Genomic DNA, 57,671 nt, shown 5'->3' with positions numbered 1-57,671 from the left:
TGTCGAGGTTGTCGGGTCCGGGTGGGAGACTTCTCCGCGTGCATGCGTTCATCGACGAATCCAAACGGGGCGAGTACGCCCTGTGTGCTGTGACGGTCGCGTCCGGCGACCTCACCGCGCTGCGGAAGCAGATGAACGCCCTCCGCCCGCCCGGGCACACCCGCATCCACATGACCAGCGTCGGGAAGAAGCTGGCGCCGAAGATCGTCTCCGACGTCGCCCGACTGGAGGCGAACAGCCGCCTCTACCTGATGAGCTCGAAGAAGGTCAACGAACGCCAGGCCCGGGATGCGACCCTCGCGGCCGCCGTGCGGGATCTCGCGCAGATGGCGGTGACAAACCTGACCATCGAGACATGCGATCAGGACCGCGAGGACAACCGGATCATCCGCGACGAACTCGGCGGCCAGGCCCCGTTCCGGTACACCCACGACCGGCCCACCAATTCCCTCTTATGGTTGCCTGACGTGCATGCTTGGGCCTGGGGTCGCGGCGGCAGCATGCGCGCGAAGATCGCGCACCGCATCACCGTCGTACGGATCTGAGGACACGAGAACGCCCCTCACAGAGTGAGGGGCGTTCGTCGTATATGGGTGGGCGCGCAAGGCTGGAAACCTCTGGGTGGGGCTGCCTACAGGGGTACTTACGCCCCGGAGACCTCCTACACGAACCACTTCCCTCGGCTACTGCCTCGGGCACCCACATTATGTCGGCCGGCGTTGCGTCGACGCAACCGCCGCACCGATATCCGCACGTCAACGCGATCAGGTAGGGCTGTCGGCGGTACCGGTCGAGATGTCGCAGACGTCGGCCGTACCGGCCAGGGGGTCGCAGTCTCCTTTCACACCTACCGCAGTCTGAGCGTGACCTGCCCGGACATCCGCAGCCGCGATCCGGTCGCCACCCGGTGCGCAGGACCCTATTGGTGCATCGAACAACGTGGAATGGTCCGTCGCCCCCGCGTCGGAAGGTCCCGAATCCCATGTCGTTGGCAGCTGCTCGTGAACAGTCCGCACTGAGAATTACTTTCGGATCCGGCGCACCCCGAACCGACGACGCGAGAGCCGTTACCGGCGACTGGCGCGCAGGCCGACCTCGAACCACGGCCCCGCCTGCCGCCACGGGCCGAGGCGGCACCAGTCGTCGAGGACCCGTGGCCACTCGTCCGCCGGCAGGCGGCTCAGCACCGGATAAGCCGGGGTGCCCTGTCGCAGCATCACCTCAGAGAAACCCTGACCGAGCAGCCGCCGCATCACCGCCAGCCGGTCCGCATCCGCGGCTGTCCATTTCAACCCGGCGTCGTCGACCGTGACCCGACCCCAGCAGGCGTCGGGCAGGAGGTGTTTGCGGCCCGGCCGCAGCGGCACGATCACCGCCGTGTCCGCGCCGACCGGGGCGGAGAGCACCCGGTGGAGCAGCGCCGGGTCCGCCGGCGTCAGGGTCGCCGGGTCCCGGGTGATGATGTGCGCGTCCGCGCGGAGCGCCCGGTTCCGGTACACCCACACGCACACCCGACACAGATGCCGGCCGGCGAGGTTCGTCCACGACTCGAACCCAGTGAAGCGGCGTGAGATCACCTGCCCGACCGGCGTCATCTCCGTCGTGGCGCGGCCGCACCGCGCGCACCCGGACGCCCGATCCGCAGGCTCGATGGCGTCGACGGCGCCCTCGGCGGCGGTGTAGGCCGCCCACACCACATCCCGCTCCGCCGCGGCCAGCTCCGGCGTCGTCACGATCTCGCTGCGCCGGTGTCGTGGGGGTACTGCTCGGCGGCGATCTCACCGACCTCACGGGCCAACCAGACCAGCTCCCCCGACACGTTCTCCCCGACCGTCACCAGATCCGCCCACTCGCACTGCGGGCCTCGGACACAGACCAATGCCAACTCGTTCTCGGACAATGTCTGCCACAGTTGCTCCACCGCGGACGACCCCATACCGCCCATTCAACCGCAGAACATCGATCCCGGGCGTGGCCACGCCCGGACCACGGGCACGGTATCCGCCAGGGTCGCAGCTCCGCTGCCGGCTATCGAGCACCCATATGGGTCATAGCCCCCCATATGGGACGAATGCCCTGCCAACAGGCGAAGCGTGGTGGGCGCCGTAGCGTGACCGCTGTGGTGATGACACCGGACCCCGGACTGGACCTCGCGTCGCTGCGCGGGCTTCGAACGCCGTCAGCGAAGGCCGGCGCGGCAGCGGTCGCGCACACCATGACTCGGATCGAGGCGCATCTCGCAGCCCATGACGGGTACGTGGCGTTCTCCGGCGGCAAGGACTCCCTCACCGTCCTCGACCTCGCCCGCCGCGTAGACCCGGATGTGCCGGTGGTGTTCTTCGACTCCGGCCTCGACTACCCCGAAACCTACGACTACCTCACCGGCCTCGCCGAGGCGTGGAAGTTGGATCTGCACCGCATCCCCGCCGACCCACCACTACTGGACGTGCTCGTCGCCTCCGGGCTCTGGGACCACACCGCACCCGTCGACGCCGCGGCCGCGCGGGTGGACCTGCACCGGGTGCTGATCACCGAACCCGCCCGCCGTGCCCACCGACTGCTCGGCCCGGGTGAGTTGTGGGGTGTGCGCGCCGACGAATCCCCCGCCCGCCGGCACCTCTACACCCGCGGTGGCCGCCGCGACGGGACTATCACCCGCACGGACGGCACGAGCGCGTACGGGCCGATCTGGAACTGGACCACCAGTGACGTCTGGGCACACATCGCCCGACATCGGCTGCCCGCCAACCCCGTCTACGCCAAACTCCTCGAGCTGGGAGTTCCCACGCAGCAGCACCGCATCTCCCACCTCATTGATGGTGACCACCTCGACCGAGGCCGCCTCACCTGGTTACGCCGCGGCTGGCCCACCCTCTTCGAGGAGCTCGCTCACGTCCTGCCTCGCCTTAGGCAACTGGCCTGATACCTCGACCCCGAGGCGTGCCCCACGATCGGGGTCTGCGACACCGACAGTTGCCCGCGGTCCTGCGGAGACGACACGTCCCCGGGCGGTCGAGATTGACGGCTCCGGCGAACCCGAGATCACATAAACGCCCTGCTGAGAACGTCGGTGACTGCTTCCGAGTCCACGAATCCCTCCCGCACCAGCCGGATAGCCGGGGCGACGACCGTGTCCTCGACATGGTCGACGTGAGCGCGCGCCCAGCCGATGACCCCGCCGGGCCCGGTGGTTTCCGGACCGAAGAGCTGGTCGATGCCCGCATCGGTGTAGCCCCAGTCGCGCAGTTCCGCACGGGTACACCACTCCTCACGGTCCTCAAATTCCTGGGGACGGAGTTCTTCATTCGTTGCTGGTCGTTGATCCACGGGATCACCCCTGCTTTCTAGTGTTTTCGCGATGGGAGGTTAGAATCAGCTACTGCGGATGCACAGGATGAGCCGGAGGCGTTCAACTCTTCTCGGGGTCGGTGTCTCCGGTTTTCTGTTTCGCCAGCCGCTCCTCGGTCATCCGCTTCTTCAACTCCCGTCGGGCACGCTGCTTCGGTGTCTCCTCCGGCTCGGGTTCGTCGTCGACCGGCCGGAAAGTCGCACGCCCGAGCAGGATGTCCGGGTGCACGACCAACTCGGGCCGACCCTTGTCGTCGGTGAACAGTCCCATCTCCAACCTCCTAGTCCTCGGTGATGTCCCTCAGCTGCACGATCATCCGCCGGCCGATGCTGCCGTCCGGGCGACGGTAGCGCCCCTCCCCGGCGGAGACCACCTCGAACCGCATCCCCCGCGGCAACAGGTGCGCGGTGTCGTCGACCGAATCCGACCGGCCCAGATACATGCCCCGGCCGGTCTCGATCTCGAACACCACATCCCGCTTCCCGAGCGTCTGATCGAGTTGATGAATCGCGTGGGTGGCCATCGTGTGCCGGTCGAAGTCCAGGCACGAGCCCGGCTGCAGCGTCGAGGGCAGGTTGACCGCCTCCTGCGGCACCGCATGCGGGAGCGTGACCGCGCAGTACACGATGTGACCGCGGTCGTTGAACCGTTCCGCGGTTTGAATCGCCCGGTCCACCCGCTGCACCTGCGAGCGCATCTTCTCCTCCAGCTGCTGCGCGTCACCGCGCGCCGTCGACAACGCCTCCCCCACGGTGCTCCAGCGCTCCAGGTCGCTGACCAGAGTCTGCACGGCGGTGTAGCCGACCTTCGGCAACGCCGACTGCGCCCTATGTTTGTTGACCGACCGGACCTTGCGCTGGCGTGAACTCGGCGGCAGGCGAATCGAATCCGGGATCGGCAACTCCCGGCGTTTGCGTTCGGATACCTCCGGGACCGTGGCACGGGGGAAGGCGCGCTCGAGGTCCTTGCGGGCGCGGGTGAACTCGGCGTCCTCGACCATCCGGTCCAGATCCCGCGCCGAGTCACGCTCCTGGGCACGGTCGTTGTACGTGGCGGTCGGGCGGTAGCCAGCGGGCTTGGCCACCGGGGTGGTGCTGGTGCCGGCCTCCGGATCCAGCCGAGTCGGGGGCGCGTCCGGGCTCACGTTGTACGCCACCAGATCTCCCCCCTGAGCCGAACAACCCTGATACGGCGAAGCGTGGCAGGCGTGAGTGTCCCAATTGACGGCCTGCCACGCTCGGACCCAACCCCGAAGGGCGGGTCAACCGCAGGAGCAGAATGTACCGGTGACCAAACCAGGACGTGCTCCCACGCGTGCTGCTGGCCTTACGGCCGAGCGCCCCTCAGACTACCGAAACGTGCTGGTCCAGTTCGATCCACACCCACCCGGCATCACGTCAGATCGCAGGATGGCCGTTCAAGACTGTTCAGCTCATCGAGCCCGGACGGTCGTCGGTCGAGCGAATCGCCATCGCCAGTCGGCCGGCATCGGCTGCCCCTACGCTGGCCGCATATCCGGACGCGCCGGAAACCTCAGCGCAGGCGAGTCGCTGCCGTCCTTGGTGACCGGACCCAGTCGTGAACCGACACATGCTTCGGCCGCGTAGTCGTCAACCACAACACTGCGCAAAACTCACGGCACACCATGGTCGCCCGGCGTGCGGAGTTCCTGCGCAGCCGTGCGGGTCCGCCGGGCGGATTTTCAATGGGCGGACTGCGGTTGGAGTACACCGAGCCGTTCGAGTTCGTTGAGAATTTCGCCCATGGCCAGTGAGCTGTGCTCGTACATAGCCCGGTAGGCCCCCTCGGCGTCACCCTCGTGCATGGCAGCGAGGATCTGGCGGTGCTGTTCGGCTTGCATCGCGGCAAGTCCGTCGATATCGGCGTAGTCCCGCTTGGGGATGTACTTGAGTAGTGTCACCAACGTCCAGCCCAGCTTCGGCGAGTCGGCGATGCGGTTGATATGGCGATGCAACTCATCATTGAGCCGTTCCAGTTCGCCGTACTCACGGGCCGCCAGGGCCTCCTCGAATCGTGCCTGGATCTCCGACAGCTCCTCGAATTTTCGGGGGGTGATCGCTCTGGTCGCACGTTGGGCGAGAGTGGCTGATATCTGCGCATGCAGTTCGTATAGGTCCTCCATGTCCCGGCGACGCAGCGGCAACACGACGAAACCACGACGGGAGGCGTGTTGGACGAAGCCGTCCTTGCTCAACCCCAGCAGCGCCTCTCGAACGGGCGTGTTGCTCACACCGGCCTGAGCGGCCAGCTCTTCGTGTCGCAGGAACTGGCCGGGTTTGTATACCCCGGACAGGATCCTCGACCGGATGCGCTCAGCGATGGCGTTACTGAGCTGACCTCTGCCCTGTTTGGGCAACGTGGGTTCCACCGCCGACGTGGCGGGTTGGTCAACAGGTGGCGTGACTGACGTAGACACGGAGGTACTCACACCTAGAACTTTATAAGGAACGCGACCCAATTTTTTGAATCCGCTCACCCCCGAGTCAAATTTTATTAAATCTGACGGACTTCGACGCCCCCGGAAGAGCCACGTTTCGGCGGAAGCGTCTCCGCGGCGTCGAGTCCAAAATAGCTATTTAGCTGCGCATATAGCAGTCGCTGCGAAGGTTATCCAGCCCTGCGGTGGAGCGGAGGACCCTCAGGTGCCGCTGCGGCTCCGCGGAGCTCGCGACGGGGCTAGGGTTGACCTGGACGAAGAATTTTATTAAATTTTTGACATGAACGTCGCTCACGTCACATCGCAGCGTCCGCTCTGCGACCTCTACTTTTCGCCTCGCCGGGTCGTGGTTGTCGGCGCCTCGAATGATCCCCGCAAGCTGTCCGGTCGGGTGATCGACTTCCTGAACCGCAGCGCCTTCACCGGCGAGGTCATCCCGATCAACCCGAACCGCGGCACGGTCCAAGCCCTGCGCGCCTATCCGAGCGTTGGCGCATACCCGCATGGGAACATCGACCTAGCGGTGCTCGCCGTCCCCGCCGCCGACGTGCCGGGTGCCCTCCAGGAGTGCGCCGCCGCCGACATTCCGGCCGCGATCGTGTTCGCGTCCGGATTCGCCGAAACCGAGCGCGGCACGCAGCTGCAGGAAAAGGTCGCCGCCCTCTGCCACCGGACCGGCATCCGGGTCCTCGGCCCCAACTGCCTCGGCGTCATCGGCGCCAAAACTGGTGCGGCGCTGACGTTCAGTTCCGTCTTGGACACCGGGCTGGAGCTTCACGACGGGCCTATCGCTGTTGTCGCCCAGAGCGGAGCGATGGCAACCTATCTCTATAGTCTTTTGCTCGATCACGGTCTGGGGGTTGGATACCTGGCCAACACCGGCAACGAGGTCGACGTGACCGCCGCCGAGCTCCTGAGCTCCCTACTCGAGCGTTCCGACGTCAGCAGCGGTGTCATGTACCTCGAAGCCCTCAATGCGCCGCGGGCACTGCAGCAGCTGAGCCAGACCTCGCAGCGCACCACCAAGCCGGTTATCGTACTCAAGTCTGGGCGTACCGAAGCGGGGGCGGCGGCGGCGAAGGTGCACACCGGCTCCGCCGGCGTATCGGGCACAGAGACGGCGGGTCGTCTGCATGACCTGGGGTTCGTGCAGGTCAGCACCCTCAGCGAGGCCGTCGACGCCACCCAGGTGTTCGCCGCGGGCCGCACGCCTGACGGCAACCGGCTGACCGCTGTGTCGATGTCGGGCGGCGCGGGCGTCCTGATGACCGATGATGCGCACGATGCAGGCCTTCGCGTGGACGAGCTGCCCAGCGAGTGGCGGGCACCGATCACCGCCGAGATCCCGTCGTATGGGTCGTCGCGGAATCCGATCGACATGACCGCCGAGTTCATCAAGGATCCGACGATCCTGTCTCGGGTTCTGCACGTTGTCACCGACCACCCCGACACGGACATGATTGCTGTGCTGCTGGGTAACGCCGAACGTGACAGCACCGCGATCGTCGACACCATCGTCACGTCCTACGCGGCGACGTCCAAGCCGATGGTCGTCGTGTGGACCGGCGGCAGTGGCGCACCTCGCAAGGCGTTGCGTCGAGCCGGGGTGCCGACTTTCAGCGACGGTGCCCACGCCGCCCGCGCGCTCGGGCACCTGTTCGCCTTCTCCCGCACGCGTGAACGTGTCGCGGTGGGCTGACCCATGTCGAACCACAAGAAAGGTAAACTGTTGAACCTTCTCACGGGCCGGACGACGGTCGTGACGGGCGCTGGTGGTCCACATGTCTGAATCGACCCTCAACCCGGTGCAGCGAACTGCCGAACGTTGGACGGCGATGGCAGAGGCGCGGCTTGCGACCATCCGGGCAGCGCAGCAACGAGTGTGGCCGCCGGAGATGCCGAAGGAGCTGCCGGAGCGGTTTCTCCACCGGACCTTCACCCAGTGTTTCACCGATCAGGTCCGCCGGACACCGGACCGGGTGGCCATCCGGTACTACGGCACCGACATCACCTATGCCGAACTCGACGAGTACAGCGATCGATTCGCTGGCTGGTTGCACCGCAACGGTGTCGCCGCGGGCGAACGGGTCGGGGTCTTCATGCCGAACTGCCCCCAGTTCCTGGTCCTCATGCTGGGCACGCTGAAGGCCGGGGCCGTGCACGTACCGGTCAATCCGATGTTCAAGCGCGGCGAACTCGAGTACGAGGCCGACGACGCCCAAATCAGCATCCTGGTCGCGGCCAGCCATTTGGTACCCATCGCCACCGTGGCGGCGTTCCGGACGGTGCGCGAGATCGTGCCGGTCGATGTGCAGGAACTGGTCCCGGCCGAGCCGACCCTGCCGCTGCCGGAGATTTTGCGGTCGCACACCGGCGCGCAGAAATTTCCGAGCCGGTGGCAGGAACTGGTCACCGGGCCCGCCGTCGAGAACCGGCGTGAGGATCCCGATGCGCTTGCCGCGCTGAACTACACCGGTGGGACCACCGGCTTGCCCAAGGGGTGCAGACACACCCAACGCAATATGGTCTATGCGGGCGCCAACTGTGCTGCCGCGTGGGGAATCCTGCCGGAAACGCCGTCCGACACCACACACGAGACGGTCATGTCGCACACCCCGGTGTTCTGGATCTCCGGTGAGAACACCGGCATCCTCGCCCCACTGCTGTCCGGGTCGACGATTGTGCTGCTGGCGCGCTGGGACGTGGGCGCCGCGCTGGCGGCCATCGAAAGTTATCGCGTGACCGCGATGAGTGGGGTCGTCGAGAACTATCTCGAACTGCTCGACGCCGCCAAGGCCGACGCCCGCAACCTGACGTCGTTACAGCATCTGCGGTGCATGTCGTTCTCCCAGCGTTTGTCGATCGATATCCGGCGGCGGTGGGACGAGGAAACCGCCGGTGCCGGCATCCTGCGTGAGGCCGGATACGGCATGACCGAGTCGCACACGTCCAACACCTTCACCACCGGCATGCACGACGGTGATCTCGACCTGAACAGCGAGCCGGTGTTCTGCGGGCTCCCCATGCCCGGAACCGACATCCTGATCCTGGACCGTGCCACCCACGAGCCGTTACCGATGGGCCAGACCGGAGAGATCGCCCTCCGCACACCCGCAGCCTTCGATGGCTACTGGCATGCACCACAGGCCAGCGCCGAGGTCACCCACCACGGATGGTTGCTGACCGGCGACACAGGCAAGCTGTCCGACCAGGGCTACCTGCACTACCTCGGCCGCGAAAAGGACATGATCAAGGTCAACGGGATGAGTGTGTTTCCCAGCGAGGTCGAGCACCTGCTGTCGCGTCACCCATCGATTCAGGCCGTCGCCGTGGTCGGCGCGCCCCACGAGACGAGGGGACAGGAGGTGGTTGCCTACGTCGAACTGCGGCGCGGCCACGACCTGGACAGCGGCACCCTGAGCACCTGGGCGCGGGAGCACATGGCCACCTACAAGGTGCCCACGATGCGGGTACTGCCCGCGCTGCCGATGACGGCGACCGGCAAGGTCCACAAGTCGCGTCTGACCGCGCAGCCCCGGAGGTGGGAGGAACTGGCCGTCGGTCAATCTCTCAGCGAGTTCTGGCCCGCCTTCACGACAGATCAAGCCCGACAGTACGCGGACGCGGCCGATCCGGGGCACAGGGTCTACACCGACAACACCCGGCCGCCTCTGTCCTTGAACACCCTGCACGCGGTCAAGGCGCTGGTCGATCTGCCGCTGGGCACCGTGCACGGCAAGGAGACCGTGGTGTTCCACGGGTTCGCCGCACCCGACGAGCCGGGCCGGGTGCAGATGAGGGTGGCCGACAAGCAGATCCGGCGTGGCAAACGCCATTTGGTGCTCGAGTACCAGGCGTTCAGCGGACCGGTCCATGCACTGTCGGCATTCAAGACGTTCGTTTTCCCCGGACACACCGATGAACCCGACACTGAACCTCAGGTGGTGAGCGATCTCGGGCTGTTCGCAGAACAGCCGGAGATCCACGACGAGTTCGAGGTCACCGACAGTCTTGCGTTCGCTGTCACCCAGCCACTGTTGGACGCCTTCGGCGGCGCAACCGCAACCGCCGGCCCCGTTCACACCGATCCGGTTGCAGCGCGCGAACTGTTCGGCGGAACCATCTTGCAAGGCATGTACGTGTTCGAACGGGCGGCGCAGGTGATGGCTGGGTTGTCGTCGCTGCCGGACTGGGCGCGCAGTGGCCGGCTGAGCGCCAAGTTCGTCGGCAACGCGCTGACCGGCGATGCCGTCACCCTCCACACCCGGATACACGAGGTCGGCGGCCGCGCCCGGTGCCAGTTCACCGCCCACACCGGTGACGGGACGACCATTTTCGTCGCCGTCGGCGACGGCCCACTGGACAGATCCCGGCTGCAGAACAGAAGCGACACATGACCGCGACCGTGGTGGTCGTGGCAGACCTGGACGAGCTGGCCGGGGTCACCCTCGGCCCCACCGACTTAGCTGACCATCGACCAGGAACGGTTCGACCGATTCGCCGACGCAATAGAGGACCACACCGATGCGCACCGGGCGACACAGACTCCGATCGGGGCGACGATCGCGTACGGATACCTCACGGCGTCGCTCGTCGAGGCGATGTCCCAGAGCCGTCAGAGATCATCGGTGCCCCGTCGCCTCAACTACAGGCTGGGCCGGGTGCGGTTTCCCGGCACACGCCCGGTGAAAACGCGGGTGTGCGCCGCCCTGCGCCTCGACGCGATCGAACGCACCGATACCGGGCTGGGCCCGACCTCCACCGCGACGGTCTCGAAGGCGAGGGCATAGCCACACCGGTGTGCATCGCGGAGACCCTCACGTTCATCCCCTCCGAATAAAAGGTGATTCCTGTGTCTTCCGTACGCCCCGATGATGCCGTCATCGTTTCCGCGGCCCGCTCACCGATCGGCCGCGCCGTCAAGGGTTCACTCGCCGGCATGCGACCGGACGACCTGGTCGCGCAGATGGTGCGCGCAGCCCTCGACAAGGTGCCCCAACTCGATCCCGCCGAGGTGAACGACCTGCTGCTGGGCTGCGGCCGACCCGGCGGCGAGCAGGGATTCAACATGGCCCGCGCCGTCGCCGTGCAGCTCGGCTACGACTTCATGCCGGGTACCACCCTCACGCGTTACTGCGCGTCCTCCCTGCAGACCACGCGCATGGCATTCCACGCGATCAGGGCCCGGGAAGGGGAGGTGTTCATCTCGGCCGGCGTCGAGTCGGTGTCCAGCTTCGATCGCGGTAGCTCAGATTCGTGGCCGAACACACACAACCCGCTTTTTGCCGACGCCCAGAAGCGCACCGAGCGGCGGTCCGGCACCGACCCCGAACGCTGGGTGGACCCGCGCGAGCAGACTCTGATGCCCGATGTCTACATCCCGATGGGCCAGACCGCGGAGAACGTCGCCCAGCTCACCGGGATCTCTCGCGCAGAGCAGGACCGCTGGGCGGTGCGGAGCCACAATCGCGCCGAGCACGCCATCGACAGCGGGTTTTATCACCGCGAGATCACCCCGGTGATCCGGCACGACGGCACCGTGGTCGCAACCGACGACGGACCACGACGCGGCACCAACTACGAGGCGGTGAGCCGGCTTCGGCCGGTGTTCCGCCCCGACGGAACGGTGACGGCGGGCAATGCCTGCCCGCTCAACGACGGTGCCGCCGCTCTGATAATCATGTCCGGCGCCAAGGCCACCGAACTGGGCGTGACCCCGTTGGCCCGCATCGTCTCGACTGCGGTGTCCGGGCTGTCACCAGAAATCATGGGCCTCGGCCCGGTCGAGGCATCGATCCGGGCACTCGCCATTGCCGGCATGTCCATCGCTGACATTGATCTCGTCGAGATCAACGAGGCCTTCGCTGTTCAGGTGCTCGCCTCCGCACGCGCGTTGAAGATCGACGAAGACCGGCTCAACATCTCCGGTGGCGCACTCGCGCTGGGGCATCCGTTCGGCATGACCGGAGCCCGGATCAGCACCACACTGATCAACAACCTGCAGACCAGCGACACGCAATTCGGATTGGAAACCATGTGTGTCGGTGGTGGACAGGGTATGGCCATGATCCTCGAACGACTCTGACCATCCGGGCCGCCGGCAAAGGTTCCCGCCGCCGGCCCCAGACGCCGGGTCACCTGACGTAATCTCTGTCAACCCCGCGCTTCATCAACAATTCTTCTCCACAAGGGATCGAGGGATGCCATGTCCATCTCAAAAGTTTTTCACCCACCGTCACACACCAAAACTGCTGTGCCGCAGTCTCGCCGGACAGCTTGGGGAATCACCGCAGTCCTGGTGCTGCTGTACACGATAAACTACAGCGATAAGATTCTTCTCGGACTCGTAGCGCAGCCCCTGAAAGAAGAGTTCGGGCTGACATCGGCACAGATCGGACTCGCGGGCAGCCTCTTCTTCTTCGCCTTCGCAGTATCCGGGTTCTTCGCCGGCGCGATCAACAAGTGGATGACCCTGAAATGGTCGCTCACATTCTTGGCGATTTCCTGGGCGATCTGCATGCTGCCCATGATCCTGGCAGCGAGCTTCGCGGTATTGCTGGTGAGCCGGATCCTGTTGGGATTCTTGGAAGGACCGTCGGGCGCCCTCATTCACACGGCAGCCTATTCGTGGCATCCCCTCGAGAAGCGGGCACTGCCGGGAGCCTTCATCTCATCAGCCAACTCCGTCGCCAAGATCGCGGTGGCACCTGCTCTGACCTACGTCATCATCACCTACGGCTGGCATGCCTCGTTCATCGTGATGATGATCATCGGGGTGGCCTGGTGCGCGCTGTGGCTGTCCACCTGGAAAGAGGGACCCTACGGAGAAAAGCGTAAGAAGCAGACCACACCGGATACATCCGAGCCGACCGACACGAACACTGATGCTGCGCGCGTTCCCTGGACCGCCATCTTCCGCACCCCGACGTTCCTGGCCGCGACCGCAGCAGTGATCCCCATGTACGCGTTGCTGACCGTGGTATTGACGTGGCTCCCGTCGTACTTCGAGAAGGGTCTGGGCTATTCGCGGTTGGAAGCCGGCACGATGTTCGGCTTCCCCAGCATCGCTGCCCTGGTCGCGATGTTCAGCGTGTCGTTCGTTAGCGACCGCCTGATGAGTCGTGGCGTCAGCTCGCGACTGGTGCGGGGTGTACTACCGGCGGCGGGTCTGCTGATCTGCGGACTGTCCATGGTGGTGTTGCCCTACATCGCAGCCCCAGCGATGACCGTGGTGGTGGTCTCGGTGGGCTACGGGATCGGCTGCATTGTCATCCCCGTGATGAACGCGGCCATCTCACAGATCTGCCCCAAACCCCAGTTGGCCGGAACATTGGGCACATTCCTGGCACTGATGGCCATCGGCGGCGTCGTCGCCCCCTACGCAACGGGCAGAATCGTCGATACGGCGATCTCCCCAGCTATCGGGTATTCGCAATCGTTCCAGGCATTCGGAGTACTGGCGGTGGTGGGCGCCGTCATCGCCATGCTCTTCATCAACCCCGCGCGCGATGCCGACCGTGTGATGGCCCATCAGAAGTCCTCGTGAGCAGACCTAGAACCGTAGTCAAAAGAGAGAAGAATTTTGTATGAGTGAGACAACGCAGATCGTCGATCTGTCACCGACCGTGCAGTACGAAGTGCGCGACGGCGTCGCTGTAATCCGGTTGGCAAACCCGCCGGTAAACGGTCTCGGGGACACGATCCGTACCGGTCTGTCCGCGGGTATCGCCGCATCCCGTGATGACGCGATCTGCGGGGTAGTCATCGTCGGAGACGGCAAGGGATTCTGCGGCGGCGCGGATTTACGGCAGTTCGGCACACCAGCCGCTGTGGTGAAACCGTCCGTGTCGGAGGTCTTCGCCCAGATCCAGGCGCTGCGCAAACCGGTGGTCGCCGCCATTCACGGCTTCGCTCTCGGCGGTGGCCTCGAACTGGCATTGGTGTGCAACTACCGCATCGCTCAGACTGGAGCGAGGATCGGACTTCCCGAGGTCAACGTGGGCCTGCTCCCCGGCGCCGGCGGCACCCAGCGCCTGCCGCGGCTGATCGGCACCGCCGAGGCGCTGACCCTGATCCAGAACGGTGCCACCGTGACGGCGTCCCGCGCCGCCGAACTCGGCATCGTCGACTACTGCGTGACCGGCGACCCCCTCGACGCCGCACTGACCTTCCTCAGCAACAGTGTCCCCGAAGGCTCCGCCGCACCGGTCATCGACGATCGTCCGCCCGTCAGCCGTGACGGTGTCGACTTCGACGCCGCCCGCAAGGCCGTCCGTCCGAGCACCCGCAACCGAGTCGCGCAACTCGCGGCCATCGACGCGGTCGAGGCCGCCACCACCCACCCGATCGAGGACGGACTGGCCCTCGAGCGCGCCGCCTTCGTGCGACTGGTCGACAGTCCGGAGGCGCAGGCTTTGCGGCACGTCTTCTTCGCGGAAAAGGAAGCGGTGAAGGTGGCCGACATCGACCGTGCCACCGTGCCGAGGCCGATCAACCGTGTGGCCGTGATCGGTTCCGGCACCATGGGTACGGGTATCGCGATGGCTTTCGCCAACGGCGGTGTCCCGGCCGATTTGATCGACCAGAACGTCGACGCGCTCGATCGTGGTGTGGCGACGATCCGCCGCAACTACGAGGCCTCCGCCGCAAAGGGTCGGTTGACCACGCACCAGGTGGAGCAGCGGATCGCCCTGATCGAGCCGAGCCTCGATCTCGACACCGTCTCGTCGGCCGATCTCGTTGTGGAGGCGGTCTTCGAGGACATGACGGTGAAGAAGGAGGTGTTCGCGAAACTCGATGCCCTCTGCAAACCGGGCACGGTGCTGGCGTCGAACACGTCCCGGTTGGACGTCGACGAACTCGCCCGGTCGATCTCCCGGCCACAGGACGTGATCGGTCTGCACTTCTTCAGTCCGGCGAATGTGATGAAGCTGCTCGAAGTGGTGCGTGGTGAGGTGACCGCGGACGATGTCGTCGTGACCAGCCTGGCAGTGGCGCAGAAGATCGACAAGGTTCCGGTGCTGTCGAAGGTGTGTGAGGGGTTCATCGGGAACCGGATGCTTTCGCCGTACCGCCGCGAGGCGGACTTTTTGCTCGAAGAAGGCGCGACGCCCGAACGGGTCGACCACGTCCTGCAGGACTTCGGGCTCGCGATGGGACCGTTCGCGATGTCCGACCTGGCCGGTCTCGACATCGGATGGGCAGCCCGCAAGCGCCTGGCCCCCAGCCGGCCCCAGCATCTGCGGTACTCGCGGGTTGCCGACGTCCTCTGTGAGGGTGGCCGTTTCGGGCAGAAGACCGCAGCCGGCTACTACCGGTACGAGGCCGGCAGCCGGTTACCGGTACCCGACCCTGTGGTCGAGCAGGTCATCCGCCGCTGCGCGCAAGAGGATGGGATCGAGCAGCGGGAGATCGCCGACGCCGAGATCGTCGACCGGTGCATCCTCGCGCTCGTGAACGAGGGCGCGAAGATCCTCGGCGAAGGCATCGCCCAGCGCGCGTCCGACATCGACGTCGTCTACGTCGACGGCTACGGATTCCCGGCTCACCGGGGCGGGCCGATGTACTACGCGCAGTCCCTGGGCCTCCAGGAGGTCCTCCGCAGGATCCGGCAGTTCGAGGCGGTGCATGGAGAGTACTGGTCACCGGCACCGCTCCTCGAACAAGCCGTCCGGGACGGGAAAACATCCTTCCAGTAAGCGGCTCTTCCACGAAAATTGCGGTGCGCCAGAGGATACCGGTGTCAGCATGCGACGAATCAGTCAAGCTGCCACCGGTATCCGTCGTGACAGCGGTAGCAGGATGTGCGCATAAGGCGGCGAGAGTACGCCACCGTGGTAGATCGTGGCGTACCTGTCGTACGAGTGGCAATGCCACGCCACTGCTTGAGACGCCCGAACCACGTTCGGCGGTGCTGCGTTCGCGGTAGCGGTCCTTGTCGAACGCCGGCGGTCGACCCCAGCCGATCCTCACCTTGCGATATCGGATCTGGTCGCGGCGGTCGGGGACGGTGTGCGAAATTCTGCGGAGCTCAGCGCGTCGAGAACAGGCGACCAAGGCAATTTGGTAATTGTGCTCGACCTCGATCCGTGCCGCAATAAGGCTCTGCAGGCGGGCGAATCATACGAGGGTTGGCTGCATGTCCCGACTCCGACCGCTCAGTGGCAACCGTCCGTAGCTTCGCGGATCGATCTGATCGCAGCAGTTCGAGCGGTCCTCCTTCAGGGGGCGACGCCACGGGAACTTTCGTACTCATCCGGCCGGGTGAAGGCCATTGTTTCCCGCAGTTGCTACCGCTTGAAGGAAGGAAGGTGGAAGACCGCGGATTCGTGCTACCGCATTGATCAACTGGGGGCCGGCATCTGCCAGCAATCGGACTAGCCCCAATTCTGCGCATTGCTGCGCAACCGGGGTCAGCATTTCTTCCGCCTCGGTCATCCGTCCGGCCTCGATGAGACAGGCGATCAGCAGAAGTTTCGCCTGCAAAAGAGCCCGTGGACGATCGTTCATGGCGATTCCCTGCGTCAATTGGCGGGCTCTGACGCAGGCGGCATCGACGCGGTCCGGTTTCTTGGTTCGCAGCATTTGTCGTATGGTCGACGCTTCGACGGTTTGGGCGGTGATCGCCTCAATCCCCTTGATGTGGTCCCTCTTCATATGATCATGCGGCGGTTCACCACCCTGAATGACGCGTGCGGTTCGAAGGAGTCCCTGCCGCAGTTCTTCGTCCTCGATACGTGCTGCCAGCCGCGGAAGGTCCATACTTCGAGCGATTTCCTTTCCCTCGTTCAGAAGCTCGGCGGCGGCACTGACATCGCCGGTGAGCGCCTTCACTCGAGATCCAGTGGCGTAGATGGCAATCATGAAATCCACTAACGCGATTTCCGATCCCATCGCGTGGCTCTCGTCAAGCAGCTGTTCTGCCTCCTCGAGGTGGTTCTGCTCGTAGCGCAGCTCACCGAGCAAAGCGCTGGCCATCCGAGCTGCGTGCGAGTGGAAGCCCATCGATTCTCGGGCGGTATGCAAGGCATGCAGGAAGCTCGCTTCCGCCGATGCTACATCGAGTTGCTCACGGGCTGCCAGACCTGCATAACAGTATCCGTAGACTTCGGTGAAAGTGCCTTCGGCGCGGCGATGGTAACCGGCTGCCCAATCTTGTAGGCGCCGGGCCGCGTCGAACTCGAATCGACAGATGTTTACAAATGATTTGATGTTTGCGGCCACAGAGACTGTCCAGGCGCTTTGGGAGTCTGGGTCATCCAGGCAGGGCGAAACCAGAGTTTCAACATTGTCGATACGGTCCATTGTGACGTCGAGTACGCCCCGTACCACGTTGGCTTCGACCACCAGCGTGTCATCCACCTGCTCATCGGCTGTCTGTCCGAGGGAGAAGTCTGCGAGGTCGAGGGCGGACCGTGCCGCTGCTGAGCGATGCAGCGACACATTTGCTTGCGCGATCGCGATTTGCAACCGAGGGCGATTGACGACCTCGCGTGGCGGCAGCTTGTCTATCAGTCCGAGGAGGGTCACCATTTGGCCGTGGTCGACCAAGTACATCCCGTATGTCTCCACAAGGGTGACCGCTTGTTCCACCTCACCGGCCGCCAAGGCGTGATCGACTGCTTCCCGCAGAAGGCGACGGTCGGCGAACCATCCGAATGCGATCCGATGAAGGTCGTCCTTCCGTTCAGGAAGGTCCCGTTCCAGCCGACCACGGAGGAACGCACTGAACACCCCGCTGAAGCGGTACCACTCTCCCGCGTCGTCCGCCTGGTGAAGGAACAGGTCTCGTCGCTCAACCTCCTCCAGCATCGCTCGACCGTGTCTACCCTGGGTCAATGCCGATGCGAGGTCGCCACAGATTCTTTCGGTCACGCAGATCGACAGGAGAAAGTCCAAGATGGCCGGATCGAGCGAATCCAGTACATTCTCCGCCAAATAGTCTCCGATCGCGCGATGGCGTCCCGACATGGTGCCGATGAACGCCGCGGTATCGCTCCGGCCACGCAGCGATAACGAGGCCAATTGCAAGGCTGCCGCCCATCCATCCGTCGAGCGAACTATCTGGGTGACTTCCGAGCGCGACAACGCCAGCCCGCCCAGCTCGGCGAGGAAATCCTGCGATTCGTCAATGTCGAATTTTAGTTGGCTCGAGTCTATTTCCACCAATTCGTCGTGAACTCGTGTGCGGCTGAGCGGGAGTCCAGATCTGGTCCTGCTTGTCACGATCAGCTGGAGGTGGTGACAGCTGTTGTCGATGAGGTACTCGAGAGAGGCGATCGTGGAAGCATCTGTCACTCGGTGCCAGTCGTCGATCACCAAGGCTATGCGTTCGCCGCTCTCGTGAATTTCGTCGATGAGTGAGGTGAGGACGAATCGTTCGGCGTTGTCTCCGTATTCTTCGAGGGCACGTGCCAGTTCTTCCGCGAGGGCGGGTCTCACTTGTCTGATCGCCTCGAGGACATGGGCCAGGAACCAGACCACATTGTTATCGTCGCGGTCAATCGCGAGCCATGCGACTGAAGTGCCCATTGCCTTCAGGTGACTGCTCCATTGGACTGCCAAGGTGCTCTTTCCGAAGCCGGCGGGACCGTGGATCACGATGAGCCGGCGTTCCCCACCTAAACGCAAGAGATCGATGAGCCGGCTGCGCTCGACCATCCTTCGAAGGCTTCGGGGTGGGCGGTACTTCGTCACCGGGCCGATCGGCACAGACAAGACACCAGACCGTCTCGCACCGCCTGTGTGGCTTCCCGATAACCCTTGGTTGTCGGTCGGGATGTCGTGCCGGTCTTCATCGACCTCTCCAGGCTCTCCTGGCAAAGCCATATCATCGAGTGGAAGCGAGTGGTGGCGCTGGACGAGGCGCAGTTCCTCCCCGAAAGCGGCGGCGGTCGGAGGGCGCTCTGCCGGATCTCGTGTCATGGCGTGCTCGATAGCAACACAGAGATCATCTGGAATTCTGTGGCTGCGGAGATTCGGGATCGGATCACGCAGGATTCTGAAGAACTGCGAGATTGCCTGCTCACCTGATCGGCGTTCGAAGGCCGCATGCCCGGTAATTGCGCAGAAGAGGGTGGCTCCGAGAGCGTAGATGTCGGAGGCAGGTGTCGGAGGCTGCCCTTGGAGCACTTCCGGAGGAGTGAAGGCGGGGGTGGCGGTGATGATGTTTGCGGACGTTTCGAAGCCGCCCTCTATCCGTGCGATTCCGAAGTCGGTGAGGGCGGGCTCGCCGTAGTCGGTCAACAGTATGTTCGACGGCTTAACGTCCCGGTGGAGTATGCGCAATCGGTGGGCGGTTTCCAAGGCACCAGCGATTCGGACTCCGATACTCGTCGCTGCAGGCCAGCTGAGTGGTCCGCCCCGGCGAATCCTTTCGTCCAGTGAACCGCGCCCGTGGAAGGGCATGACTAGGTAGGGGTGTCCGGTGCGTGTAACGCCTGCTTGAAGGATGGCCACTATGTTCGGATGTTCGGACAGAGCGCCCATCGCTTGTTGCTCGCGGAGAAAACGTGCGCGACTAGCGGGGTCGACATCGGATTGCAAGACCTTGATCGCGACGGTACGGCGCAGGTCCTCCTGGTCTAACCGGTAGACGATCCCGAAACCGCCGTGTCCGACCACCCGAGCATGCAGAAACCCCTCAGCCTCCAGCTCGGCGGCGATTCCCCCAGCCACATCCCGCTCGGTCCCCGCCTGATCGGATTCGTCCATGTCGACATCAGGACCCTGCTCTTCGGCCCCGTCCGGCCTCGCGCCCGCGATTGCACGCGACGACTGGAGGGACAGCGCCGAAGCCGGCAGACCAAGATCTACAACTCACGCACATGTGATCACCTCTTGACCGAGCATGAGTAGCCTAGTGCGCGGTGATTGACGTCACCACTATTTCACAGACACCACTGAGGCCGTGACCGGACACCCGCTGGTCGATGCCCATGCCGTCCGTACAGCCTTCGCACTACAGCGCGCTATGTTCGGCAGAGCGAACTCATCGGTTCGCTGTTCGGCAATGAGCTTGCTAGCAGACTGCCTCCAGATCCGGCATGCTGCCGAGAACGGGACCGGTAAGGACTACCGTGCCTGTCAGCCTCGCCGCGCAGTTACGCCACGGCTGCGTCCGCAGATACTCCCCCGAGGTCCGACCCGTGAAGACGATTGGCCTGACGCCGCACACTCATGTGTGGGCTGGAAGCGGTCATCATTGCTGACAGTGGAGACGGAGGATTGGGGAACAGCGAGCTCACCCGCACCGCTGGAAACGAAGGTGCCCAGCGACCTCTACCAGCTTCTTCTGATGCTCGATCAGTGCCGGAAGCGACGACCGCATAGCCGCCGGGGCCATCGACTTGAGGCAGTACAACCGCCAGAGAGCGGCCTCGGCAAAACAAACCGCCGCGGTAACGAACTCCTCCCATCCGAGCCTGCAGATCTGGGCTGCGTATTCGTCCGCACGGCCTGTCGAGTCGTCAGGCATCCCTCCGCGCTGCTCCCCAAGTAGATCGCGAAGACATCGACTCATGTCGGCTTCGCTGTCTCGAAGCGATTCCAGCGCTGCGCACGCGCCAGGGAACATACCCCCCTCAGCTACCCGGCTGAACACCCGTTCCCGGAACACCGCAGCACCCACGCACCCCTCCATCAGTGCGAACAGTTCCGCCGACTCAATCGCGTGCCGGCATCCCGGATGCTCGCCCGACGGAGCCGTTCGGTCTGCCCTCTGGCGTCCCGAGGTGCCGGACGCCACAGCATTGACGGTCACCGAATCAACTCCCTCGCTTCATACGCCGGTACGTGAGAGTCGTTGGCGGGGATAGACGGCCTCTAGCTCGCTCATGAGGTGCGAATCGCAGCCCAACCGGTAAATCGCATCCCAAAGTCTGGCGGCGAATTGATTGAGGGATATCCCAAAGGATTGGAACACCACATCCGACGGCGCTCCACCGTAGGGCGCCCATATCCTGGCGAGCTCGACGAGCTGACGTGTTTCGCGATCCGCGTTCTGTGAGGCGGCGTCCTGTAACCGTCTTCGCCGGGTTCGCCGCAGGCGCTCGCGTCGGTACTCATGCACTTGACGGGCGATATCCGTCACAGGGGAGATAGTGCTGCTATCTGCGGCGACGGGAGGAGATTGCGGGCGGGCGACGGTCATAACAATTCCTGGGGCGGTGTTAGGAAGTGGGCTGCGGTAATGGGTGCAGTGGAGCGGACGGAGGAGCTGTCTCCGCCCAGTACTCGACGTACGCGCGGGCGTACGATGCCGCCATCCTGTGAAGCAGCGTGAGCGTGCTCTGCGAGAGCGGCACGGTCGTGTTCTCCTCTCCTTAGGTTCACTCATGCCGGGTCGTCGGGCGATGGGTACCACCAGCGGGCGGTAGCCGGTGGTACCCATACGTCAGACCATCGCGGAATCGGATTTCATGCCGATGGATGCACGCCAGGTGTCGAGTAGCCCCCGTGAGTCGACCACGAGGCCGAGGAACAGGGAGATAATCGACAGACCAGCTTCTTCGAGGTCGGGTTCGGTTCCGGCGACGACGTCGCGAGGGACGAGCACCCGGTAGTTCATGTTCGAAGCCTCGAACGCACTGTTGAGAACACAGCAGTCGGCATTGATGCCTGTGAACACGATCGTCTTCACCCCCATCTGGCGTAGGAGAAAGTCCAGATCGGTGGGGTAGAACGCCGAAAGTCGGCGCTTGGTTCGGACAAATTCGTCGCGCGGGTCGACTTCTGTTCGCAGGTTGGTCCATTCGGTGCCTTCGAGACCGTGCTCGTTGGCGCCGGGGATGGGCCCGAAATACTCGGGCATCGTGATACGCCATGCCGCTGGTGTGCCTCGGACGTCGTCGATACCCGACGGACGAAGCGCGGAAACGACATGGATGACGGGAATTCCGAGTCCGCGTGCCTCTCGGTGAAAGTCATTGATTGCGTCGATGACTTGGCGTCCTCGAGGCGCCGGGCACGGACAGTCGGGGCTTTCACTGAGGTGCCCTTCATGCATATCGATCGATACGATAGCGGTTTCTGACGGATCGAAATACATCTGAAACGAGGGGGTTCGGGGCACATCTCGTTGTTCGTTTCGAACATAGTATTTCATGTTCACCCTTCCGAGGAGTGCGCCACTTTCAGTCCGACTGCCAGTGTCGGCTTGCCACCCGATTGAGGTCCTGCTGATCTTCGACGCCGTCGAAGGGCGCTACGGCTTCTGTCGTCGGTGACTTCTTCCGCAATTGAGTTGTCAGTCCCACACCACCGAGGATGAGAACAGCGCCACCGATCTGAGCCCATGACAACGGTTGTCCGGCAAGGACTGTGAAAATCGCGGTGAAGACTACGGTCAGGTTCAAGAACATGCCTGCCTGACCTGGCTCTATCTCCTTTGATCCGTAGTTGTAGAGGATGTAGGCACCCACGGAGGGGAAGATCGCGATGTACGCCAGCGACCATGCGCCTGCGGAGGTGGAGGGCAGGGATGGTCCCTCGATAATCATCAGCGGCGCCATGATGATCACAGCGATGGTCACCTGCAGGCTGGTGGAGGTCAAGGGTGGGATCTGGGGTCCGGTGCGGATGATGAGGGTGTATGCAGTCCACACGCTGATCACCCCGAACATCCAGAGATCGCCGACGCCGAATCCATGGCTGAAGAGCAAACCGATCTGGCCGTCGGAGAGAGCCCAGAGAGCACCGACCAGTGCAATGAGGATGCCGATCACTCCCCTTGCTGTGAGACGATCTCGCAAGAAGAAGGTAGCAGCGACGACGATCATTGCAGGGTTCAACGCCGTGATGAGAGATGCGTTGAAGCCACTGGTCGTGCGCAGACCTTCGTAGAACATGAATCCGTATCCGACGATGCCGAGAAGGCTCAGCACAAGCAGGATCTTCCAGTGTCGGAGTACTTCTCGCCAGTTCGGGCGTTCGATGAAATGCGTCAGCACTAGTAGGGGAATGAGCGCGGCCGCCCATTTGATGAACATGAGGCTGGTCACCGACATCGATGCGACGGCGGCGCCACCGAGCATGAAGTTGCCGGACCAGAACAACACTGCAAAGGTCAAAGCCGTCACTGCAAGTACACGATTGCGGGTCACGGGGGGCTCCTGGCGGGGGGAGGATGGAGAAGGGGTGGTTACTGCTCGAAGAGGGGGGAGAAGATTTCGGGGCGGTTGTAGTGGCCGGCGAAGTCGAGAACCAATTTGGGGACGACGACGTCTTCGAGGTCGATGTCGGCGAAGAGCAGTTCGTCGTCGGATCCGGAGCCGTCGGCGATCACGTTTCCGCAGGGGTCGAAGACCAGGGCGCCCTTCTTCAGTGCCCGCTGCTCGGTGAGGAACTGACGCTGCTCGTCGGTCTCGGCGACGGCCTCGATGTAGCCCTCGGGGATTCGTGAGACCGCGGCCACCACGAACGACTTGAGGGTGTAGGCGCAGCCCGCGCCGGCGGTGGTGATCGCGTGGTGCATCGGGAAGTAGGGGTGGAAGTAGTACGGCCACGAGGCGACGTGCACGACCGGGTAGGACAGTGCGGCTGCGTACTGGCCGAGCGGGTTGGAGTTCTCCCCGCAGATCAGGCCGGAGACGCCACCGAAGTCAGTCTTGAACGCGTTGACGAACCCGGTGGTGCCGGGGCGGTGCACGAACCGTTCACCGGTGGTGGGCACGTACTTCTGGTGCTTGCCGGCGATCTTGCCGTCCCGGGTGATGTGGACCTGGGTGTTCCACATCGTTCCGGTGGTGCCGTTGTAGCGTTCGTTGATTCCGACGACGGCGTTGACGTTCGCGCGCCCGCACGCCTCGGCGATCGCGTGCATGTGCTCACCGTCGACCTCGACCGAGTGCTTGAACAGTTCCTTGTCGAACCCGCGTGCCTTCGGGCCCTCACCGATCGTCTCGTACCAGTTCGGGAAGGTCGGGATGTAGGCCTCGGGGAAGCCGATCAGATCGGCGCCGCGGGCGCCGGCCTGCTCGATCAACTCGATCGACTTCTTCGTCGTCGCGTCCAGATCGAGGAACACCGACTCGGCCTGGACACCGGCGACGCGGATCTTGCGGAACGTCTGACGCTCGGGAAACACATCTGAAGACATGATGATTACCTTTGGTGAGGGATGGAGATGGCCATGGGGTCCGGCCGTTGTGAGGGTGCAACACAGTCGACAGGGAATTTCGATCCTGTCAGGTATGAGCAATTATGTTGTTACGCAAAGCGTTTGGGGTCAAACTTGAAGTCCGTTTGACGCAGTTCATCGAGGGTGGGACGCAATTCTGTAGCGAGGAGCTTGCGACCACCTACATGGTCCTGCGGCCGGTTGACCGATTCGATGGAGTTGAGTCGACCATTGTGGAAGCGCAGGACCGAGAAGCGACCGGTAGAGGGGTCACCGTGGATGACGCGTTCGTCCTCCTCTTGGGGTAGACCGACCATCTGCACCCGCAGCTCGAACTGGGTAGTCCAGAACCATGGCACTGACCGGTACGGCTCCACCGAGCCGGTGAGAAGCCGGTGTGCGACGTGGCGGGCCTGATCGACTGCGTTCTGAACGGATTCGAGTCGGGTGCGGCGACCTGCGTGATGGCTGGGAAAGCTGGCGCAATCCCCGATGGCGCTCACCGCAGGGTCCGACGTGCGGAGTCCGTCGTCGACCACGATGCCGTCTCCGACCTCCAGGTCGGCCTGGACGGCGAGGTCGGTGTTCGGGACGGCGCCGATTCCGACGAGGACGAGGTCGGCATCGATCCGCGATCCGTCGTCGAGTTCGACCGCCTCTACGCGGCCGTTCTTACCCGGCAGTGCAACGACTCGGTTCCCCAGTAGAATCTCGGTACCGTGGCTACGGTGCATGTCGGCGACGTAGGTCGCCAGTTCCGGTGATACCGCTCGAGCCATCAACCGAGGCAGCGTCTCCACGATCGTGACCCGGTGGCCGAGCTTGGCAGCGACAGCGGCGACCTCGAGACCGATGAAGCCGCCACCGACGATGACCACGCGAAGTTCCTGGCCGGGCAAGAGTGTGCGCAAGAGTGTCGCGTCGGTCAATGTGCGCAGCACCGCGACGCCTTCCTGGTCCGCTCCCGGAACGGGCAGGGTCCGGGGCCCGGCGCCGGTGGCAAGCACGAGGTGGGCGTAGTCGAGGTACTCCCCGCCTTCGAGGGCGACCTTTCCGGCCGACCGATCGATGCCGTCGACTCTCTGTCCTGTATGCAGGCTGATCGAATTTTCGTCGAAGAACGATTCCGAACGAAGGTCAATCAGGCTGCGGCTGCCGTCACCGGTGAGAAAGGCTTTCGACAAGGGGGGTCGCTGATAGGGAAGCCCCGACTCGGTGTCGACGACAGTGACCGGACCGGTGAATCCGCCCTCGCGCAGGGAGGCGGCGACCTGCACGCCTCCCTGCCCGGCGCCGACGATGACGACCGGCGACCCTCCGGTGAGGCCCGTTGCCGTGGCGGTCACTGTCTACTCCTGCGTCTCGGGAAGCCGGACGATCAAACCGTCGATGGCCGCGGTAACCGAGATCTGGCAGCTGAGCCTGCTGTTGTCCTTGCGCGGGCTGCTGGTGACGTCGAGCATTTCTTCTTCGAAGTCCGCGATGGGGGGCAGGCCGTCGAACTGGGCTTCGTCGACATAGACATGGCAGGTCGCGCACAGTGCGTTTCCGCCGCACTCGCCGACGATGCCTCTGATGTTGTTGTTCAGCGCGGTCTGCATGACCGTGCTGCCCTCTTGGGCGTCGACGGTGTCCTCGGCCCCCTCGGGGCTGACGTAGGTGATGCGAGCCATCACGGAGCTCCTTCAAAATATCACTGGCGGCACGCCGAGCTCAGGCCGTGGCTCGGGTATAGACACCGGCCCTATAGCGGGCTGGTATGTGTGTTTGCCTGGGATTGGTTACAGGTCGGATCTACGGACGCCGGCGAGCGGTGGACGCGGCTGCAGCAGCGCGCGCGATGGCATCTGACGGGTTGTGGGGACGTCCGACAACGCCGTCTGCCCGTTCCTTCTCGAGGAGGTTCTGGATGATCTTGCGCGAACGCAAGGGTCCTCCGTCGACCTTGATGTTGAGTTCCTCGGGGTAGGACGGTTCCCATGCTGCGATGATGTGTTCGATCGCTTCGCAGGCATCGATGTCCTGGCCGATCACCGTCGATACGGAGTTTCTGATGTAGTCGGTGACCGAGGTGTCCTCCACAGCGAAGTCTCGCGAGCACGACCAGAAGTAATGGGTGCTCGTCCGAGTCTCAGGAGTGATGCCGTGCAGTGTCTTCTGGTGACATTTGCGGGAGTCGTCAGCATCCCCGTACGGCTTGAGGGTGGTGGTGGTGACGTGGAAGGCCGGGGCGAAGAAGTCGGCGTACTGCTCGCGCTCGATATCGGTGTCGATTCCGGTGACCTTGGCGTAGTAGGGGGGAATGATGGTGCGGGGCATGGTGCGGCTCACCCGGACCCACCGCTCATCCGACTCCACCTTGACCGGGGTTTCCGCGATCTCCGGCGACCCGATCGATGTCAGATGCAGGAACGACAGGTGCGACAGGTCCAGCAGGTTTTCGTTGAGCAGTTGCGCTCGGGCATTCATGTGTTCGGTGCCGGCGGCGGTAGCCCATCCGTCCGCGGTGTACCAGTGGTGATCAGGGATCTCCGACGTATCAGCTTTCTCCGGATCACCCATCCAGATCCAGATGAAACCGTTGCCTTCATGTAGGGGGAAGCCCTGGACCCGGACACTGTCCGGGATGGTCGTCCGCCCCGGGATACGGGTGCAATGCCCGTCCGGCGCCCAGGTCAATCCGTGATAACCGCATTCGACCTGGTCACCGCGAAGATTTCCCAGAGAGAGCGGCATCTGACGGTGAATGCAGCGATCGACGAGGGCTACCGGTTCTCCGGCTTCGGTTCGGTAGAACAGGATCGGATCACCGAGGATCCAGCGCGAGAGGAACTCACGGTTGACTTCCGAGCTGTGGGCGGCGATGTACCAGCCATTGCGGGGGAAATCGTCGGGGTACACGGAAAGCTCCTTCCGATAATGCTTTCTGGCGGGCTTGGGGGCGGCCATCCGACCCCCTCTGTTGTCCTGATGAGGCGGGGTGTCGACAGCGGCTCTACCAGAGAAGTTCGAGTAGTTCGAGTACTGACAATAGGGCGCGTGCAGGTGTTCGTCAATCCTCAGTTGGGGGCCAATTGTGATCTGGGCCTCTCCTGTCAGGCCTCGCGGAACTGTCTTCACAGGGGGGGTCGATCCCCAGCGATCCGATGCGTTCACCCTGTGACATCACCGCTCCAGAATTCCTGGTTTCCGCACGTCAGCAGAAATTTCCGTCTGAGCGCAGCGTTGCGGCCGGCCCTGCACTCCCCAACCTGATCCACGCCAGTCGACTCGCGAGTGAGGCCCACGCACGCGTGAAGGATGCGCCGCACAGGCAATCGGAGGATGACCCCCACACGAAACAAACAGTTCGAGGGGAAACTAGGGGTCTGACCTGGCACTATCCCCAGATGGGGACACGGGCATGAGGCCCTGGCGAGTCGCGCTGTAAAAGGTCCGTTAACTCCGCCGCTCGCTTCCGCCCCCCCCCTGCGCCTCCCCTCCATGGGCTCGGCTCCTCTCCCCCAGCGCCGACCCTTGGAGATCCCGCACTAGTTGCACCTCCCCCTATTTAGGAGCAACGCAAAATAGATCCACGGTCGCCCCTCCCCTCGCGCACTTGGCGATATTCATCCAGTTCAGAACATTTTTCTGGATTCCCGAGGAGGCTTATAGGCAGAGCCGCCGACCAACATGCCCCAGCGCTACGTCCTCGCCGGTGTGCGGTTTCGCGACTGGGATGCTGGGAAAAACCCTCCAGCCAGGGATTTACTGATCCTCTCGCGTAACCTATGGTGGTTGGTGTACAAACTAGTTTGACGCAACGTCGACCCTCCGCAGCAACCGTGGACATGGCAGAGCCGGTCCGTGGAAGGAACCCAAACTATGTTGATCAGACGCAATGCCCACGAACTCGTTCTCATCGAACAGGTTGCACACGCCAAGATGGCTGGAGATATCGCGGCACAATGGGGCAACGACGACTTCGCGGTCCCCACTCCCCACGAAAAGGCAACGCTTGCAACCGCGATGCATGACGAGGGCTGGCGAGAGCCGGATCTTCTTCCGCTCTTCAATGAGGCCGAACATCGGCCCCTGCATTTCCTCGAACTCAGCATGGAAGACCACGTCAAGCTCTACAGTCGCGGTGTCGACGAGGTCTTTGCGGTAGACCCGTACGCCGGATTGCTGATCTCGATGCACTGGACCGGGCTCTACCGGGCACGCTGGGGGTTGCAGCCCGGTGGGATCAAGTGGGGAACCGACGGCCGCCAGGACGAGGTCGTTCTCGCCGAGGAAAACAGGTGGATCGACGTGAAGCGGTCGCTGATGGAAGGACTGATTCGCAGCGATCTCGAACAACATCTCTGGCACAACTACGACCTCTTGCAGACCTGGGACTTGTTGTCGCTGTACGCATCGGTATGCGACACCACCCCGGGCGAAGGTCCATCTGCGCATGTCTTCGACAGCCTGGCGAGCATCGATCATTCGCCCGGTCCGCGGACGATCCCGTCTGTGCCGGTCGCCGTTGGACGCGAGCGCGTCCAGTTGACCCTTACCGCGGTGCAGCCGCAATTGGTCGAGCTCGATCCCTATCCGTTCAATGTGGACCAATTGCACGTGACGGTGCCCGCACGGGTGATACCGGATCGCCAATACAGCGACGCAGACGATGTCCGCCGCGCACTCGATGACGCTCGCGCCGAAACCATCGAGTGCACATTCGTCCGCCCGGGCGGCCGTTACTGACCGGTCGGCCGGCCCCTCCGACCACGGTAGACGCGCAACCAGTTGTGGTCCCGGTGCCCTCCAAGTCCCGGCGACGATGACAATCGTCCACCTGTCGGCGGTCCCAGGACCCGCGACGAGTTCAGAACTGGATGGAGAATTCCATCTCAAGGAAGGAATCACCACATGAGCACCTCGAGCCAAATCGACGACAACCTCGCACAGATGCCGATGGCCGCCTATGTCCGGATCTACACCGGAGCCGATGGCCACTCGTACTTCGAGGACGTCAAACCCCGCGGGGAGACCCGAGGCACACCGGAATCGGACCTTCAGGCCACGTTCGGTGAATTGTTGTCCGTCGACACCGCCATCTTTCGGCACGTCGTGCGGGAAGCCGATGATCGCAAACGCCACAACGCTCCCCGCCCCCAATTCATCATCGTGTTGAAGGGCGACTGCGAAGTCGAAACCTCGCTGGGGGACACTCGCCGGTTCGGTCCCGGCGACATCTTGCTGGCCGAGGATGTCGACGGATTGGGCCATGTCACCCGGCGAATCGGGGATCAGGAGCGCCTGACAATGGTTGTCACCCTGCGTACCGCTTCCTGATCCCACGACTCCCGGGCCGAACCCGCCCTCGCGGAACAGGACCGGACGCCGTAGAGCATGGCGCGAGTACGGTCGGGGTGCGGACCCGACACGTACGTCGTGGCTGATCTGGCCCGACACATACCGGTCACCGGACGTTCCGTGTATCTATCGGTGCCGGTCGCCCCCGCGGTTACGGGCCGAAACCCACCGCGACCATGACGTATCCCGCTACGTGTGCACGCAGGACCATTCCGCCAAGTGCGCAACAGATCCCGCCGTCCGCGAGGCACAACCAGGAACAAGAGATGACGCCCTCCATGGATAAACCAGTGATATCGGCCGTTCCCGCCGACAAGGCACGATCATGGCTACTGATTCCCGGCACGAAAAGCGAAATATTCACTGCTGCCGCCGAATCCGATGCCGACACCATCATCCTCGATCTCGAGGATGCAGTCGCCCCTGCGGCTAAGTCCAGCGCCCGCGCCGCCGTGGTTGCCTGGCTGAGAGGCGGCGGATCGGCGTGGGTGCGCATTAACGACTTCACGACTCCGTTCTGGGCTGAGGACCTTGCGGCGCTCCGTGGGATTCCGGGCCTGGAGGGTGTGATGCTCGCCAAGACGGAGAGCGGCGGCCAGATCGAGGCGACAGCGAACCGCATGCATCTGGACAATCGAATCGTCGCCCTGATCGAATCCGCGGTAGGTCTGGAGGCGGCTCCCGAGATCGCGCGCACCGAAGGCACCTTCCGGCTCGCCTTCGGTAGTGGAGATTTTCGCCGAGACACCGGCATGAGCGACGACCCGTTGGCGATGGTGTACCCCCGTGCACGACTCGTCGTCTCCAGTCGCGCAGCACATCTCCCCGGGCCGATCGACGGACCGACACTCTCCGACGACGAGTCGATCTTGAGTCTGGAAAGCAAGACGACGACGGCAATAGGCATGACCGGCAAGCTGTGCATGCACGCCGGCCAGGCAGCCACGGTCAACCGTGAGCTTGCGCCGAGCCCTGCCGAGCTCGATTGGGCTCGTGACGTCATCGCACAATTCGGTGAGGACGGCAGCAATGTCCGTGACGGGAGCGATCTGCCCCGGCTGTCACGGGCCAAGAAGATCATGGCTGCGGCCGTCGTGTTCGCAATTGGCACCGAGCCCGCCAACTGTCTCTGACCACAGTCTTCGCAGGTTGCGCCTTGACCTGCGGCGGCATGGTCCTGATGATGAGTCCTCAGAAGGTTCGGGAACGGACTACCCTGAGTGGGACGGCGGCATCGTGATAGGAAACGAAATGACCAGAGAGACCTGGGCGAGGGATACTGTGAGGTGGTGGAGATGAGCGGTGCGACCGGTGCAGTCATCCAACGGGGCCGAGATAGCGCGCAACTCCCCACTCCCCCGGAGTTCCTTGCAATGCCCGGTTACGTCATTCGCCGCCTCAACCAGGCATACGCGGCGGCATGGCTGCGCTACGTGGGTCCCGACCTCACCGGCCCCCAGTTCGCCGTCATGCTCGCGATCAAGCTGCATCCCGGTGTCGAACAAGGCTCCCTTGCCAAAGCTGCGGCGCTGGATCGGTCCACGATGGTCGGTGTCGTCAAACGCCTCGAGACCCGGGAACTAATCGTCCGCGTGCAGCCCCCGGAGGATGGCCGCAAACGACTTCTGCACCTGACCGACGAGGGCGCTGAGTTGTTGGACGAAGTGAACAGCAAGGCGCGACACCTCGACACTCTGCTGTTGGACGGTATGGACCCGGTCGCACAAGCCTCGATGTGGAGGCGTCTCAACGAGCGAGCAGATCTCTGGGAGAGCCTGACCGACGAATAGTCGAGCCTTCTTGGCATGGTGGCGGTATCGATGACGCGCAGCCCGCGGCGGTCCACATTCTCACAAGGACGTCGCGGCGGTTCGACCAGGGAAAATCATCGGAGGGAGCGCTGCTGCCCAGAACGGGCATATCACTCCGCCTGCCTTGTACTGGCCGCGGCAGCACCTGCCGGTCCGGTGGGCACCGAAACGTGGCAGATCCCCGATCTCGCACTTGCGCACCAGAGTAGTCAGTGTTCAAATTAGTTAATCTCGGTTGAGCGCCCCACATGACGTCATTCGTCCGGCCCGGCACCTCGACCATCGAGAACACCCCCTCGGCCCCCGGACCGAGATCCAGACAAAGGAGAAGCATGAAGCCCGCCGCCTTCACCTATCACCGAGCGAGTTCGGTGGGGCGTGCAGTCGAGCTGCTGACCGAACTCGGCGATGACGCAAAACTGATCGCAGGCGGTCAAAGCCTCGTGGCCATGATGAGCTTCCGACTCGCGCGTCCCGAGCACTTGATCGACATCACCCATCTCGATGGTCTGACTGGCATCAAGCGGATTGGTGACGCACTGCATGTCGGAGCTTTGACCACGCACCGCGGGATCGAGGTCGCCGATCTCGGTCCCGACTTCGCGGTTCTATCGCGGACGATGAAGTGGGTGGGGCACCTACCGATCAGGACACGCGGCACCATCGGCGGCAGCTTGGCGCACGCGGATGCAACCGCGGAATGGTGCAACCTCGCCGTGCTACTCGACGCCCTACTGATCGTCGAGGGGCCGGCAGGGCGCCGGCAGATACCGGCGCAAAAGATGTTCCTCGGCCCGTTCACCACGGCTCTGAACCCCGACGAGTTGATCGTCGAGATCGTATTCCCACGACCAGCTCCTCGGGCCGCACTGACCGAATACGCAGATCGGCAGGGCGACTTTGCAATCGTCTCGGCTGCGGTCGACCTCGGTCAAAATGTCGACGATCCCGGAACCCCATTGGTGGTACTGGGCGGGATCGCACCCATACCCGTTCGAGCGACGCCAGGCCCGGATTTCACCGGCCCCGTCGAACCCCACCGATTCGGCGACTTCGCCGCAGCGGTAGCTGAACACGCGGAAATCCGCGAAGAAGCAGGAATCAGTGCGCACTACCGCCGCGGACTCGTCCGAACCCTGGTCGAGCGCGCGTGCAAGGAGGCTGCGGCAGCATGAGGAAGGTCAGCGGCATGAGAAGGAAAAACGGCGCGACAGACGACGCATCAGGCGGCAATACGAAAGCGGGCCATCTGAGCGGAAAGGGCACCTGGGTGGGGACCTCGGTGCGCCGCCGCGAGGATCCTCGGCTCTTGACCGGGCGTGGCCGCTATATCGACGACCTCACCGCACCCGGGATGCTGCATGCCCAGTTCGTGCGCAGTACCGAGGCTTATGCCCGAGTCGTGTCGGTGGATCTGTCCGAAGTTCGGGAGATTCCGGGTGTCGTTGCAGCCTTTACTGCGGCGGACTTGGATCTCGGTGACTTGATTTGTCGTATGGACCGTCCCGAGAGTGAATTTCGCACCACCGCAATGCCAGTACTGGCGCGCGACATCGTCCGATTCGTCGGTGAACCCGTCGCGATCGTGCTTGCTACCGATCCTTATGCGGTTGAGGACGGACTCGAGGCCGCTGTGGTCGAGTACGAACCGTTACCTCCGGTCGTCACCGAGGAAGCTGCGTTGGCACCCGATGCCCCGCTGCTGCATCCCGAAGCGCCCGATAACACCCTTGTCGACGTCACCATGTTCGCGACCGAGGGCATCGACGATGTCTTCGCTGCCGCGCATACCGTGATCACGGTCGATGCAAAGAGCGGCCGTCAGAACGCACTGCCGATGGAAACCCGTGGTGCGCTGGCTGAGTGGGTCGACCGTGACGAGCAACTACTGATTCGAACGTGTACTCAGATTCCCCATACCATCCGCGACGCCGTGGCCGCCTGCACTGGGCTCGACGCGCGACAGGTCAGGTGCATCGTTCCGGACATGGGCGGTGGCTTCGGGCAGAAATCGTGTGTCGGCCGCGAGGAGATCGCTGCAGCGGCCGTAGCTATGCGTCTGCGTCGACCGGTGAAGTGGATCGAGGACCGGCGAGACAATCTGACTGCATCGTTCCTCGGGCGCGAGCAGCACTATCGCTCCCGGGCGGCATTCGACGCTGAAGGCCACCTCCTGGCGCTGGATACCGACGTCATTTGCGACATGGGCGCCTATTCGGCCTACCCGAGCAGCGCCGCAATCGAGCCCATGATGGCAGCGACCGAGATGCCCGGTGTCTACAAGTTGCCGGCCTATCGAATCAGGGCGCGGGCGATTGCGACGAACAAGGCTCCGACCGCCGCCTATCGTGGGGTCAGCCGACCTCAATGCGTCATGGTCATGGAGCTGTTGATGGAGCGGGCGGCGCAAGAACTCGGTCTCGATGCCCTTGATGTGCGCCGTCGCAATCTCATTACGACCTTCCCGTACAAGAACAGCAACAACATCACCTACGATCCGGGTTCCTATCTCGAATCGCTCAACTTGTGCGAGAAGACATTGCGTGAGGAAGGCTGGTACGACCGCAAGGAGGAGGCCGCTGCGCGCGGTCGGGTCCTGGGTATCGGATATGCATGTTATTCCGAGCGCACCGGTTTGGGTTCCACGGCCTTCTCGGAGAGAAAGCCCAAAGCTCTGGTCAGCTATGACCTTTCCGACATAACGATGGATATGTCCGGTTCAGTGACGGTAACCACCGGCACGCTGTCGCACGGCCAGAGCCACGAGACGACGATGGCTCAGATCGTGGCCGACCGTCTCGGCCTTCCCATGGACAAGGTCAAGATCGTTCAGGGGGATACCGACAAGATCCCCTACGGGTTCGGCTCGTTCGCCAGCCGCTCGATCACCATCGGTGGCAGCGCGGTCGCTGGCGCCGCAGTCAAGCTAGGTGACCAGCTGCGCGCGCTGGCGGCCCATCTGATGGAAGTAGACATCGACTCGGTCGAGCTCGACGGTGACAGCGGGGTGCGGATGCGCAAGAATCCTGACCGTCGGCTCTCCTACGCCGACTTGGCTTTTGTCGCCTACCTGCAATCCCCGAAACTGCCCAAGGATATCGGCCCAGGTCTGCGGGCAAGCGCCAGCTTCGACATGCTCGCTGACGGAGTCTTCTCGAACGCCACTCACGGCGTGGTCGTCGAGCTCGATCCCGGCACCGGTGGAGTGCAAATCCTGCGCTACGTGTGCGTCGAGGATGTGGGTGTCGCGATCAACCCTCAAGTTGTCGAGGGTCAAGCCCGGGGCGGGATCGCGCAGGGAATCGCGGGTGCGTTGTTCGAGGAGGTCAACTACGACGCGAACGGGCAACCGCTGGCACCGACATTCATGGAGTACAAGGTCCCCACGGCCATGGAGATTCCCGATATTCGCATTGAGCACCTCGAGACCCCCTGTGCGCTCACCGAAAGTGGCGCCAAGGGCGCCGGGGAGGGTGGCACGATCGGCGCCCCGGCGGCCGTGCTCAACGCGGTCAACGATGGGCTGCGCCACACCGGTGTCCAGCTCGACAACACTCCGATTTCTCGTGAACTCATCTACCGCTCACTCGAGCACCCGCTGCGCACACCTTCGGAGGAGATCCAGGCTCGACGAGAATTGGAGGGAACCAATGTCTGAGGTCCAGCTGATCGAGCTGACAGTCAACGGCCAGCGCTACGATCTCGCCGTCGAGCCCCGTCGCACCCTGGTGGATGTGCTACGCCACGATCTGCGCCTGACAGGCACTCACGTTGGGTGCGAACACGGGATTTGCGGCGCCTGCACGATCTTGGTCGACGGTGCGCCGGCACGCGCGTGTCTGATGTTCGCCGCTCAGGTCGAGGGAGCCGATATCCGAACAGTCGAGTCCTTGGCGAATTCCGATGGCAGCATGGGTGACCTGCAGCAGTGCTTCTCGGAGAACCATGGCTTGCAATGTGGTTTCTGCACGCCCGGATTCCTCATGCTCGCCGAAGGATTCCTTCGCGAGGAACTCGAGCCGACCCGCGAGGAGATCCGTGAGGTGGTGGCGTCCAATATCTGCCGCTGTACCGGCTACCAGACAATCGTGGATGCCGTGGAGGATTGCGCTGGCCGCCGTCGGGCTGCGCTGCAACAGGCTCTCGACCAGCAGGCTGCCACGTAAGAAGTTCTCCCGGCGACAGCGCCGCGATGCCGTCTGGCATCGCGGCGCTGTGTCGTTATCGACCGGCTGATTCTGCACCCGAAGGAAGGACGCGAAGGTCGGCGGCCATGCCATGCCTCACAAAGAAATTCGCCCTGCCGAGTCGAGCGTCGGGCAGGGGCCAGCCGCTCTTGGGCGGTGAGCAGTGCCGTAGATACGCCGCAGGGAGTGCACCACGGTGCCGTGGTGCACTCCCTGCGTGCATGAGTTGCGTACTTGCGCTCAGGGCTGGGTGAACCCTGTGACACCCTTGAGGTAGGTGAGCGCCTCATCCAGGGTGACTACGTCGCCATACTTGGCATTGATATCGAAGAGGTTCGCCTCGTGTGGTCCCTGTGCCCTGTCGCCCACGCATTCTCGTGGTACGAGGACCGGAAACCCGGAGGAGACCGAATCGATAGCGGTGGCACGGATGCATCCGCTGGTGGTCGATCCGCACACCAGCACGGTGTCAACTCGCAGGCCGGCGAGTACACCGGCGAGGCCGGTTCCGAAGAATGCGGAAGCATTCTTCTTCAGCAGGACGTGGTCGGTGTCGGTGACGGTCAACCGTGCATCGATATCCAATGCGGAGGTACCCACCTCGAGGGCCTTGAGCCCCGGTGTCTTCTGCAACCACGTCACCGAATCGTGTTCTGCTCGGGTGTATCCGATGGTGGTGTAGATGACGGGTACACCTGCCGGACGGGCCGCCTCGATGAGGGTGCGGGTCGCTTCGACGACGTCGGTCAATTCGGAGCCGGTCGGATACGTCGCATCCGTGAATCCATTGTTGAGGTCTACGACGACGATCGCCGGGCGCTGACCCCTAGTGATCTTTGCGCCGAGGCCGGAGTCCGCGTAGATAGTGTCGGTTGCCTCGCCGTACTGACTGCTCACAAGTGCTCCTGTGTGCTCGGGCTGGAAGACGCCGTTTCGACGTCTCCAAGGATGATGGTGAAACCGGGTGCCCTACCCGCCGGCGAGGCGGCGGGTAGGGCGGTAAGTGACCTCAGTGGACGAACGGGTAATGGAAGGACTCGGAGTCGTAACTGTTGATCTGAGGTCCCCGCCAGAGCCAGTCGAACGAGATGTGGGATTCGCCGGTGAAGTCGGCCATGGTCCGATCCCGTTCGATCTGCGCCGGGCCGTCCTCGAGGTGGTAGAGGGCCTTGTTCGCCCACGATGCGTCCTGCACCATGCCGGCGCGGTTGATTCGGCGGGCGGCGTATCGCATCAACGCTGCCTCGACATCGTCGCGGCCGACCGCGCCGAGTTCTTCCGCGAGGATGGCTGCGTCCTCCATTGCCTGGGAAGCGCCCTGCCCCTGGTAAGGCAGCATCGCATGCGCGGCGTCGCCGAGCAGGGCGACGCGTCCGTCCACCCAATTCGAGTCGCGGCGCCGACGGAACAGTGCCCACTTGGTGACCGCGTCGCCGCCTTCGCCTTCGGCCTTGGTGAGGATCGATGCGATCCGGTCGTCCCACCCGGGCAGGTGCTCGATCATCTCCTCGGGTGTGGAGGGCACCGTCCACGCCAAGTCTGTGTCCATGGTGCTCGGGACGCACGAGGCGATGTTGAAGATGTCCCCGTTGCGGATGAAGAAATGCACGAGGTGGCGGTCGGGACCCCACCAAATCGTGGAGTGGAACCGGTCCAGAAGGAATCGCGTTGCCGGGTCGGCGGCAAGTTTGTCGGCCGGGATGAGAGCGCGGAAGCACATTTCGCCGGTGAACTCGAGGGTGTCCTCGAAGCCCATGGCATCGCGGACGGTTGAACGGATACCGTCGGCTGCGACGACGACGTCACCTGGATAGCGCCGGCCGTCGGCGGTGACGGCCACGGGCCGGGACGGGTCGGAGTCGTCGATCTGTGTCACCGTCGACAAGGTGTGGATTTCGGTTACCGGACCGGGCCGGTCGGGGTCCAGGCATGCCTGGAGCAGGACGTTGTGCAGGTCGGCGCGATGGAAGTGCCAGTAGGGGGCACCGTACTGCTGCTGCACTGAGGCGCCGAGCGGCTTGGCAGCGATGATACTGCCGTCCTGCCACCGTCTGCGGACATGCTCTTGTGGCTCGGTCTTGATCTTGTCGAGCTGATGACGCAGCCCCAGCCCGAGAAGGATTCGGCTGGCGTTGGGTGCAGTCTGAATACCCGCACCGATCTCGCCAAGCTGGGATGCCTGTTCGAGGACCACCGTGCGGAGGCCACGCTGTCGAAGCGCCAGCGCGGTGGTCAGCCCGCCGAGGCCGGCACCCGCGATGATCACGGTCAGCGACTTGTTGGACGGCATGGAGTTTCCCTTTCACATGGACGCCGGACGACGTCGAAGTTGTATGGACACGGGGCAGGGCGATCCGGCGGAAGTCTGATAGCAGCAGCGGGTGCGCCTGCACTGTCGAAGGTCAGTTGGAGCGGGGCGAACGCCTCAGCACGGCGAGCAGCAGCACGAGTACGGCGACCAGTCCGGCCGCAGGAACGAGAGCTTTCAGGACCGGCCCTCCGGCCGTTCCGAGCAGGTTGATCGCCTCGTCGTTCGACTGTGTAGCGGTGGACAGGTGAGTTACCGATCCATCCGACGAGGCGTCTGGCCCAGCGAGGCGGGCGGCGAGACGATCGGCGAACTGCCCGATCATCCGGTCCGCGACCTCGGAGATCATTCCCCGACCGAACTGCGCGGGACGGCCGGTGATGTTCATATCCGTGACCATCGTGACTTCGGTCTTGTCCGAACTCACCGCCTTCATCGTGCCCGTCACCTTGGCGCTGGCGGAACCGTTTCCGCGTGAGTCTCGGCCGCTGGCGTCGATGACGACTCGGTAGTTGTCATCGTCCCGCTCGATGTAGGTGCCCTTACCGTTGTAGTTCATCGAAATCGGCCCGAGTTTGACTTTGACGACGCCGGTAAAGGAGTCTCCGGTGTACTCGGTCAGGGTGGCACCGGGGAAGCACGGGGCAACCATTTCGGGATCCTTCAAGGCCGCCCACACTGCATCCAACGGCGCGGCCACGGTGAACGTATTTTCCAGCTGCATAGGTTAGTCCTGTCTTCTGCACACTGCGATGTTCACGTCCGCATGAGGCACGGAAACCAGTTTCATCGCAGCGCCTTTCGTAATCGGTGGCATGCGGCCGGAGAATGAGTAACCCGGCTTCGTCCGGCACGTGACCCACGGTCGACGAGTACGTACTGGCCGCCTACCTGCCACCCTCGACGGGTAGTTCGTATACAAATCATCCCTGTTCGAACCACTCGCGTCAACCCCATAGGCGCAAGTAATCCACCGAAACGAAGTCCAGCACAACGCCGCGCGGCCACCGCCGTGCTCACCACGACTTCGGCGGACCTGCGCGCCGGTCTACGCCTTTCGCCTCATCTGCGCGACGTCTCAACCAGGTTCTTCTCCGTTAACTAGCCGTAACAAGCTGGCAGCGCGCTTGACTCCCGCCCCAACACTCTCCACACTGAACGGTGACGCGCATCACCGAACTGCCTCCGTTCTAGTCCGTACTCAACCTAGTTGGGTCGCTTCTCCGGAGCAGCACCGTCAACGCCGGCATAGGCGGCCCACCCCGTCAGCGCCGGAACAACCCCACGCCACATCTGAGCAAAGCAGTCGAACTCCGGCTGTCCAGAACACCAGACCGCACGAACTGCCGAACGACACCCCGCCACCGAGAGAGGCATCGATGAGCACTCACATCGACCGAGAGAACGACGTCCCGAACCCACCACCGAAAGGTGGCTCCCAGATGCGGCGGGTGGTGATGTCCGGACTCATCGGTACCACCATCGAGTACTACGAATTCTTCATCTACGGACTGGCCGCGTCACTGGTTTTCGGTCATGTCTTCTTCCCCAGCGAAGACCCACTGGTCGGCACGCTGCTTTCCCTAGCCACCTTCGGCCTGGCCTACGTGGCGCGCCCGCTCGGCGGAGCCATCTTCGGTCACTTCGGCGACCGTGTCGGCCGCAAGAAGGTGCTGGTCACCAGTCTGCTGATGATGGGCGGTGCCACCACGTTGATCGGCGTGATGCCCACCTACGAGGCTGTCGGGATCTGGGCACCGATCATGCTCACCGTTTGTCGCGTCGTTCAGGGCATCTCTGTCGGTGGTGAATATGCAGGGGCGGTCCTGATGACTGTCGAACACGCCGACGAGAAGAAGCGCGGCTTCATGGGCGGCATCGTCAATACGGGCTCGTCTTGGGGCATGCTGCTGGCCAATCTGGTCTTCCTCGCTGTCGTCCAGCTGCCCGATGAAGACTTCATGTCGTGGGGATGGCGTATCCCGTTCATCGCGAGTGCGATCCTGGTTGTCGTCGGACTGTTCATCCGCCTCCAACTCGATGAATCACCCGCTTTCGCGAAGGTCACCGACGAAGGCGCCGTCGAGCGGTTCCCCATCGTGCAGCTGTTGAGGATGCACGGCGGCAAGGTGGTGCTCATGGCCCTGTGCATGCTTCCATCGGGTGTCGCGTTCTATACCGCGGGCGTTTTCTCCCTGGCCTACGGCCCGCAGACGATCGGGATCTCCCGTTCGGCGATGCTCGTCCAGGTCCTCATCATGACCATCTTGATGATCATCGGCATCCCTCTCGCCGGTCGACTGGGTGATCGGATCGAGCGGCGCAAGATTGCCGCTGTGGGCGCCGCGGGTCTCATCGTCGCACCGTTCGCGTGGTTCGCACTGGTCAACACGGGTCAGCCATTCCTGATGTTCTTGGGCTTCCTCATTCTGTGCATCCCCTACGTGGCCAATTACGGGGTTCTCGCCGCGTATTTCACGCAGGTGTTCCCTGCGAACCTGCGCTTTTCCGGTGTCGGTCTCGGCTACACGCTCGGCGGCATCGCGAGCTCGGCGGTGGCCCCATTGGTGGCGACGGCGCTGTTGCAGGCAACGGGCAGCTGGGTTCCGATCGCCATCTACATGGCCGTCAGCAGTGCCATCGGCATGCTCGCAGCACTCGCACTACGCGAAACGCCAGACGCCATCACGACTGCACCGAAGCCGTCCGCGACGGGCACACCGATACCCTCGTCCTCCGGCGCGTAATGACCAGGCTGCCGGTGGTAGTGGTTCATGCCGGCAGCCTCACGTGCTCAGGTCGGTCGCCCTGCCGTCTGCCTCCGCGGGCGACCGGCCTGAGCACATCACCGAACGTAGTCCGTGCTCACCGACCGAGACCTGTTGAGAACGAGAACCATCGGTTGCCATACTGTGATATATATTCGCAGGCTTCCGCTGCATGGGTCTTCGACCGACTACCAGCTGGCGTCGATCAGAAGGACCGCTGCGTCGAAGCGGAAGGTCCTCGCCGGTTGGCCGCTGCCGCCGTCGCTATGAACTCCGAAAATGGTGAACTGAGCATATGAATGCGCTACTCGATGACATTCACCGCGAATTGAGTGCGGGCCGTGTAGTGGCAGTCGCTACCGTGGTCGCGACACGTGGATCGTCCCCTCGCAAGCCCGGTGCGATGCTCGCTGTACACGAAGATCACTCTGTCGTTGGCAGCATCTCCGGCGGCTGCGTGGAAGGCGCTTTGTACGAGACCGCTTTGGAGGTTCTTGCCGGCGGTGCCGCTCGCATCGAGAACTACGGCCCCGAGGGCGATCTCATTGCTCCTGGACTCACGTGTGGTGGCTCGTTGTCAGTCCTGGTGGAACTCGTCGACGTCCGATCGAGGACATTTGTCGACGTGCTGCATCGGGCGATCCACGCGGAGCGCCCGATCGTGTCAGAAAGTGTCCTTTCCGAAGACGGCCAGGTGCGTCACCGGATCATCACCGATGAGGGTCAACAGACCGGTCTCACCAAAAGCGGCGCGTTCGTGCATCGATTCGATCCTCGTCCTCGGATGGTAATCATTGGTTCCACTGACTTTGCCGCCGAGACTGGGCGATTGGGGAATCGATTAGGATTCCGCGTCACCGTTTGTGACGCGCGGCCGGTGTTCACCACCCGCGCCCGCTTTCCTGATGTCGACGAAGTGATGTGCGAGTGGCCCTCGGATTGGGTCGCACGGGAGCGCGCTGGGGGCGGCTTCGATTCCAGGTCCGTCTTCATCGTGCTTACCCACGACCCCAAAATAGATGTCCCAGTGCTCGTGGAGTGCTTGGACCACGGGCGCTGGAGCGACCCGCCCGCCTACGTCGGGGCCTTGGGTTCGGCGACTGCGGACGCCAACCGACGTCGCGATTTGCGTAACGCTGGCATCACGACGTCCCAGTTGGAATCGCTCCATAGCCCGATCGGATTCGCAATTGGCAACCAAGGTCCCGCCGAGACAGCGGTCGCAATAGCGGCAGAGATCATTTCCTCTCGCAGAAATGCTTACTCCACAGCTACTTACGTCGATCAGAACAACCTCTAAAGTCTGCGCCGTGTAACTCTCCTCCGTCGTCCAGGAAGGTTCAAAATTGGGTTCGAAATGCGCGACCTAGCGAACGCAGCTCACGCCCCAACCAACCCCGTTCCAGGGAAGGCTCGAGGCGGACAACTCCGGTTAGTCCACGCGCAACGGCGAGTGATCAGAGCAAACAATCAGAATCGAGGGCACCCGTGCAGTCGGCCGAGATGAAGCAGGCAACGTCGTGATTCAACGCGGACGGGACAGTGCGCAACTACCCACTCCCGCCGAGTTCCTCGCGATGCCCGGATACGTCATTCGTCGCCTCCAACAAGCATATTCGTCAGCCTGGCTGCGGTATGTCGGGCCGGACCTCACCGGACCCCAGTTCGCTGTCATGCTCGCGATCAGACTGCACCCCGGCGTCGAACAGGGATCGTTGGCAAAAGCCGCGGCCCTAGACCGCTCGACCATGGCCGGTGTGGTCAAGAGACTCGAGACGCGAGAACTGATCCTTCGTGTCCAGCCACCGGAGGACGGCCGCAAACGACTTTTGTATCTGACCGATACCGGCATCGACCTCTTGGCGGAGGTAGACCTGAAGGCGCGACAACTCGATGACCTACTTCGCGAGAGTCTGGACCCGGTTGCGAGCCGTCAGCATCTCAACGAACGGGCCGATGTCTGGGAGAGCCTGACCGCTGAGTGACACCGTTGCTGTTGCACAGGGCGATCGCAGTTGAACTCGTTCTACCGCCCGCAGTCCCTCAGAACCGATCTATGCACCGTATGGTGTTCGGCATTGTCGAAGCCCCTGTAATCGAAACCTTCGTTTCCGGAGACCGCATGGACGAGACCCGCCACTCCTGACTGTCGTCGGGCCGGCGGCTACGCGCACCCGCCGGCCCGCCAAGTCCGCTCCCCGCAGATGGCAGATCAATGGTGAGCGAGAGGGGCGCGGGGATCCCGGTACCACGGAGTTATGCCGCCACGGAGTCCCGCCCATCCACGTGTGACTGAGACGAACACTGCCGGAGAATCGCAGAACAGTGATGTCCCACAACACCACGATCGGCGTCCCAGTGCTCGTCGAATGATTGGACCACCGGCGCTGGAGCGAACCGCCCTTGCCGAAGCAGCACGTCGTCGTACGTGCGGGCGCGGTCAGTGCCGGTAGTCCGTGTGCGCGCGTTGATATTTCCTACACCGGCACCCGACCTCCTTGACGGATGTGGGCGAGCAGACCGCCTGCCGCCAAGATGTCGCGTTCCCCAGGGGTGAAGTCGAGTTGGAGGGCAAGCGGAGCCGAACGCCCGGATACATCGACCACCACTTCGGACGCACCACCGACAAGCGCGTCGCGGAGACCTGTGACCGTCCACTCTTCCCCGACGGTGGAGGGCGGAGCACCGGCGGGGAGGATGAGTGGCGCGATGCCGACTGCGATCAGATTGCGTCGGTGGATCCGGGCATAGCTCTTCGCGGCGACCAGGCGTACTCCGAGGTGCATGGGGATGAGCGCCGCGTGCTCGCGAGAAGACCCTTGCCCGTAGTTGTCTCCACCCACGATTATCCCGCCGTGCCAGTTCTTCGCCCTGTCGTGGAAGCCGGGATCGAGACGATTGAACATGAACTGTGCGCAGAGCGCGATGTTCGACCACACCGACATTGCAATCGCTCCGTCCGGGGCCATATCCCCAGTGGATATGTCGTCACCGACGGCGATCAGGACGCGACTGTGGAAACTATCCGAGACCGGTTCAGGAAGTGCCGGAGAAACCAGATTGGTGCCTCGTTCGACAACAACGGAAGCACGCGCTTCCACCGGAAGGGGGATGGTGATGAGTGCATCGTGAATCTCGGTGTGGGGTGCCGCAGCGGGACGGCGTTCGATCGCCGGCCGAGTCGAGGGATCCGTGATTCGGCCGGTAAGGGCGCTTGCCGCGGCTGTTGACGGGCTACACAGATAGACCTGGTCTTCTGCAGTGCCGCTGCGTCCTGGGAAGTTCCGGTTGAAAGTTCGCAAGGATGCCGCACCTTGAAGCGGGGCTTGGCCGATGCCCACACACGGTCCGCAGACAGGTTCCAGCATACGGGCGCCGGCTTGCATGAGATCTTGATAGACGCCGGACTCGACGATCGTCCGGAGCACCTGGCGGGAGCCCGGAGTGACGGTCATCTGAACCCGGGGATGCACCGTCTGTGTGTGCAGCGCGGCCGCGACGGTGGCGAGGTCGTCGTAGGAGCTGTTGACCGATGACCCGACGCACACCTGGGAGATCGGTGTATCCGGGAGTTCGGCGACCGGAAGAACGTTGCCCGGTGAGTGCGGTGCGGCAACCAGCGGGACGAGATCGGATAGGTCGATTCGAATCGACTCGTCGTAGGGTGCGTTGGGGTCAGCGGTCAGCGGTCGGAAGTCATTCTCACGTTGTTGTTGAATCAGCCATTCCCGGGTCTGCGTGTCGGAGGGGAATATGGCTGTAGTCGCGCCGGTCTCGATGATCATGTTTGCAATCGTTGCCCGTCCGGACATCGTCAGGTCGACTACGGAGTCGCCATAGAACTCGAACACCGCTCCTCGGCCGCCCCGGACTCCGTAGCGTCGCAGTATCTCGAGCACGACGTCTTTCGGCTCGACGGCATGTCGAAGCTGACCGGTCAGTTCCACACCAATGACGCGTGGACATGGAAATTCGAATCCGTATCCGCCCATGGCTACGGCGACCTCGAGACCGCCCGCGCCGGTTGCGAACATTCCGGCGGCACCTGCGGTTGAGGTATGTGAGTCTGCGCCGAGCAGCAGCTCTCCCGGGCGTACGAAACGCTCCAGATGGATGTAGTGCGAGATTCCGTGTCCGGCTGGCGAGTATCGGAGGCCGTACCGTTCGCAGAAGGTGCGCAGGTATCGATGGTCTTGCATGTTCTTGTCGTCGATCTGCAAGACATTGTGGTCGACATACATCACTGCGAGCGGTACCTGGATAGAGTCGATATCGAGCTCTTCGAACTGCATACCCGCCATGGTTCCGGTCGCATCCTCGAGCAGAATTTGATCTGGGCGGACCGTGATGTCGGTGCCGGGTACCAGATCGCCTGCCACGAGATGGTCGCGGAGAATTTTGTACGTGAGGTTCTCAGGCACTTTGCGGAGTCCTTGCTTCGTACGGGGCCCGGCCTGGGACTGCACGGCCACGCGTCGAGTCCAGGGCGCGGGGTGTGCGGGAACGTCCGTTCAACGCCCGGAACGCTGGGTGAGATCTGTTCTGACGACGCGAGAGTGCTTCACAGAGCCGGAACTCGAACCGTGGCATCGTCATACCGAAGCTCACGAGGACCTCCTCAGCGGGTGGCCCTCCGAAGGGCGCCCACTGCGCAGCGAAGGTCATCAGTTCGTGTTCGTCTCTTTCCGTCATTGTTGGCTCCTAGTGGTAGTAAATGTGTCCCGCTCTGGCACAAGTCCGGCTCGTATGCCGATTACCCCGGCCTCGCCGCGGTTGGCGACATCCAGTTTCTTGAGCAGGCTTGCGACGTGGAATTTGATGGTGCTCTCGCTGATTCCGAGTGCGTCGGCTATGGCGCGGTTCCGCTTGCCCACCGCGAGATGGCTGAGAACTTCGAGTTCGCGCGGATTCAGGGTCGAGAGGAGATGCTCGTCCGGTCGGGCGGCAGGTAGGTCTAATGGGATGGCCAGTGACACGCGACTGCCCCAACCCGAGATGGACTCGATGTCGACCCGGCCGCCGAGCGTATGCAGGCGCCCGCAGAGTTGGCGCATGAGGCCGTTTCGATCGATGGCACCCGGTCCTTGGTCGCGTACCTCTATCAAGACGTTGCTGCCGTCACAGTCCCACGCGATCCGCAGTCGAGGGAGCGTCGGTTGTGCACCGAATGCAAGGACGACCGTCCGTACCATTGCTCGTGCTGCGTGCGCGATTTCACCTGGGAGCGGCCGCCCGTCCGCGGGGGGCTCTACGTAGTCGACATCAACGTCGCGGTGGCGTAGGAGCGGGCGCAACTCCCCTTGAAGGCGAGCGAAGGCTGTTGTTACCGCTTCTTCGGACAGTGCACGGTTCGCCGCTCCGGCAGATTGCAGTGCGATCAACGCGGCTACGGCAGTTTCGCTCGCGGTGATGCGTGATCGCCTGTCATCAAGGTCGTTCGATCGTAGGGTTCCTAGGATCGACGACAGTGTCGCCTCATGAAGTTCCGTCAATTCTGCGATCGTGCGGGCACGCTCACTCGACGCCGCACGCGACTCCGCGAGATAATCGGGGCTGGCCTGCACGACCTGTTGCCGAATCGAGGTTGCGACAATCCCGAAGATCGCGGCGATCTCGGCAAGAGTCACCCCGTCTGGTGGGGAAAGTTTCGGGACGAGAACCAGTAACGTGTCGACCTGGTCACGCACCGCCAGGATTCGACGACTGGTGCCGGCGAGTTCGGCAGTGCCGTCGAAGACACCACCGAACGCCAACGTCTGCTTGATGACGTCCAGTTCGTCGATAGTCACCCGTCCGACAATCTCCGGCGTGCCAGCGACCTTGCGGGGACGACCAGCGCATTCGCGAGTAAAAATTATCAGTGCGTGATGCGGGCACAGCCGGGACAGGTAGCGGGAGAACCGGGTCGCGATATCCGGCAGGGACCCGGACATCACCTTCCGCATCTCCGTCCAGGCCTCAATCTGTGGCCCGGCTCCACCCTCAGCGATTATCACCCCGACATAATAATTCCAATGCCGGTGAAATAGATACTAGCCAAACGATCAACCCGAACTAGCCGAACGGGGAGGTGCCAGACGTCCATGGGGCGTGAAACGAAGTGCGGCGCACCAAGATCACCTCACACATGAAGGCTCTTCTCTGCCCGACCCAGCCTAGTGAGGCGCACGCACCCCGCCTGAACGGCACGTCGCGATCACGATATCGGCGAGCCTCGCCCATGAACGGCACCCTCGACCGAAATGCCGCCGCGGCAGACTTGCCGGCCGAGGCGAGCCGAGCCGAGTCGAGTCCACCACAGTTCGGCTGTCGTTATGCACGAGCACTACCCCACACGGCTGCGAATGCGATTCACCTCAGAGCCCGATACGCCGCAACCCCAGCCACACGATCTCGTGATGCGGTCATTATCACAACTCACAACTTCATTACCGATGTATAATTTCCACTGATAGTGAAAATTTAGGAGGGTGATTGCGTGACGAAAACTCAAACGACTGCTCCATCTGTCGCAGCTGCAACCGGGACGGGCACCGCCCTCTTCGGCATCGTCCTCATCGCCGTCAATATGCGCACCTCCACCGCAGGAGTCGGCCCCACCCTTCCGAGCATCATCAACGAACTGAACTGGTCCGCTGCGTTGTCTTCGGGTCTCGTCGTCATCCCGCTGTTGTGCTACGCAGTACTCTCGCCGCTGGCACCTGCCATTTCCCGAGTCTTCGGGATCAACCGGACAGTGCTGATGAGCCTGGCGGTAGTAGCGGCCGGGATCGCGCTCCGCTCCCTTCCAGGACCTATCTGGATCTGGGTAGGAACGGGCTTGCTGGGCGCCGGCATCGGCGTGCTGAATGTGGTGGCGCCCGCCCTTATCAAGCGAGACTTCGCTAACCGCGTCGGCCCCGTTACTGCGACGTACTCCGCGGTCCAGGGCGGTGCGGCGGCACTCGCCACCGCAGCCGTAGCCGTAATCATCGGCATCAGCAGCGACCTCTGGCGGCTCGCGCTGGCGTCCTCCGTCCTTTTTGCGATCGGAGGGTGCATCTTCTGGGGGCTCCGCGTCTTTGGCACCGAACACGTCCCACCGAGGAAACCACTAGCAGCGCAGCGCCGCACCGGAGCCCGACGCCGGCCGTGGCGTCGCCCACTGGCCTGGCACCTTGCAGTCTTCATGAGCATGCAAGCGACGGTGTTCTATGTGCTGATCACGTGGCTCCCCACGATCGAGCAGGAGCACGGCATCACCGCGCTTCATGCGAGCCTGCATCAGTCATACCTTCAGGGCGCAAGCCTGATCGCGACGGTGTTCGGTGCCAGCCTGCTTCTACGCGGTCCAGGCCAACGAGCGATTGTCGTCGTTGCCACCGCCGTCATGGCTATCGGCATCATCGGAATACTCACGCTGCCGACTCTCGCCGCGGTGTGGGCGGCTCTTGTCGGCGCAGGCGGGGGCTTGACCCTTGTCACCGCGCTGACGCTGTTCAGCCTGCGCACGACGCATCCCGCCGAAACAGCAGCTGTATCAGCGATGGCACAAGCCGTCGGATATCTCGTTGCTGCCGCGGGACCGGTCTTGCTCGGTCTATTACGGGACATGACCGACAGTTGGGGTCCGGTACTGATGATCTTGCTCGGCCTCTTGATAATTCAGGCGATATCCGGCCTCCGGGCTGCAAAACCCGGGCACGTCTGGGACTGACACCAGCAGACGTTGTCCCGGTACGGACACAGAGCAAATCCCCGGCGCCTCCTCACCGAGGTCACCTGTTCAGATCCGGATGAGCTCGGATCAGCCATTCTTGCGTGACCGCCGCAGGGAACCTTGGCCGCCGCGCGACTCTTCGTGCAGTACGGCAGTAAACTATCCACAAGGAGTCGGTCATCATGTCTACAAAGGTGTTTCCCGAACGTCAGACGTTCCGCAAGATCCGCGTCGCCGGTGTCCAGGCCGAGTCGGTGTTCCTCAATCTGGACGCGACGACGAAGAAGTCGATCGAGTTGATCGAGCAGGCCGGCGCCCGCGGCGCCGATCTGATCGGCTTCCCCGAGGCCTACATCCCGACCTTCCCGAACTGGTACGAGACGATCGGTGAGGGCCCGAAGGCACGCGGGTTCGACAAGGAACTGTTCAAGCACTCGGTCGAGGTCGACGGTGAGCACATGCACGCGATCGCCGAGGCGTGCGGGCGCGCGAACGTCAACGCCGTCGTCGGAATCAACGAACGCTACAACGGCACCACCGGAACGATGTGGAACACCCAGGTCCACATCACCCGGGACGGCAAGATCGCCGGCAAACACCAGAAGTACGTGCCCACCACCGGTGAACGGTTCGTGCACCGCCCCGGCACCACCGGGTTCGTCAACGCGTTCAAGACTGACTTCGGTGCCGTCTCCGGCCTGATCTGCGGGGAGAACTCCAACCCGCTCGGCCAGTACGCAGCCGCACTGTCCTACCCGGTCGTGCACGTCGCCTCGTGGCCGTACTACTTCCACCCCTACTTCCCGATGCACCACGCGATCACCACCGCCGGCGCGGGCTGCGCCTACACCCTCAAGTCGTTCGTGGTGGCCGCGGTCTCACGAATCCCCGAGGGCTACATCGAGGCCGTCGCCGAGACCGACGAGCAGCGTCAGTTCCTCACCGAGCAGCGGGCACTGAAGAAGGGCGCCCTGGTCTTCGACCCCTGCGGAAACGTGATCGCCGACGGCTCCGGATCCGACGACGAACTGCTCTTCGCCGACATCGACCTCGAAGACGTCATCGTCCCCAAACTCATCCTCGACTTCGCCGGCCACTACAACCGCCCCGAAATCTTCTCCCCCCTCTTCAAACAGCAGCCCGACTGAATTTCGGCCCTGCCACGTGCGATCCCTGCCCAATGAGCAACAACGCGGTCATAGACGGGAAATGTTCAGCCAGACCGCCTTCGCAGGACTGTCACCCGTGTTCTTCATAAGGTGCCGAACCTGCGTCGAATACTGAACGGCATCGCCAGGCGCCAACGGGAACTCTCGCCCATCGATTTCCACGGAGATACTCCCAGACAAGTTGATGCCGTACTCCACACCATGATGAGTGGTGGGGGCGCTGGCACTCGCGGTACCGGGTTCGAAGTCGTACACGTAGAACTCGAGCCGCATGTCTGGATCCGTGATCGCAAGGGTTCGACAGGCACCACCGCTGGTGAGATCACGACGTTGATCTTCGTGTTTCACTACTGGATCGCCGGGGCCCGCGGCCTGGAACAGCGCCGTAATACTCACATCGAGTGCCTGCGCGATCGAATGAATGGTCGCGACGCTCACTCCTGTTTGCCCGCGCTCGACAGTCGAGATCATCGAGGCACTCAGCCCCGTCGCCGCCGCGAGATCTTGAAGTGTCAGATTGTGGAGCCTGCGGTAGTGACGGACCCGCTGTCCTACGCTGAGGAGCACCTCATCGAGCGAATCGTCCGCTGCGCCCGGCTCCACAGCTGGATCATCCATGATCGGCTCCAAATCGGTGGCCATATGCCTCTCCGCTCCTCGTGACGCCCCGGATGGAGCAGGTGTCGACTGTCGCTATCAAGTATTGCACTGCAGGTGCAGGAATGACGGTGCGAGTGCAAAAGGGGACCTGTTGTGCCGATGATTACTCAAGCGTCAGGAGCCGGAACGAGATGGCCGAATGGCGAGCGATGGTGGATCCTGACGTGAATGCTCCGGTTGCACGCACTCGTCGAGCCCTACCCACTCGGAAATCCCATCGGCGAACCGCTGACGCTTCCAGATCGGCACCTCGCACTTGATGCGTTCGACCAGGTCCGCACACGCTTCGAAGGCCTCGGCCCGGTGCGGCGCGGCAACAGCAGCCACCAGAGCGAGCTCACCGACACCGAGCGCGCCCACTCGGTGCACCACTGCCACCGGAAATCCGTGCACTGCGGACACACGCTCGCAGCACCGCCGAAGGTACGTTTCCGCGTCGGGATGTGCTTGATACTCGAGCAAGTCGACGTCTCGGCCGCCGTCGTGGTTGCGCACGACACCGCTGAACAGTACGACGGCCCCGGCCTCGGGACCGGACACCGCGGCGGCCACGGCACCGGAGTCGAGCGGCTCGACAGAGATCCGTGCCAGCAATGTACCCATCAGTCTCTCCTTCACATGGCGACAGCAGTGGTGGAGAACTGGTTGCGCACCACTTGCCAGCCTTTCCGTGACACTCGGGTTGTGAACCGAGCATCTCAATCACGGGCGTCCAACAGATGATCCTCCTCTGCCCCCGGAGAGCGACATGCGCAGGATGCAGGCCACGTCATCGGGGCCACAGCAGTCTCATCTGATGCGCACCGACACCAACTGCCGCTCATTCCACCTTCTTTCGACATCAATCGCACTCGATCCACGCTCGCGGCCGGGTCGACTGCCTTAACCATGTCATGCAGCGTCAGCCCTGCGACTGCGACTGCGGTGAGAGCCTCCATCTCAACGCCCGTAGGGCCCTTAGTCTTTGCCGTCGCCTCGATCTCTACAGTGCGGTCGGTGAACGCGAACTCGATCTTCACCGTAGACAGGGCAAGTTGATGACATAGGGGGATCAGTTCCCAGGTGCGCTTGGCCGCGGTGATGCCTGCGATGCGCGCCGTGGAGAGCACGTCGGCTTTCGGCATCTTTTCAGCACGTACCAGAGCGACCACCTCGGCGGTGGTCCGCAGCTCGGCGGCGGCCCGTGCACTGCGATAGGTGTTTGCCTTGTCGGAGACGTCGACCATGCGTGCCCGGCCATTCGTGTCGACGTGACTCAGGGCGGGGAAGTCCGCTGCGAGCGGAACGTTGCGGAGTGGGTTCACAGCTGGAGGTGCTTTCACGAGTGATTTGAACGGAAATTGTGTCAGCGGCCGGTGCTCTCCGACGAGATCCTTTTGAAGGCTTCGACCGCGGAACGGTATCACTCGCGTGATCAGCAACGCGGACAATCACTCGTACGTCACGCACAGCGCCTACTCCTCAGACCTTCGCGATCCCACTGCCATATGATGGTTCGGGCACTGTGTTGCGAACACCCGTAGCGGCAGACGACTAACCGCTGTCCGCGAACGCCATCCGCCGCTGTCAGCGGTGCGGCTACCTGCCCGCTCCTTGCGGTGACGACGCATCCTGGGCACTGACGAACCAATGGAGGACATCGGCTATGACCGCGGTGAATGTCGGAATCCCAGGGGTACGATCCGAGGCTGCCACGGGTATCTCGGACCGCCCCGACACTCCGGACCTGCTGGACAGGTTCGGGCGTATCGCGCGTGACCTCCGTGTGTCGATCACCGAGAAATGCTCACTACGCTGCACCTATTGCATGCCAGAAGAGGGTCTGCCTCCGATCCCGCGCGAGCAACTTCTCACCGCCGCGGAGATAGTTCGCCTCGTCGCCATTGCGGTACACCGACTCGGGATCCGGGAGGTCCGATTCACCGGTGGCGAACCGCTAATGCGCCGCGACCTCGAGGACATCATTGCTGGTTGTTCTCACGCAGCGCCGGGAATACCGCTGGCAATGACAACCAACGCGGTAGGACTCGCCCATCGTGCCCAGGCACTCGCAGATGCTGGCTTGACTCGGATCAATATCTCGCTCGATTCAGTCAGTCGCGAGCAGTTCGCTCAGCTGACCAGGCGCGACCAACTCGCTTCGGTCCTAGACGGGATTCGTGCGGCCAAGGCGGCCGGGCTCACACCTGTGAAGGTCAACGCCGTACTGATGCCGCAGACCCTCGACGGAGCAGCGGATCTTTTGGCATGGTGCCTCGACGAAGGCGTCGAGCTGCGTTTCATCGAGCAAATGCCGCTCGATGCCGACCACGAATGGGCTCGATCTCGTATGGTCTCAGCAGAGCAATTGCTCACCGTGCTTTCGGCTCGGTTCAGGCTGACCGAGACCGATCGCGAGGACCAGTCCGCGCCTGCCGAACGGTGGGCGGTCAACGATGGACCGGCAACTGTCGGAATCATCGCGTCTGTGACGCGATCGTTCTGTTCGGACTGCGATCGCACGCGCTTGACCTCGGAAGGCACCGTGCGCGCGTGTCTGTTCAGTGATCAAGAAACAGATCTGCGTACGGCTATCCGCGGTGGCGCGAACGACGAGGAACTCGTGGCGTTATGGCGTGGAACGATGTGGAACAAGTGGGCGGGACACCGAATAACGAAGGCGGACTTCACCCCGCCGCAACGCAGCATGGGAGCCATCGGTGGATAACAGTTCGTCGGGGATCGAGGTTCGGTACTTCGCCGCAGCGATGGATGCGGCTGGAATAGCAATCGAGACCGTCGATCTCCCCCACTCTGCGACCCTGAGTGTACTCAAGGCCCTATTGGTCGATCGGCACGGCGCTGCGATGGCCCGTGTGCTGTCGGTGGCTGCCTTCATTGTCGACTCCGAACTCACCCGAGACCTAGACAGAGCAGTCGGCCCCAGAATCGACGTGTTGCCCCCATTCGCCGGCGGCTGACACCAGGGAGCGGAATACTCACAGCGACATCAGCTTCCAATTCTGTGCCCGGTGATGGCTATGGTGGCCCGTGGCCTTCGTTTGCGATCTATTCTCGTCGCCGCCTCACAGCGTGGGCAGCCCAGTCACAGGACGCTCGCGTAGTTGGGTGCGCTGTCACCGAAGGAGGTGGCCGCGCACAGTCTTGGCTGCAAATTTCCTCACTTTGCGCACTGGCCGATCGATTAGTGCGGACTGCCCGGCGGAGGAGGTGACCTTGTGCCCCCGCCGGGCAGCCTTACTTAGGCGCTACCGCAATAATCGAGGAGGATCATGACCGTCACCGTCGAGGAGACCCGCACACGGTTCAATGATGGACGCCGCATTGTGCTCGACGAGAACGAGCGACTGCTCAATTCCGTTGACTCCGTGCAGTGGGACCGAACCGGAGAGTTGATCACGTCCGCACGTTCGGTGTTCGTCATCGGGAACGGCCGAAGTGGACTCGCCATTCAGATGGCTGCGATGCGTTTGATGCATCTTGGCCTGCGGGTTCATGTCGCCGGCGAGGTCACCGCCCCTGCCGTCGGATCCGGCGACGTCCTGATCGCCGTGTCGGGGTCCGGGACCACCGCGTCGGTGATCGGGGCCGCCGATACCGCCAGGAAGGTCGGCGCCTCCGTCGTCGCGGTTACCACCGCCGCCGAGTCGCCGCTCGCGCAGCGGGCCGACGAAATCCTCGTGCTCCCGGCGGCCGACAAGCAGGACCACAGCGCCGCCATCACCGCGCAGTACGCGGGCAGCCTGTTCGAGCAGTCCGTGATCCTCGCCTTCGACGCCCTCTTCCAGGCGCTGTGGAGCAGCGAAGACCAGACCGCCGAACGGCTGTGGGAGCGCCACGCCAACATCGGCTGAGCATCCCTGATCCCAAACCCCCAAGAAGATAACCAGGAGAAACACATGACGAAGCTGCAGGTTGCAGTCGATCTGCTCACCACCGCCGACGCGCTGGCGCTGACCAACAAGGTGGCCCCGTACGTCGACATCATCGAGCTGGGCACGCCGCTGATCAAGAGCGCCGGCCTCAGTGCCATCAGCGCGATCAAGGCGGCGCACCCGGACAAAGAGGTCTTCGCCGACCTCAAGACCGCCGACGCCGGCTTCCTCGAGGCCGACCTCGCCTTCTCCGCCGGTGCCGACCTGGTCACCGTCCTCGGCGCCGCCGGTGACGCCACCATCAAGGGTGCCGTCGAGGCCGGTCAGAAGCACGGCAAGAAGGTCGTCGCCGACCTGATCGGTGTCGAGAACCGTGTCGAGCGGGCCCGTGAGATCGCCAAGCTCGGTGTCGCGTTCGTCGAGATCCACGCCGGACTCGACGAGCAGGCCCAGCCCGGCTACTCGATCCAGACCCTGCTCGACGACGGCAAGATCGCCGGTGTCCCGTTCTCGGTCGCCGGTGGCGTGAAGGTCGACACCATCAAGGCCGTGCGTGATGCAGGTGCGGACGTCGCCGTCGCCGGTGGCGCCATCTACAGCGCCGCCGACCCTGCCGCTGCAGCGAAGGCCCTCAAGGACGCACTCGCCAAGTAGGCGATTGGTAAAGGCCCTGGACAGTCTCCCCTGTCCAGGGCCTTCTTGCGCGATGGCACCATTCGTGAGCGGAGTCGAGGCCGGCCAGGGCCATGTCGTCGTCAAGACAAGGGGGTTCGGCCGTTGCCCTCCCGGCCGAACCCCCTTCGTGATGCGTGAACTACAGCGACCGCCACGTCCTTTGCGACTCGGTGAGGATCCGGTCCGCAGATGCCGGTCCTGCCGATCCTGCCGGGTATACATCCGGGCGACCGTTGTCGGCCCAGTACTGCAGCAACGGATCGATGACGCGCCAGGAGTATTCGACTTCCTCACGCCGGGGAAAGAGAGTGGCGTCCCCGCGAAATACATCACAGATCAGCCGCTCGTACGCTTCGGGGCTTGGTCGAACACAGAGCGGAAGTCCATGCCTAGGCTGACCGGTTGGATGTCCATGCCCCCACCGGGGCGCTTGGCGCCGATGTGCAATTCGATCCCATCATCAGGTTGCACTCGAAAAACGAGAACGTTGGAGACCGCAGTGGTACGGACGGCAGCAGAACCATGCGACGGCGGCGCAAAGGTGACAGCAATCTCAGTGGCTTTCCGTGCCAAACGTTTTCCGGTGCGGATGTAGAACGGCACCCCCGCCCACCGGCGGGTGCCGATACCGACGGTCAAGGCAGCAAAGGTCTCAGTCGTCGACTCGAGCGGAAACCCTGCCTCCCCGGTCAGCCCGACGACAGGGTGACCGTTCGCCATCCCGGGGCCGTACTGTCCGCGAGCTGAGGTCTGCGCCAGTGGACCGAGGAGTTCGGCAGCGGAAAGAATTTTGATCTTCTCCGCGGCGATACTATCGGCGTCAAACGCCACCGGTTCTTCCATCGCGACCAACGCCAAGAGTTGCAGCAAGTGGTTTTGGATGACGTCTCTCGCGGCCCCAACTCCGTCGTAGTAGCCGGCGCGGCCGGCCACACCGACAGTCTCGGCCATGGTGATCTGCACGTGGTCGATGTGCCGGTTGTTCCACAGCGGTTCGAACATCCCGTTCGCGAATCGCAAAGCAAGGATGTTCTGAACCGTCTCTTTCCCCAGGTAATGGTCGATCCGGTAGATCGATGACGGTGGAAACACTTGTTCCAGGACCTGCCCAAGCTCGCGGGAACTGGACAGATCGTGGCCGAATGGCTTCTCCACCACTACCCGCCGCCATCCGCGTTGAGGTCGGTTCAGTCCGATCTCGGCGAGCTGATTGCAGACCGTGGCGAAGGCCGAGGGTGGAACCGAAAGATAGAACACGTAGTTACCGACTTTGCCGCGACGATGGTCGAGGTCAACGAGCACCGCGGCTAACCGTGCGAAGGCATCGAGGTCATCGAAACTTCCCTCCACCAACGACAAACGTGCAATCAACCCTTCCCAAATCACCGGGTCGAACGGGTCCGGGCATGCTCGATTACCGATTCGCGCAATCGAATTTTGATGTTCGTGGCATCCCGCGCGAATCCGACAAGGTCGAAGTCCGGGGGTAGCTGGCCACAGTACGCAAGATCGTAGATCGCGGGATCAACTTTTTGCGGGACAGATCACCGGTGATACCGAAAATGACAAGCGACGCGGGTTCTACAACCTCCCCGCCTCACCCACCAGCACCGACCCGCCGGCCCGGCTGCTATTCGCGCCGACCAGTGGGGACATCTCCTGCACATCAGACACGGTCACTTTGCTGCACTCCGTTTTTCGCGTCGCTCCTGTCGCATTCAGACAATGCGTCAGATACCAGTGTCAAAGGGACTCGGCGGTAATGCACTTGGTCAGCCGGCTAGTAGCAGCTCTCCACCCGGTCAGGTGAAGTCGACGCCTTCCCGCAGTAGACATAGACCAGAAAAGAAGATCGGTGTCGAGAGTGGAACGGTGACGATGAAGCTGGGATTGGTCGGACTCGGTCGTATGGGATCGAATATGCGTGAGCGGCTACGGGACCGAGGGCACGATGCGGTGGGCTATGACCCGAATCCTGAGGTCAGCGACGTGGCCAGCCTGGAGGCACTGGTCGAGGTATTGCCCGCTCCCCGTGCGGTATGGGTGATGGTCCCCGCCGGTCAGCCGACCAGAGAGGTGATCGGGCAGCTCTCCCACCTTCTCTCGCCTGGAGATCTCGTCGTGGACGGCGGAAACTCTCGGTTCACCGACGACCACGTTCATGCAGCTCTGCTCGCCGAGCACGGCATCCACTACGTCGACTGCGGCGTCTCCGGTGGTGTCTGGGGACGACAGAACGGGTATGCCCTCATGGCCGGTGGCGACGAGACCGACATCACTCGCCTACTTCCAGTCTTCGATGCACTGCGGCCGGACGGTGAGCGGGCTGACTCATTCGTGCATGCCGGTGGGTCGGTGCCGGGCACTACGCGAAGATGGTGCACAACGGCATCGAGTACGGACTTATGCAGGCGTACGCAGAAGCTACGAACTGCTCGCGCCGAGGAGTCGATCCAGGATGTGCCCGCCGTGCTGCGGGCTTGGTCGCAGGGGACGGTCGTCCGCTCCTGGTTGCTCGACCTGCTGGTCCAGGCGCTGTCCGAGGATCCTGCCTTGTCTTCAATTTCTGGTTACACCGAGGATTCCGGTGAGGGCCGATGGACCGTCGAGGAAGCGATTGCACACGCCGTGCCGGCCCCAGTGATCTCTGCCGCACTGTTCGCGCGATTCGCCTCCCGCCAGGACGACTCACCGGCGATGAAGGCGGTCTCCGCGCTGCGTCAGCAATTCGGCGGGCACGCCATTCGCCGCGCCGCACCGGCCGGGATCGCGTGAGTGATGACCACATCCGTCCACTCGGACATCACTACACGACTGGAGTGGCTGAATCTCCAAGCTCACTTCCCTGACGTTGCGACAGGGCACCTGCGGGGATACTTCGATGGCGATCCGGCGCGTGGCGGTGACCTGACCGTCACTGCCGGGACCTGTTCATCGACTACAGTCTCAACCGCATCGATCGACGTACCCTGCGGTTGTTGACCGAGCTGGCCAGCGCGGTTGGCATCGAGGAGTACCGCGACCGCATGCTGGACGGGGCGCCGTCAACACCACCGAGAACCGGGCGTACTGCACACTGCCCTTCGTCTACCCCCCGAGATGGAACTTCTGGTGGACGGGCGCAGTGTCGTCCCCGACGTCCACCGGGTGCTTGGACGGATGGGCGATTTCACCGATCGGCTACGCAACGGCCAGTGGCGTGGCGCAACCGGGCAGCGGATCACGACGGTTGTCAATATAGGAATCGGTGG

At 63.3% G+C, this 57,671-nt stretch carries 44 protein-coding genes and 4 pseudogenes; 25 read left to right on the top strand and 23 right to left on the bottom strand.

The window, feature by feature from the left end:
* The first annotated feature begins 38 nt into the window (after positions 1-38).
* Positions 39-545, top strand: coding sequence for a hypothetical protein (locus BLV94_RS47210; RefSeq protein ID WP_244163961.1), 507 nt, complete (start codon positions 39-41; stop codon positions 543-545).
* A 522-nt stretch (positions 546-1,067) separates the two neighbouring features.
* On the opposite strand, the gene BLV94_RS47205 is transcribed toward BLV94_RS47210, so the two are convergent.
* Both BLV94_RS47205 and BLV94_RS47200 read right to left on the bottom strand, forming a co-directional pair.
* Complete coding sequence (locus BLV94_RS47205; protein WP_072950876.1) at positions 1,068-1,733, bottom strand: hypothetical protein; 666 nt, start codon at positions 1,731-1,733, stop codon at positions 1,068-1,070.
* Entirely contained in the window at positions 1,730-1,936 is a 207-nt protein-coding gene (locus BLV94_RS47200; protein ID WP_072950904.1) for a hypothetical protein, read from the bottom strand. Before BLV94_RS47200 ends, BLV94_RS47205 begins: the two co-directional genes overlap by 4 nt.
* A gap of 189 nt (positions 1,937-2,125) precedes the next feature.
* Here BLV94_RS47200 and BLV94_RS47195 point away from each other — a divergent pair, with 189 nt between their 5' ends.
* Positions 2,126-2,923, top strand: coding sequence for a phosphoadenosine phosphosulfate reductase domain-containing protein (locus BLV94_RS47195; protein ID WP_072950902.1), 798 nt, complete (start codon positions 2,126-2,128; stop codon positions 2,921-2,923).
* Between the two features lie 119 nt (positions 2,924-3,042).
* On the opposite strand, the gene BLV94_RS47190 is transcribed toward BLV94_RS47195, so the two are convergent.
* From BLV94_RS47190 to BLV94_RS47175, 4 genes are all read right to left on the bottom strand, one after another.
* On the bottom strand, positions 3,043-3,327 hold the full coding sequence (locus BLV94_RS47190; protein WP_072950874.1) for a hypothetical protein: 285 nt from the start codon (positions 3,325-3,327) through the stop codon (positions 3,043-3,045).
* A gap of 82 nt (positions 3,328-3,409) precedes the next feature.
* On the bottom strand, positions 3,410-3,619 hold the full coding sequence (locus BLV94_RS47185; protein ID WP_072950871.1) for a hypothetical protein: 210 nt from the start codon (positions 3,617-3,619) through the stop codon (positions 3,410-3,412).
* A 10-nt stretch (positions 3,620-3,629) separates the two neighbouring features.
* Positions 3,630-4,505: a hypothetical protein gene (locus BLV94_RS47180; protein WP_072950869.1), complete on the bottom strand. Its 876-nt coding sequence runs from the start codon at positions 4,503-4,505 to the stop codon at positions 3,630-3,632.
* A gap of 546 nt (positions 4,506-5,051) precedes the next feature.
* The gene (locus BLV94_RS47175) at positions 5,052-5,786 is read right to left on the bottom strand and encodes a GntR family transcriptional regulator (RefSeq protein WP_244163960.1); all 735 of its coding nucleotides are present in this window, start codon (positions 5,784-5,786) and stop codon (positions 5,052-5,054) included.
* A gap of 301 nt (positions 5,787-6,087) precedes the next feature.
* Between BLV94_RS47175 and BLV94_RS47170 the strand changes: the two genes are divergently transcribed.
* The 5 genes from BLV94_RS47170 (at position 6,088) to BLV94_RS47145 (ending at position 15,505) form a co-directional block, all read left to right on the top strand.
* The gene (locus tag BLV94_RS47170; protein WP_072950863.1) at positions 6,088-7,506 is read left to right on the top strand and encodes an acetate--CoA ligase family protein; all 1,419 of its coding nucleotides are present in this window, start codon (positions 6,088-6,090) and stop codon (positions 7,504-7,506) included.
* A gap of 82 nt (positions 7,507-7,588) precedes the next feature.
* Positions 7,589-10,204 carry an AMP-binding protein gene (locus BLV94_RS47165; RefSeq protein ID WP_143051539.1) on the top strand — a complete coding sequence of 872 codons (2,616 nt, stop codon included), beginning with the start codon at positions 7,589-7,591 and terminating at the stop codon, positions 10,202-10,204.
* A gap of 455 nt (positions 10,205-10,659) precedes the next feature.
* Positions 10,660-11,892: an acetyl-CoA C-acetyltransferase gene (locus BLV94_RS47155; protein WP_143051538.1), complete on the top strand. Its 1,233-nt coding sequence runs from the start codon at positions 10,660-10,662 to the stop codon at positions 11,890-11,892.
* A gap of 213 nt (positions 11,893-12,105) precedes the next feature.
* Positions 12,106-13,353, top strand: coding sequence for an MFS transporter (locus BLV94_RS47150; protein WP_072951591.1), 1,248 nt, complete (start codon positions 12,106-12,108; stop codon positions 13,351-13,353).
* A gap of 40 nt (positions 13,354-13,393) precedes the next feature.
* On the top strand, positions 13,394-15,505 hold the full coding sequence (locus BLV94_RS47145; RefSeq protein WP_072951594.1) for a 3-hydroxyacyl-CoA dehydrogenase NAD-binding domain-containing protein: 2,112 nt from the start codon (positions 13,394-13,396) through the stop codon (positions 15,503-15,505).
* Between the two features lie 63 nt (positions 15,506-15,568).
* Here the strand turns inward: BLV94_RS47145 and BLV94_RS51375 are convergent.
* The 8 genes and pseudogenes from BLV94_RS51375 to BLV94_RS47100 form a co-directional block, all read right to left on the bottom strand.
* A pseudogene (locus tag BLV94_RS51375) lies at positions 15,569-15,851 on the bottom strand (hypothetical protein); the annotation flags it as partial.
* A gap of 207 nt (positions 15,852-16,058) precedes the next feature.
* Complete coding sequence (locus tag BLV94_RS47135) at positions 16,059-19,520, bottom strand: serine/threonine-protein kinase (protein ID WP_074933989.1); 3,462 nt, start codon at positions 19,518-19,520, stop codon at positions 16,059-16,061.
* A gap of 1,681 nt (positions 19,521-21,201) precedes the next feature.
* Positions 21,202-21,855: a cysteine hydrolase family protein gene (locus BLV94_RS47125; RefSeq protein WP_208613752.1), complete on the bottom strand. Its 654-nt coding sequence runs from the start codon at positions 21,853-21,855 to the stop codon at positions 21,202-21,204.
* A gap of 85 nt (positions 21,856-21,940) precedes the next feature.
* The gene (locus BLV94_RS47120) at positions 21,941-22,909 is read right to left on the bottom strand and encodes a DMT family transporter (RefSeq protein ID WP_143051537.1); all 969 of its coding nucleotides are present in this window, start codon (positions 22,907-22,909) and stop codon (positions 21,941-21,943) included.
* 38 nt (positions 22,910-22,947) lie between these two features.
* Positions 22,948-23,904 (bottom strand): nitrilase-related carbon-nitrogen hydrolase, encoded by a 957-nt coding sequence (locus BLV94_RS47115; RefSeq protein WP_072949676.1) that lies wholly within the window; start codon positions 23,902-23,904, stop codon positions 22,948-22,950.
* A 110-nt stretch (positions 23,905-24,014) separates the two neighbouring features.
* Complete coding sequence (locus BLV94_RS47110; RefSeq protein ID WP_072949679.1) at positions 24,015-25,271, bottom strand: NAD(P)/FAD-dependent oxidoreductase; 1,257 nt, start codon at positions 25,269-25,271, stop codon at positions 24,015-24,017.
* A gap of 3 nt (positions 25,272-25,274) precedes the next feature.
* On the bottom strand, positions 25,275-25,598 hold the full coding sequence (locus tag BLV94_RS47105) for a 2Fe-2S iron-sulfur cluster-binding protein (protein WP_072949683.1): 324 nt from the start codon (positions 25,596-25,598) through the stop codon (positions 25,275-25,277).
* 121 nt (positions 25,599-25,719) lie between these two features.
* Entirely contained in the window at positions 25,720-27,081 is a 1,362-nt protein-coding gene (locus BLV94_RS47100; RefSeq protein ID WP_167372263.1) for an aromatic ring-hydroxylating oxygenase subunit alpha, read from the bottom strand.
* A gap of 708 nt (positions 27,082-27,789) precedes the next feature.
* Between BLV94_RS47100 and BLV94_RS47095 the strand changes: the two genes are divergently transcribed.
* The 7 genes from BLV94_RS47095 (at position 27,790) to BLV94_RS47065 (ending at position 35,245) form a co-directional block, all read left to right on the top strand.
* On the top strand, positions 27,790-28,656 hold the full coding sequence (locus BLV94_RS47095; protein WP_072949687.1) for a DUF3891 family protein: 867 nt from the start codon (positions 27,790-27,792) through the stop codon (positions 28,654-28,656).
* Between the two features lie 165 nt (positions 28,657-28,821).
* Positions 28,822-29,247, top strand: coding sequence for a cupin domain-containing protein (locus BLV94_RS47090; RefSeq protein ID WP_083396003.1), 426 nt, complete (start codon positions 28,822-28,824; stop codon positions 29,245-29,247).
* A 287-nt stretch (positions 29,248-29,534) separates the two neighbouring features.
* On the top strand, positions 29,535-30,401 hold the full coding sequence (locus BLV94_RS47085; protein ID WP_072949689.1) for an HpcH/HpaI aldolase/citrate lyase family protein: 867 nt from the start codon (positions 29,535-29,537) through the stop codon (positions 30,399-30,401).
* A 162-nt stretch (positions 30,402-30,563) separates the two neighbouring features.
* Positions 30,564-31,058 carry a MarR family transcriptional regulator gene (locus BLV94_RS47080; protein WP_072949692.1) on the top strand — a complete coding sequence of 165 codons (495 nt, stop codon included), beginning with the start codon at positions 30,564-30,566 and terminating at the stop codon, positions 31,056-31,058.
* A 353-nt stretch (positions 31,059-31,411) separates the two neighbouring features.
* Entirely contained in the window at positions 31,412-32,254 is an 843-nt protein-coding gene (locus tag BLV94_RS47075) for an FAD binding domain-containing protein (RefSeq protein WP_072949694.1), read from the top strand.
* Positions 32,251-34,737 carry a xanthine dehydrogenase family protein molybdopterin-binding subunit gene (locus BLV94_RS47070; RefSeq protein WP_244163959.1) on the top strand — a complete coding sequence of 829 codons (2,487 nt, stop codon included), beginning with the start codon at positions 32,251-32,253 and terminating at the stop codon, positions 34,735-34,737. Before BLV94_RS47075 ends, BLV94_RS47070 begins: the two co-directional genes overlap by 4 nt.
* The gene (locus BLV94_RS47065) at positions 34,730-35,245 is read left to right on the top strand and encodes a (2Fe-2S)-binding protein (protein ID WP_072949696.1); all 516 of its coding nucleotides are present in this window, start codon (positions 34,730-34,732) and stop codon (positions 35,243-35,245) included. Before BLV94_RS47070 ends, BLV94_RS47065 begins: the two co-directional genes overlap by 8 nt.
* Positions 35,246-35,506: 261 nt before the next feature.
* Here BLV94_RS47065 and BLV94_RS47060 read toward each other — a convergent pair whose 3' ends face one another.
* The 3 genes from BLV94_RS47060 to BLV94_RS47050 form a co-directional block, all read right to left on the bottom strand.
* Complete coding sequence (locus tag BLV94_RS47060) at positions 35,507-36,163, bottom strand: isochorismatase family protein (protein ID WP_072949699.1); 657 nt, start codon at positions 36,161-36,163, stop codon at positions 35,507-35,509.
* Between the two features lie 112 nt (positions 36,164-36,275).
* Entirely contained in the window at positions 36,276-37,556 is a 1,281-nt protein-coding gene (locus BLV94_RS47055) for an FAD-dependent monooxygenase (protein WP_072949702.1), read from the bottom strand.
* 112 nt (positions 37,557-37,668) lie between these two features.
* Positions 37,669-38,298, bottom strand: a complete 630-nt coding sequence (locus BLV94_RS47050; RefSeq protein ID WP_072949704.1) for an SRPBCC family protein — start codon at positions 38,296-38,298, stop codon at positions 37,669-37,671.
* A 655-nt stretch (positions 38,299-38,953) separates the two neighbouring features.
* Between BLV94_RS47050 and BLV94_RS47045 the strand changes: the two genes are divergently transcribed.
* The 3 genes from BLV94_RS47045 (at position 38,954) to BLV94_RS47035 (ending at position 42,327) form a co-directional block, all read left to right on the top strand.
* The gene (locus BLV94_RS47045) at positions 38,954-40,321 is read left to right on the top strand and encodes an MFS transporter (protein ID WP_072949706.1); all 1,368 of its coding nucleotides are present in this window, start codon (positions 38,954-38,956) and stop codon (positions 40,319-40,321) included.
* A 316-nt stretch (positions 40,322-40,637) separates the two neighbouring features.
* A complete protein-coding gene (locus tag BLV94_RS47040; protein ID WP_072949708.1) occupies positions 40,638-41,642 on the top strand; it encodes an XdhC family protein in 1,005 nt (334 codons plus the stop codon).
* A gap of 277 nt (positions 41,643-41,919) precedes the next feature.
* Entirely contained in the window at positions 41,920-42,327 is a 408-nt protein-coding gene (locus BLV94_RS47035; protein ID WP_083396009.1) for a MarR family winged helix-turn-helix transcriptional regulator, read from the top strand.
* Positions 42,328-42,819: 492 nt separating this feature from the next.
* On the opposite strand, the gene BLV94_RS47030 is transcribed toward BLV94_RS47035, so the two are convergent.
* The gene (locus BLV94_RS47030; RefSeq protein WP_072949713.1) at positions 42,820-44,763 is read right to left on the bottom strand and encodes an aconitate hydratase; all 1,944 of its coding nucleotides are present in this window, start codon (positions 44,761-44,763) and stop codon (positions 42,820-42,822) included.
* Between the two features lie 267 nt (positions 44,764-45,030).
* Positions 45,031-46,287 carry a helix-turn-helix transcriptional regulator gene (locus BLV94_RS47025; RefSeq protein WP_072949747.1) on the bottom strand — a complete coding sequence of 419 codons (1,257 nt, stop codon included), beginning with the start codon at positions 46,285-46,287 and terminating at the stop codon, positions 45,031-45,033.
* 533 nt (positions 46,288-46,820) lie between these two features.
* Here BLV94_RS47025 and BLV94_RS47020 point away from each other — a divergent pair.
* Positions 46,821-48,038, top strand: a complete 1,218-nt coding sequence (locus BLV94_RS47020; RefSeq protein ID WP_072949715.1) for an MFS transporter — start codon at positions 46,821-46,823, stop codon at positions 48,036-48,038.
* 185 nt (positions 48,039-48,223) lie between these two features.
* Positions 48,224-49,189: a nitrilase-related carbon-nitrogen hydrolase gene (locus BLV94_RS47015; RefSeq protein ID WP_072949717.1), complete on the top strand. Its 966-nt coding sequence runs from the start codon at positions 48,224-48,226 to the stop codon at positions 49,187-49,189.
* A gap of 48 nt (positions 49,190-49,237) precedes the next feature.
* Here BLV94_RS47015 and BLV94_RS47010 read toward each other — a convergent pair whose 3' ends face one another.
* The 3 genes and pseudogenes from BLV94_RS47010 to moaC all read right to left on the bottom strand — a co-directional run.
* Positions 49,238-49,852 carry a helix-turn-helix domain-containing protein gene (locus tag BLV94_RS47010; protein ID WP_072949720.1) on the bottom strand — a complete coding sequence of 205 codons (615 nt, stop codon included), beginning with the start codon at positions 49,850-49,852 and terminating at the stop codon, positions 49,238-49,240.
* Between the two features lie 132 nt (positions 49,853-49,984).
* Positions 49,985-50,473: a molybdenum cofactor biosynthesis protein MoaE gene (locus tag BLV94_RS47005; protein ID WP_072949722.1), complete on the bottom strand. Its 489-nt coding sequence runs from the start codon at positions 50,471-50,473 to the stop codon at positions 49,985-49,987.
* Between the two features lie 200 nt (positions 50,474-50,673).
* Positions 50,674-51,096: pseudogene (gene moaC, locus BLV94_RS47000) on the bottom strand (cyclic pyranopterin monophosphate synthase MoaC); the annotation flags it as partial.
* A gap of 419 nt (positions 51,097-51,515) precedes the next feature.
* On the opposite strand from moaC, the gene moaA reads away from it, so the two are divergent.
* The 4 genes from moaA to hxlA all read left to right on the top strand — a co-directional run bounded on the left by moaA (position 51,516) and on the right by hxlA (position 54,399).
* Positions 51,516-52,577: a GTP 3',8-cyclase MoaA gene (gene moaA / locus BLV94_RS46995; protein WP_072949724.1), complete on the top strand. Its 1,062-nt coding sequence runs from the start codon at positions 51,516-51,518 to the stop codon at positions 52,575-52,577.
* A 40-nt stretch (positions 52,578-52,617) separates the two neighbouring features.
* On the top strand, positions 52,618-52,830 hold the full coding sequence (locus BLV94_RS46990) for a MoaD/ThiS family protein (RefSeq protein WP_072949727.1): 213 nt from the start codon (positions 52,618-52,620) through the stop codon (positions 52,828-52,830).
* Positions 52,831-53,142: 312 nt separating this feature from the next.
* Positions 53,143-53,724 (top strand): 6-phospho-3-hexuloisomerase, encoded by a 582-nt coding sequence (hxlB, locus tag BLV94_RS46985; RefSeq protein ID WP_072949729.1) that lies wholly within the window; start codon positions 53,143-53,145, stop codon positions 53,722-53,724.
* A 45-nt stretch (positions 53,725-53,769) separates the two neighbouring features.
* Entirely contained in the window at positions 53,770-54,399 is a 630-nt protein-coding gene (gene hxlA / locus BLV94_RS46980; RefSeq protein WP_072949731.1) for a 3-hexulose-6-phosphate synthase, read from the top strand.
* Positions 54,400-54,559: 160 nt separating this feature from the next.
* On the opposite strand, the pseudogene zwf reads toward hxlA, so the two are convergent.
* A pseudogene (zwf, locus tag BLV94_RS46975) lies at positions 54,560-55,770 on the bottom strand (glucose-6-phosphate dehydrogenase).
* 528 nt (positions 55,771-56,298) lie between these two features.
* Between zwf and BLV94_RS46970 the strand changes: the two are divergent.
* Both BLV94_RS46970 and BLV94_RS48200 read left to right on the top strand, forming a co-directional pair.
* Positions 56,299-57,195 (top strand): NADP(+)-dependent, decarboxylating phosphogluconate dehydrogenase, encoded by an 897-nt coding sequence (locus BLV94_RS46970; RefSeq protein WP_244163964.1) that lies wholly within the window; start codon positions 56,299-56,301, stop codon positions 57,193-57,195.
* A 3-nt stretch (positions 57,196-57,198) separates the two neighbouring features.
* Positions 57,199-57,671, top strand: a pseudogene (locus tag BLV94_RS48200) (glucose-6-phosphate isomerase); the annotation flags it as partial.

This window comes from Rhodococcus koreensis (assembly GCF_900105905.1).
Classification (GTDB): domain Bacteria; phylum Actinomycetota; class Actinomycetes; order Mycobacteriales; family Mycobacteriaceae; genus Rhodococcus_F; species Rhodococcus_F koreensis.
The sequence above is the reverse complement of the archived record's forward strand: the minus strand, read 5'-3'. Positions and strand labels throughout refer to the sequence as shown.

Bases quoted from the DNA above. Each gene is read 5' to 3' on its own strand.
- BLV94_RS47200 (WP_072950904.1), bottom strand. From the start codon at position 1,936: ATGGGGTCGTCCGCGGTGGAGCAACTGTGGCAGACATTGTCCGAGAAC.
- BLV94_RS47195 (WP_072950902.1), top strand. From the start codon at position 2,126: ATGACACCGGACCCCGGACTGGACCTCGCGTCGCTGCGCGGGCTTCGA.
- BLV94_RS47185 (WP_072950871.1), bottom strand. From the start codon at position 3,619: ATGGGACTGTTCACCGACGACAAGGGTCGGCCCGAGTTGGTCGTGCAC.
- BLV94_RS47170 (WP_072950863.1), top strand. From the start codon at position 6,088: ATGAACGTCGCTCACGTCACATCGCAGCGTCCGCTCTGCGACCTCTAC.
- BLV94_RS47165 (WP_143051539.1), top strand. From the start codon at position 7,589: ATGTCTGAATCGACCCTCAACCCGGTGCAGCGAACTGCCGAACGTTGG.
- BLV94_RS47145 (WP_072951594.1), top strand. From the start codon at position 13,394: ATGAGTGAGACAACGCAGATCGTCGATCTGTCACCGACCGTGCAGTAC.
- BLV94_RS47135 (WP_074933989.1), bottom strand. From the start codon at position 19,520: ATGGACGAATCCGATCAGGCGGGGACCGAGCGGGATGTGGCTGGGGGA.
- BLV94_RS47125 (WP_208613752.1), bottom strand. From the start codon at position 21,855: ATGTATTTCGATCCGTCAGAAACCGCTATCGTATCGATCGATATGCAT.
- BLV94_RS47115 (WP_072949676.1), bottom strand. From the start codon at position 23,904: ATGTCTTCAGATGTGTTTCCCGAGCGTCAGACGTTCCGCAAGATCCGC.
- BLV94_RS47105 (WP_072949683.1), bottom strand. From the start codon at position 25,598: ATGGCTCGCATCACCTACGTCAGCCCCGAGGGGGCCGAGGACACCGTC.
- BLV94_RS47095 (WP_072949687.1), top strand. From the start codon at position 27,790: ATGTTGATCAGACGCAATGCCCACGAACTCGTTCTCATCGAACAGGTT.
- BLV94_RS47090 (WP_083396003.1), top strand. From the start codon at position 28,822: ATGAGCACCTCGAGCCAAATCGACGACAACCTCGCACAGATGCCGATG.
- BLV94_RS47085 (WP_072949689.1), top strand. From the start codon at position 29,535: ATGACGCCCTCCATGGATAAACCAGTGATATCGGCCGTTCCCGCCGAC.
- BLV94_RS47080 (WP_072949692.1), top strand. From the start codon at position 30,564: ATGAGCGGTGCGACCGGTGCAGTCATCCAACGGGGCCGAGATAGCGCG.
- BLV94_RS47075 (WP_072949694.1), top strand. From the start codon at position 31,412: ATGAAGCCCGCCGCCTTCACCTATCACCGAGCGAGTTCGGTGGGGCGT.
- BLV94_RS47070 (WP_244163959.1), top strand. From the start codon at position 32,251: ATGAGGAAGGTCAGCGGCATGAGAAGGAAAAACGGCGCGACAGACGAC.
- BLV94_RS47065 (WP_072949696.1), top strand. From the start codon at position 34,730: ATGTCTGAGGTCCAGCTGATCGAGCTGACAGTCAACGGCCAGCGCTAC.
- BLV94_RS47055 (WP_072949702.1), bottom strand. From the start codon at position 37,556: ATGCCGTCCAACAAGTCGCTGACCGTGATCATCGCGGGTGCCGGCCTC.
- BLV94_RS47050 (WP_072949704.1), bottom strand. From the start codon at position 38,298: ATGCAGCTGGAAAATACGTTCACCGTGGCCGCGCCGTTGGATGCAGTG.
- BLV94_RS47045 (WP_072949706.1), top strand. From the start codon at position 38,954: ATGAGCACTCACATCGACCGAGAGAACGACGTCCCGAACCCACCACCG.
- BLV94_RS47040 (WP_072949708.1), top strand. From the start codon at position 40,638: ATGAATGCGCTACTCGATGACATTCACCGCGAATTGAGTGCGGGCCGT.
- BLV94_RS47035 (WP_083396009.1), top strand. From the start codon at position 41,920: ATGCCCGGATACGTCATTCGTCGCCTCCAACAAGCATATTCGTCAGCC.
- BLV94_RS47025 (WP_072949747.1), bottom strand. From the start codon at position 46,287: ATGCGGAAGGTGATGTCCGGGTCCCTGCCGGATATCGCGACCCGGTTC.
- BLV94_RS47015 (WP_072949717.1), top strand. From the start codon at position 48,224: ATGTCTACAAAGGTGTTTCCCGAACGTCAGACGTTCCGCAAGATCCGC.
- BLV94_RS47010 (WP_072949720.1), bottom strand. From the start codon at position 49,852: ATGGCCACCGATTTGGAGCCGATCATGGATGATCCAGCTGTGGAGCCG.
- BLV94_RS47005 (WP_072949722.1), bottom strand. From the start codon at position 50,473: ATGGGTACATTGCTGGCACGGATCTCTGTCGAGCCGCTCGACTCCGGT.
- moaA (WP_072949724.1), top strand. From the start codon at position 51,516: ATGACCGCGGTGAATGTCGGAATCCCAGGGGTACGATCCGAGGCTGCC.
- BLV94_RS46990 (WP_072949727.1), top strand. From the start codon at position 52,618: ATGGATGCGGCTGGAATAGCAATCGAGACCGTCGATCTCCCCCACTCT.
- hxlB (WP_072949729.1), top strand. From the start codon at position 53,143: ATGACCGTCACCGTCGAGGAGACCCGCACACGGTTCAATGATGGACGC.
- hxlA (WP_072949731.1), top strand. From the start codon at position 53,770: ATGACGAAGCTGCAGGTTGCAGTCGATCTGCTCACCACCGCCGACGCG.
- BLV94_RS46970 (WP_244163964.1), top strand. From the start codon at position 56,299: ATGAAGCTGGGATTGGTCGGACTCGGTCGTATGGGATCGAATATGCGT.